Raw genomic sequence first — 52919 nt, forward strand, 5'->3', positions numbered from 1 at the left:
AGATTTGTTATCAAGCACTCGTAGGTGCTTTCACTTAGCTTGAGTCTAACCACTCGGAAACGTATTTCGTAATAATCCTTACTGCCTCGTTTTAAAAAATCAAACTTAGACGTGGTTGATAGGAACCGAAAAGATGGATCGTCTTTAATCGCTTTGGTTCGGGAGTAGGTCAACTTTAAAGAAACAATTGTATCGAATTCATCCGTATCTGGCACATCGGATTTGCGCAAAAATCCTTTGCGATTGACATCTTTACATCGAATGACGTATTTGTGTTGAAGGCGCTGAAGATGTTCAAACAGATTAAAGGAAGGATAGCCTCGATCACCTATAAAGATAACGGGCTGTGTCGGTTTTATCTTTTGGGCCATTTGGCAGAGACTTGAACGTTCATCTGTTTGACGTTTGTTCTGAAAATCCACATCAAGAAACTGTTTATTTAAGAGGTCATATAAAAAATTGACATGAATCACGTTGTAGCCATTGGCATTCCCACGTTTAAAGTGATTATCATGGGCTTTTACGTTCTGTGGTAAGGGCAAATCAGACCCATCATGGGCAAGCAATTGATAGCCTTTAAACCGTTTGGCTTTATCAAAAGATTGATTAAATAGGTCAAACACTGCTTTGAAAGCACTGGGTTTTAATTTTGCACGTGCTTGAACAAAAGCTGAAGCGGTGGGAGTTTCGACATGGTAGTTCCATTGTTCAAGTAATTCGCTGTTAAGGCTTTGAGCGCCGAATTTAATAATCGATTCAATAACAACCGACATGGGCAGTTTGCGTTTCCGAGTAAAATCAGCGGAAGGATAATAGACATGTTCTTCCCGATTTTGACAAACGGATTGAATCGCTGACTGTAGATATTGATACGTTATTTTTTGATAGTTATTCACATTAATTCCTCCTAAAAAATCTCTAATCAAGTGAGATTTTTTAGGTGTTTTTTGGGTTGTCAAGTATTTACGCTTAATTTTCAGGTCTTTTTTGAATAAGATTTGATAAAAAATGGCAGAAAAAAAGCCTATCGATTAATTCGACAGACTTTTTCTTAACTTAATGACATTGGTATATATATTGCTTTACCCATGCCAAATCGCTCTAAAGTTGCTATGCAAACTGCGATTGAAGATTTGAGAGAAAACTTACCTAAGGAAGCTTTAAAGTCCTTTACCTCAGATCGAGGAAAAGAATTTGCTTGTTATCCTGAGGTCGAAGCAGCAGGGATTGATTTTTATTTTGCCGATGCTTATAGTGCTTGGCAAAGAGGAACCAATGAGAACTCTAACGGTTTACTGCGTGATTTTTTTCCTAAGAAAACAGACCTCGCTAGAGTGATTTACCAAGAACTCAATCAAGCTTTGTGGTTAATGAATAATCGTCCTAGGAAATGCTTAGATTACCAAACACCCTTGGAAGTATTTTTACACGAACTCTTATTAATTGAGTAAATAAAAAATTGTCGCAATACTTATTGCAATTCAACATATTAAAAAGCTTGGATTACAAATGATAAGCCGTTTAGCGTGAAGTAAATCCCAACTAAATAAGCAACTGTCAGAATTGATGCGATTGGATTAAAGATTAATATGATTCCAATGATGATACTTATAATAGATAAAAACACAATTAACCAGAAATTTCTTTTACTATATTTTCTAATCGTTCTTGCTGATATCAAGGCAATGACTGAATCAATGATAAACCACACCGCAAATACGATTGGTAAAGCAATAAAACCGGCAGTGACGTTAAAGAATAAGAATACACCAATAATAATATCGATGATACCAATCACAATCATCCAATTATTCGTCATCCCTGTGTATTCTTTTAAGCGATTACGAATTATAATTTGCGCAATCCCCTTAAATGCTATCGCAAAAGCAAATAAATATATGACAAAACTGGCACTTCCAAGTGGGTTGTTAAATGCAAGTATCCCTAAAATAATATAAATAATTCCAACAATAAGTGACCACCAATTAAATCCATTCTCAGTTTTTGACAATGAAACCACCTCTTTCATTATAAATTATATAATTATTTTAACGTGAGATTTTTATAATATCAATTTATATACTTGATAAACCTGCACTTAAAAAGTAATAACTTCACCTTCTCAATTGAGCATTCTGACCTCCTCAGTTATAATAAATATATAAACGAGAGGGGAATTATTTATATGTCACAAATTTATTTTGCAAGCCCATTATTTAGTGAAATGGAATTAAATTATAACGCTCAATTAGTTAAACAAATTAGAGAAAAATATACAGAAAGCACTGTGTTCTTACCTCAAGAACAAGGTGATATTAATGATAAACAAAGTTATGCAGATTCAATGATGATTGCTAAAGCTGATACAGAGGCTGTGTTAAAAAGTGATTTAGTTGTTGCGATACTAGACGGGTTAGTCATTGACCCAGGTGTTGCTTCAGAAATTGGTGTTGCTTATCAAGCAGGAATACCTGTCATTGGCCTTCATTCTGACCAACGTCACCAGGGTGCGGATAACCAAGAAAAATTAGATGCACTGCAAGATGTTGCCGAATCTCAGTTTCCTTATGTTAATCTGTATACAGTTGGATTAATAAAATTAAACGGAGAAATCGTCAATACATCCCAAAAATTAATCGAACGTATTTCAAATTACTTATAAATGAAAGGAGCCTTTTATGTATAAAGAAGTTATCGGGGTTATCGATATTGGTTCCAACACGATTCGACTTGTGATATTCGGGTTGGATGAGCAATACAACTATATCGAAATCCAAAATATTAAAACACCTGCTCGTCTTTCGCAGTATCTAATTACAGATAAGGATGGTAAAAATCCTCAAATGGCTCAAGACGGTATTGATAAATTAATTGAAACTTTAATTAGTTTTAAAGCCGTAGCTGAATCGTTTAATGTGGCTCAAATCCTTCCTATGGCTACCGCAGCTGTGCGCCAATCTGTTAATAAAGCAAGTATCCTTGAACAAGTAAAAGAAGCCACTGGTTTGGATATTAATCTTGTTTCTGAAGAAGAGGAAGCGAGTTACGGTCAGTACGCTATCACTCATTCGACAGTCGTTAATGATGCGATTACGATCGATATTGGTGGTGGAAGTTGTGAGATTACTTATTACGAAGATAAAAACATGGTTCAATACCACAGTTTTCCTTTTGGGGCTGTGAGTTTAAGCAAGCAATTCTTCCAAGATAAAGACCACAATGATCCTAATGCCATCGAAGCAGTTCAAGAATATGTCCGCAAGCAGTTTAAACAGTTTGATTGGATAAAAAAAGCGAAACTACCTATTGTAGCAATTGGTGGGTCAGCCCGTAACATTGCTAATGTTCATCAACGTTTAGTTGATTATCAAATGGCCGGCGTTCACGGCTACTCTATGGATGAAGATGACATTGAAGAAACACTTAATTTATTTATATCAACGGATATTGATGATATGACTGACATTGAAGGTCTTAGTGCCGATCGTAGAGATTTGATTATTCCTGCTAATATTGTTTTTCTAGAACTTTTTAAAGTGGTTAAAGCCAAAACATTCCAACTGTCATCACAAGGTTTACGGGAAGGTATTATTCTCAAATACATTAATCAAACCTACAATTCTCCATTAGATAACCAACTGATTCGCGTCCGTTCGATTCGTCAAGTTGTCCGTGATTTTCCTATTAATACAGTCGGTTCTCAAATCATCGTCGACATTATTATTAGCTTATATCAACAACTTTGTATTCTCGGCTTATTGACGTACAGTTACGAAACTCAGGAAGAAATAGAGTTTGCAGCTTATATTTACCGTTTTGGTGGTTTTATTAGTCCAGAAGCTGATTCTCAGCATACATTCTATCTGCTTTCAAACATGAATTTAATGGGTTTTTCACATCCAAAACGATTACGACTTGCATTACTAGCAAGTTACCGTAACCGATCACTATTTAAGCAATATTTAACAAACTATGAGAATTGGTTAACAGATGATGAGATTAGTGACTTAGAAGTTTTAGGTGGCGTCTTAAAATTTAGTTCTGCTTTAAATGACTCAAAAACTGGTCCGATAGAAGATTTAAAACTATATCGCACTAAAGATAACAATTATAAACTTGACATCTATCACTCTGCTCCAGTGATTGCAGAAAAATACCGGAGTATGCGCCATGCCAAGCATTTTGAAAGAGCATTAGATGGAGATTTAGAAATCGAATTCATTCAAAAATAATTAGTCAATAATGGGAAAGGAGTATTTTGTGAATAAACAAACGAAAGATAATAAAATGGTGGATAGCGTCGTGAATCATGATTCTTCAAATCAAACGAATACATCAGAGACAACGATTAACTTAGATAATCCTAATTACTACTTTAACCGAGAATTAAGTTGGTTAGATTTTAATCGTCGTTGTATTGATGAAGCCTTTGATAAAGAGAATCCTTTACTTGAGCAATTAAAATTCTTAGCTATAGGCTCTTCAAACTTAGATGAGTTTGTCATGGTCCGCGTGGCTGGAGTTTATGATCAATTTTTAGCTGGAGTAAAAGTCGCTGAAAACAAAACTCAAATGACTCCTAAAGACTTATTACAAGGTATTAGTGAGAAGAACCACGATAATGTGGATATACAATATAAACGCTATAACGAAATAATTCCCAATTTGAACGCCTTGAATTATTCAATTAAAGGAATGAATGAATTAAATGAAGAAGAATTGGCTCAAGCAGAAAGATATTTTACAGACTTGATTCTTCCAACTTTATCACCATTGGGAGTCGATGCATATAAACCCTTCCCACACTTATCCAATAAGAGTTTGAATATTCTTGTTCAACTTGAAAAGAAAAAGGAAGAACTTACTGCAATCGTTCCTATTCCTTCATTATTAGATCGCTATACAACGCTTGAAGTGGGTCAGAAACGTACAATTATATTAACAGAAGATATTATCGTTCATTTCATCAGCGCTTTATTTGCTGGTTACACAATTAAGTACACTTACCCATTCCGTATTACGCGAAATGCAGACTTCGACATCATTGAAGACAGTGCCGCAGACTTACTCGCACTGATTGAAGATTATGTTAAAAGTAGAAAAAAAGGAATGGCTGTCCGTTTAGAAATCGATACACGTGGTGTAAAAACTTATAATTCAGAGCTTCATGCATTTTTACAAAATGTTCTTGAATTAGCTGACCAAGATATCTACTTGGTTGATGGTCCGCTTGATCTTACTTATCTGTTCTCACTTGTTGACCAAATTGGTGAGGAACACCCTGAGCAGTTATATAAACCATTTACACCGCATTTAAATCCAAAACATTTAGGTGAGAGCTTATTCGATGAGGCTGATAAAAAAGATATCTTCTTTAATCACCCATTCGACTCCTTCAAGCCGGTAATATCCTTTGTGGAACAAGCGGCAGAAGATGAGAATACGATTGCAATAAAACAAACGCTTTATCGTGTATCAAAAAATTCCCCCATTATTTCTGCTTTGAAAAAAGCCGCTGAGAATGGTAAAGAAGTGACTGTTTTTGGTTGAATTAAAAGCACGATTCGATGAACAAAATAACGTTTATTGGGCTCGTGAATTAGAAGAAGCTGGTTGTCACGTTCTATATGGTGTGAGCGAGTTGAAGACACATAGTAAAATCACGCTAATTATTCGTAAAGACGACAATAAGATTAAGAGATATATTCATCTAGGCACTGGAAATTATAATGACAAAACAGCAAAAACTTATACAGATATGGGAGTCATCTCTTCTCACGATGAATTAGCTAGTGATGCATCTAGTTTCTTTAACTACTTAAGTGGATATACAGAAAGACCGACTTATAAGCATCTTCACGTCTCTCCCTTTGAGATTCGTGATTCCTTAATTGATTACATTAATGAAGAGATTGATTATCAAAAACAATATGGCAATGGGCGTATTATTGCGAAAATGAATTCATTAACTGATAAACCTTTGATTCAAAAATTATATGAAGCAAGTCAAGCTGGTGTGAAAGTCGACTTAATCGTTCGAGGTATTTGTTGTTTGCGTCCAGGTATACCAGGTATTTCAGATAATATCCACGTACGCAGTATCGTTGGGCGATTCCTAGAACATAGTCGTGTTTATCACTTTAACCGTAATGGCAAAAAACACCTATTCCTATCTTCTGCAGATATGATGACACGTAATATGACAAAACGTGTTGAAATTGAGTTTCCAATTTTAGATCAAGATATCGAAGCGGAAGTACTTGATATTCTTGAATTGCAATTAGCAGATACAATGAAAGCGCGCGTCTTGCAATATGACGGAGACTATGTTCGTCCAGATCGAACTGCCACTCATTTAAATTCTCAAAATGAATTAATGAAACGTGCGAATGCTGCTACTGAAGCGATTCAGACAATGACAATTGAAAGTAAGAAAAAAGAGTATTGGTTTACACGTATTTTACGTCGCTTTAATAACTAATTTTCTTAAACGAAAAGTGTTGGTGAGAGTTATTTCGCTGGCACTTTTTTCTGTGTAAATAAAGCTTGATTAGGCTGAGTATAAGCTATTTTAAAGTGTTTAAAATAAATTCCGATAATAATCAAAGCTTTTTTTGAATTTTTGTATATTTATGGTTTATTTATTAAGTTTTTGTGTTAATATATCTGGTGGTGCCAAAAAGTATTAAGGGCACGAATGAGTATTCCAATGGGAGGAAAAAGAATGATAAATGTATCTAACGTCAGTTTACAATTCCCAGATCGTAAGCTTTTTGATGAAGTAAATATTACGTTTACGCCTGGAAACTGCTACGGAGTTATCGGTGCGAATGGGGCTGGAAAATCAACATTTCTTAAAATTTTATCTGGTGACGTTACACCAACTACCGGAAACGTTAGTATGGACCCAGAAGAACGTCTGGCTGTATTAAGCCAAAACCATTATGGCTTCGAAGACCATACGGTGATTGAAACTGTCATGATGGGTTATAAAGAATTATACGAAACAATGAAAGAAAAAGATGCTATATATATGAAGCCAGACTTCACAGATGAAGATGGTATTCGAGCAGGTGAATTAGAAGGACTATTCGCAGAAATGGGCGGATGGGAAGCTGAATCTGAAGCGAGTGATATGCTTCAAGGTTTAGGTATCGATACAAGCATGCATAATCAATTAATGCGTGAATTAAATGAAGCGGATAAAATCAAAGTTTTACTTGCTCAAGCATTATTCGGTAAACCAGATAACTTATTACTGGACGAGCCGACTAACGGTTTAGACGCGCAAGCCATTGACTGGTTGAGTGATTTCATTATGGACTTCCCTAACACAGTGATTGTTGTTTCCCATGACCGTCACTTCTTAAATACAGTTTGTACACACATGGCGGATGTAGACTTTGGTAAGATTAAACTATTCGTAGGTAACTATGATTTCTGGTTACAATCAAGCCAACTAGCTGCAAGAATGCAAGCTGACCAAAACGCGAAAAAAGAAGAGAAAATTAAAGAATTACAAGACTTTATCGCTCGTTTCTCTGCGAACGCATCTAAGTCTAAACAAGCGACATCACGTAAAAAAATGTTAGATAAAATCACTTTAGATGATATCCAACCTTCTTCACGTCGCTATCCATTTGTTGGCTTCTCACCCGAGCGTGAAATTGGTAATGACTTATTACGCGTTGAAGGTGTTTCAAAAACCATTGATGGAGAAAAAGTATTAGACAACATTACTTTTACACTTAGCCGTGAAGATAAAGTTGCCTTTTCAAGTCGTAACGACAACGCAACAACTGCCCTATTTGAAATTCTTATGGGGAACATGGAACCAGATACCGGAACAGTTGAATGGGGAGTAACAACTTCTCAAACTTACTTACCACGTAACTCTGGTGATGAATTTGATGGTGTTGAATTAACTATTGTCGATTGGTTAAGACAATACGCTTCAAAAGAAGAACAAGACAATACTTTCTTACGCAGTTTCTTAGGAAGAATGTTATTTAGTGGTGAAGATGTTATGAAACCAGTGAATGTATTATCTGGTGGTGAAAAAGTCCGTTGCCTACTTTCTAAGATGATGCTTTCTAAAGCAAACGTATTAGTCTTAGATCAACCGACAAATCACTTAGACTTAGAGTCAATCACTGCATTAAACGAAGGTTTAATTAAATTTAAAGGTGCCATTTTAATGGCTTCACATGACTTTGAAGTATTAAATACAACATGTAACCGAGTGATTGAAGTCACTTCAAACGGTTCATTTGATCGTATTAACTCTACATATGAAGAATATGTTAATGATCAAGATGTACAAAATCGTCTGGAAGCTTTATACAACGCCTAAAACAGATTAAAAGGAGACTTAATTAATATAATGGAAGTTTTTGATTTCGAAGATGTTCAAATGATCCCTAATAAAAGTATCGTACAAAGTCGTTCTGAGTGTGATACATCTATCAAGTTTGGTCCACGTGAATTTAAAATTCCGGTAGTACCTGCAAATATGCAAACAGTCATGAATGAAGAACTTGCAGTTTGGTTCGCTGAGAATGATTACTTTTATATTATGCACCGTTTTGACGAAGAAGGACGTATTCCATTCGTTAAAATGATGCACGAAAAAGGACTCTTCGCTTCAATAAGTGTTGGTATCAAAGACTATGAATATGACTTTGTTCGTCAACTTGCTGAAGAAAAAATTGTTCCTGAGTATATCACAATTGATGTTGCTCACGGTCATTCAGAATATGTTATCGATATGATTCGTTTTGTTAAAGAATACTTACCTGAGACTTTCCTAATTGCTGGTAATGTGGGTACACCTGAAGCTGTTCGTGAATTAGAAAACGCTGGTGCAGACGCTACTAAAGTCGGCGTTGGACCAGGTCGTGTATGTATTACTAAGTTAAAAACTGGTTTTGGTACAGGTGGATGGCAATTAGCTGCTGTTCGTGCTTGTGCGAAAGCTGCAACAAAACCAATTATTGCTGATGGTGGTATCCGTCACAATGGTGATATTGCTAAAGCTGTACGCTTCGGTGCTTCAATGGTAATGATTGGATCATTATTTGCAGCCCACGAAGAAAGCCCAGGTAAATCACGCGAAATCGATGGTAAAATGTACAAAGAATACTTCGGTAGTGCATCTGAACATCAAAAAGGTGAGCACAAAAACGTTGAAGGAAAAATCGAAATGATCCGTGCACGTGGAAAATTAATTGATACATTAGTAGAAATGCAACAAGACTTACAATCAGCCATCTCTTATGCAGGTGGTAACAAATTGGAAGCCATTCGTCACGTTGATTATGTTTTAGTTCGTAATACAATTTATAATGGTGACAGATAATTTCTTCGCCCTATAAACAAAAAAGGATGTTAGATGAGTTTCAAGACTCATTTAACATCCTTTTTGTATTAACTTATAACAGCAACAAAATTACCGTATTTATCAATATGTATATCACTGTAAAAGTGATGATTATTTTTACATACATGTGTCGTTAAACTATAAATAATTAATAAAGCCCTAAAGACATGATAAGCACTCGTTACAACCGAAAATTTGAGCTTTTGCGACGTCATCTTAGCATATGAACTAAGATGTCCTCTTCTGTATTCGTCGCCTGATTCTCTAGGATAATCGCCTCTTTGGGCACTCCTTATAACTTAATCGCTTTATTTACTCGACTGGCTAATAATGACGTGCCCCGGCTACCCCCGCCCCTAGAACCACTTGATAATCAAGATTCATATTGATAAAGTGCATTAAATTCAGCATTATAGTTATCAATTAAAGATTGATAATTAAGAGAGAGAAAACAATCCACCTACTTTTAATTTTTACTGCTACTTTATATACCTCATTATTTTAATATAAATATGCATTTTATATTAAAAATTCGTTCTTGACCCACTGACTCTCAAACTTGTCAACATCGCATTCTAAGTGTATACTTTTATCTTAATTACACTCACCAATTTATTATTTAACAATTTAAGAAACTATGGTTATAATAATATAAGATAAACTAAGAAAGAGAAGTGAAGTTAATGGGACGTAAATGGATGAATATCAGAGAAAAGAAAGCGAAACAAGACCAAGACACTTCCCGTGTCTATGCGAAATTTGGTATTGAAATCTATGCAGCAGCAAAATCAGGTGAACCTGATCCCGATTTAAACCAAAAACTAAAATTTGCGATTGAACGTGCAAAGACTTATGATGTACCTAAACATATTATCGATCGCGCTGTAGATAAAGCAAAAGGGTCAGATGATGAGCAATTCCAAGAATTACGTTACGAAGGCTTCGGTCCAAGTGGTTCAATGGTTATCGTAGATGCCTTAACGAATAATGTAAATCGTACTGCTGGAAATGTCCGCTCTTTATATGGTAAAAACGGCGGTAACATGGGTGTCAGTGGTTCAGTTAGTTATTTATTTGATAACACAGCTGTATTTGTAATTGCTAATCAAGATGCTGAAGAAATAATGATGGCTTTACTCGAAGCTGATGTTGACGTCCGTGACGTTCAACAAGAAGATGACCAAGTCGTTGTTTATGGTGAACCAACAGATTTCAGCCATATTAAAGACGCACTTGAAGCATTTGGAATTGATAAGTTCGAAGTTGCTGAATTAGAAATGCTTCCTAAATCAGAAGTATCACTTGGGGAAGATGATTTAGCTCAGTTTGAAAAACTCATTGATGCACTTGAAGATGACGAGGATGTTCAGAAGGTTTATCATAACGTAGATCTATAAGATAACTTTAATTAGAGAAGGAGATATTATGCCACTACCTGACTTTTCACTTATTCGAAGCAATGGTGATCCCTATCGATTGAATGATTACAATAATCACGTTTTATTGATTGTGAATACTGCCACACAATGTGTTCTCAATTCCCAATTCGAAGAGCTAGAAGCACTTTACCAAGAATTCAAAGAACAAGATTTTACCGTCATTGGCTTCCCGAGCAATCAATTTAAACAAGAAGATCAAACCAATAATTCTATGGCAGAAAGTTGTGAGATTAATTTTGGTGTGACGTTTCCATTGAATGAATTAGTGAATGTCAATGGAAAGAACGCTGAGCCTGTGTTCCAATGGTTAAAACAAGAAAAAGGCGGCTTACTTAACAATGATATTAAATGGAATTTCACAATTTTTTTAATTGACCGTCAAGGTAAGGTAGTAAAAAGATATCCACCAACAACTAAACCTATAAGTTTCAAAAAAGATATTCAAGAACTGTTATAAATATTTAAAAGGCCGTCTCAAACCTCTTCGTTTGGAACGGCCTTTCTCTATATCTTAATTTGGTTTTTTTGTTACTGATTTAACTTCATAACCACGCTTTTCAATAGCTTGAACTAAATTATCCACTCTATCTGTATTCACACTGATGACAATTCGAATTGAATTCTCAAGATGATAGTAAACAATCATATGAGTTAGGTTATTATCTGACTCAACTAAGGCATCACCAATTTCTTCAATCACACCTTCACGGTCTTTGTCTAACTCAACAACTATAGTCGTCCCAGGTTCGCGCGTTCCTGATATATCCACGAATGCATTAAAGATATCTTTGTCTGTAATGACTCCGACTAATCTTTCGTTCTCTAAGACAACTAAGACACCTAAATTATTCTCAGACATAATTGTTGCTGCATGGTCTAATAGTGTATCTGGATTCACCGAGAATAACTTTGTAGCCATAATATCTTCTGCAGTTGTTTTCTCTAATAAGTAGTTAATTTCGTTACGACTTAAACTGGTCGCGTTCGATGGTAAGTTACGATTAATTAAATCTTTCGTTACTAACCCAACGAGCTTATCATTTTTTAAAACTGGCAGACGATTAATATCATGTTTACGTAATAAATCTTGAGCCTCAGTCACAGAAGTCTGAGGTGTAATCGTAATTAATTCTGCTGTCATATAATCTTTTACGTACATTTTTATCCTCCTAAATATGCTTTTTGAACTTCATCACTTGCTAATAACTCTTCACCAGATCCAGATAAAACAACTTTACCAGTCTCTAACACGTAGCCTCGTGTAGCTATCTGCAATGCCATTTTAGCATTTTGTTCAATTAAAAGCACGGTTGTTCCCTGTTTTTGGATGGATTCAATGATACTAAAAATTTCTTTAATGAAAATGGGTGCAAGTCCCATCGATGGCTCATCGAGTAATAATAATCTAGGTTTAGACATTAAAGCACGACCCATGGCTAACATCTGTTGCTCTCCACCAGATAAAGTTGAAGCGTCTTGTTTCAGACGTTCACTTAATACTGGGAATCGTTTATAAACGTTTTGTAAGTCTTGTTCGATTTGATCTTTATCCTTACGTAAAAACGCACCTAATTCTAAATTTTCTTTAACACTTAAGCCTTTAAATACGTGACGGCCTTCGGGTACTTGAGAAATTCCAGCTTCAACAATCTTTTTAGGTGAATATTTCTCTAAGTTTTTACCTTCGTATTCAACCGATCCGCCAGAAGCTTTAACTAAACCAGAAATTGTTCTAAGAATCGTCGATTTCCCTGCTCCGTTTGCTCCGATTAATGTTACAATTTCACCTTCATTTACTTCAAAGCTTACGTTACGAACCGCGTTAATCATTCCATAGTTTACTTGGAGATTATTTACTTTTAACATTAACTATCCCCTCCTAAGTATGCACGAACAACATCTTCGTTTGATTGAATCTCTTTCGGTGTACCTTCAGCAATCAAACGCCCATATTCCAACACATAAATTCTTTGACATATATCCATAACGAGTGACATATCATGTTCAATTAACACAATCGTCAAGTTAAATTGCTCACGAATTTGTGCAATTAATGATGTTAGATCAGCTGTTTCATTCGGATTCATTCCGGCTGCTGGCTCATCTAAGAATAAGATTTTTGGTTTTGTTGCTAGCGCACGTACAATTTCTAAGCGTCTTTGTTGCCCGTAAGCTAAATTTCTCGCTTTATCATTGGCATGTTTAGCCAAATCAAAAATTGACAATAATTCAAACGCTTCTTCACGCATATTTTTTTCTGTTTCATAATAAGCGGATGTTCTAAAGATACTTGAGAACATTGAATTCCCATCTTCTCGATGCATCGCAACTTGAACATTTTCAAGTACGGTCATATCTGGGAATAAACGGATGTTTTGGAATGTTCTCGCTAAGCCCATTCCGTTAATTTTATCTGGTCGCTTACCATTTAGTTCTTTCATTTCGTCATCAACTTTTAATTTAATTGTTCCTTCTGTTGGTTTATATACGCCAGTTAAAAGGTTGAAGAATGTTGTCTTCCCTGCTCCGTTAGGGCCAATTAATCCAACTAATTCACCCTCGTTCAACTCTAAGGAAACATTTGATACGGCTGCTAATCCACCGAAGTTTTTTGTTAATTTATCGACTTCTAATAGACTCATGAAACTGCCTCCTTATCTTTACTTCCAAATAATCTGTCCACGATACTACCAAATTTGAATTCCCAAGTTCCTAATAACCCTCCTGGGCGGAAAATCATAATTAGCACTAAGGCAACGGCATAAATAACCATACGCAATTGACCATAGTCTTGAAGGAATAAGTTAAGTAATCCTAATAATATCGCAGCAATGAAAGTACCAGTGTAACTACCAATACCACCAAATACGACAATGATTAATACATCAATTGAACGGTTAAATGTATAATCACTTGGCGTTACGATACCAATGAATGTCGCTTGAAGTGACCCACCAACAGCTGCCGTCATTGCTCCAATAACAAAAGCCATAACTTTATATTTAGTAACACTCACTCCCATGGCCTCAGCAGCAATTTCGTTTTGATTGATTGCTAAAGTGGCACGTCCACTACTACTATATGTATAACATACAATAATCGTTACAATGATAATTAAGAAGATATAAACTAACTCCCAAGTTGTTACTAATGGAATACCACTGATACCTGCTGGACCATTTGTAATATCACGTAAATTATTAATTAGAACACGGATAATCTCACTAACACCAAGTGTTGCGATAGCTAAGTAATCACCCTTCAGTCTTAAAGTAGGGACACCAACTAATAATGCCACGATCATTGCAATGACCATTCCGACTGCAATCCCAACAAATAAACCTAATGTACTATTGTCCATTTCTTTTGTAAAGATGGCAGCTGAATAAGCTCCAATAGCAATAAAACCGGCATGTCCTAATGAGAATTGACCGGCGACTCCTAAGATAAGGTTTAAACCTGCTGCATAAATAACGTTCAACATAATTGTCATCAATGTAATTCGGTAGAATGGATTAATAACGCCTGTTGAAGTTAGAAAGTAGATTGCCGCAAAACCAAAGAGCGCTAGCGCTAACCATGATATACTTCGTAAATGTATTCTTTGCATGTTCTCACCTAAACTTTCTCTTTAACATTCTTACCAAACAACCCTGAAGGAAGTACCAGTAAGATAACAATTAATAATCCATAAACTACGGCATCTTTATACATTGATCCACCCATGAAAGTAACAATTGTTTCTAGAATACCAATGACATATCCACCAACCATTGCTCCAGGAATTGACCCAACGCCTCCAACAACGGCAGCTACGAAGGCTTTTAGACCTAAAGCTGTACCCATACCTGGAGAGATTGAATTATAATAAACACCAACTAGGACACCGGCAATACCTGCAAGTCCTGAACCTAAGGCGAATGTAAAGGAAATAACGCGGTTCACATCAATCCCCATTAATTGTGACGCTTCTGAGTCTACGGCAACAGCTCGCATTGCTTTCCCCATTTTTGAACGTTGAACAATTATATACAGTAAGATCATTAAGATCACTGTAATAGCAAATACTAAAATTTGTTTAGAGTTAATTACAATATTACCTATACGATAGATTGAAGTCTCAAGTGGTGACGGAAAAGCTCTAACTTCCGGACCTAAGAAATAAATCATAGTATTCTGTAGAAAATAAGACACACCAATAGCTGTAATCAAAGAAGCTACTCGAGTTGAATTACGTAAAGGCTTATATGCAACACGTTCAATGACGACTCCTAAAATTGCACAAAATATCATAGCAATTAACATTGCTAAGAATAAGTTCATCTCTAAAACTGTGACTAAGTAATACCCTACAAAGGCACCCATCATAAATAAATCGGCATGTGCAAAGTTAATTAATTTAATCGTACCATATACCATTGTATAACCTAAGGCCATCAATGCGTATATACTACCTAAAGCAACACCATTTACTAGTTGCTGCAAAAATAGTTGCATAATAAAATTCCTTTCTTGTTAAAATTTAATAATTTATAAGAGTATAATATAGACTTTCTAATTTTACAACCGGTTTTCTTAAATGAATTAACTTAATTCTAATAATTCCAATAAAAAAATCAAATGTAATCGTTTCATTACTCTCTCTCTACCCTTTTTACGCTACACTTATACAAATTATATATTTTATTGAATACTCCTCATCTAATTCTAATAAAAAGGCTGTAAGCTAATAACAAACATGTTAATAGCTTACAGTTTATGTCTTAAAACGTGTTGCTATTCACCCACATTAACAGCTTCTACGTTTGCAACTTCACCATTTGTTAATTGCAACATTAAAACTTCTTTAACTGGGTTATGATCTTCGTCAATTGAGAACGTACCCGTTAACCCATCAAATGTTTCCGTCGCTGCTAAAGCATCTGTAACTGCTTGACGATCAGCTGATCTAGCACGCCCAACAGCATCTAATAATAACATTGTCGCGTCATAACTTAACACTGCGAATTGATCCGCTTGTTTACCATATTCTTCTTCGAACTTTGTTAAAAAATCTTGTAAATCTTCGTCGTCACTTAAGGGAGAATAGTGAGCTGTGTAATAAACATCATTAACGTTACTTGCACCTGCTAAGTCAACTAAAGTTTGGTTACCTAAACCGTCCCCTCCGACAATCGGTTGTGTAATTCCTAATTCACGTGCTTGTTTAATTAATAAACCAACTTCTGTATAGTAACCAGGTACATAAAGTACATCAAACTCTTGAGATAGTAATGATGTTAACGATGCTGTAAAATCAGTATCGCCTGATTGGAATGACTCAGTTGTAACAACTTGTCCTCCTAAAGCTTCAAACTCTTCAGTAAATGCCTGCTCTAGCCCTGTCGCATAGTCCGTAGATTGGTCAACGAATAATGCTGCTGTTTGTGCACCTAATGTTTCAGTAACATAAGATGCTGCCGCACGGCCTTGGAATGCATCTTCAAATGCTACACGGAATAAATACTCAAACACATCTCCATTATCGTCTAATGTCATACCATTCCCCGTTGCTGCTGGTAAAATTGCTGGAACTGCTGCTTCTTGAATGACTGGAATTTGTGCGTTAGAGTCACCTGTTGTTGCTGGTCCTACAATTCCGACAACGTCTTCAGATGCTAATCGCTGAGCAACTGAAGCAGCTTCAGTTAAATCTGATGTATTATCATACTCTACGTATTCAACCTCACCACCTAATACTCCACCATTTTCATTTACTTCTTTAACTGCTAATTTTGCCGCCTCTGACATGGGTGTTCCGTAAGCCGCTGCATCTCCAGTTAATTCAAAGTTTCCACCGATTTTTACAGTATCTTGCGCTAATACTTGACCTGCTCCTAATAAACTCGACCCGACTGCTAATCCTGTTAATAAAGACAACGCTAATTTTCTTAATTTCATTTTGTACTCCTCCTCAGGAATAATTTTTCAACAAAAAACCTGACCTAGACAGATTATCTAGGTCAGGTTTCTTCGCTCACTTTGAAAAAGTGTATCAGATATTCCCACTCTAGAAATCAATCTATGTGGGCATCAAAATAACTAGCACCTCATAGATACAAACAATCGAAGCCGTGTTTGTACCTAAGTAACTTAGCTACAAACACTATCTAATGATAATGCTAATAATATTTTGAACGTTTAATACACTTTTCTTCATGTGAATCCCTCTTATCTTTTGTTGTTAAATTTATGATATACGATTTATGAGATTAAGTCAATAAGTATTTTAACTATAATCTCATTTTTTTATCATATAAAGAAAGTATTTGCTAAATTTTACTCATATAGTATACTTTATATTAATTGTTTCTTTAATAAACGGTTTTCGTATGTTTAAATAAGAATATTATTAAAATTTTAATTTAAGGGAGTTTGAAAATGAAATCACAAAAATTAGGGATTATCGGAGTCGGCCACGTAGGAGAGCATGTCTTAGCCTACGCAAGTTCTTCTGACTTATTCGGGGAAATCGTTGTTGTAGATAGTAGAGAAGAGCTAGCTTTTGGTGAAGCTTTAGACCAAGACCATGCTACTGGATTACTTTCTCGTCAAAATGTTAACATCCATTCATCAAATGATTATAATGATCTGAGCGATGCGGATGTTATCATTGTTTCAGCAACGCACGTTTATCCCAATGGTGAAGTACCAGCGGACCGTCAACAATTATTAACGAACAATGCTTCAATTATTCGTTCAATTATGAAAAGCATAAGCGAAGTAACGCAAGAAGCGATCATTATCTTTATTACGAACCCAGCTGATACTGTCATTTATATGGCTGCGAATGAATTTTCATATCCAAAAGAACGTATGATGAGTACAGGATGTATGTTAGACTCAGCAAGATTACGTTATATCATCGGTAAGCATTACGGCGTTGATCCTAAATCAGTGAGTGGATACATGATGGGTGAGCATGGTTACAGTGCAGTACCAATCTTAAGTCGCGTAAGTGTAGCTGGTATTCCTTATGACCAATTATCAGAGCATTTCCCTGATATTGAACCATTAACTGCTGACGAAGTTCAAGAAAAAGTTGTTCAAGCAGCTTATGAAGTATTTGATAACAAATTTAGAGTAACAAACGCAGCAGTGGCGCAGTCATCAATCGAATTAGCACGTTCAATTCTGTTAGATGAGCATTCAATTTATCCTGTAAGTACACCATTATTTGATGGTGAGTACAACACAGAACGCCCAGTAGCATTTAGTACTCCGACAGTAGTTACACGTCAAGGTTGGACTAAACGCTTCGAAGTATCATTAAATGAATGGGAAACTGAGAAATTAAATGCTTCAGCTGAAAGCATTCGTGCTTCGATCGATTTAGCAGAATCATTACTATAATCATTAACTATTCAAGCTGAGAGGTATTTACTTCTCAGCTTTTTTGTATTGATTTTTAAAATTTACAAGCAGAAGGTCTATGCCCTTCTGCTTGTAAATTATACTGATTATTCTGCTGATACGTTCTCAGCCGAAACAATTTCGCCTTCTTGTAGTTCTATCATAACCGCTGGTTTTACTGGGTTATGGTCTTCGTCAATCGCGAATGTCCCCGTTACTCCCGCAAATTCAGTTGTTTCAGCAATCGCATCTGTAATGGCTTGTGGATCTGTTGAACCACTACGTTCGATAGCATCAATAATTAACATAGCTGCATCATAACCAAGTGCGTTCCATGTTCCACCTTCTTTACCATACTTTTCTTCAAAAGCTGAAAGAAAATTCTGAACCGACTCTTCTTCACTTTCGTTTGAGAAGTGGTCAGTATAGTAGATGTCGTTCGCATTCTCAACTCCTGCAAGGTCTAATAAAACTTCACTTGAGAATCCGTCAGGTCCAATAATTGGTTGTTCAATTCCCATCTCACGGGCTTGTTTAATAATTAATCCTGCTTCAGTATAATAAGCTGGAATATAAATAACATCAAAGTCTTGTGTCAACGCTGTTGTTAGAATGGCAGAAAAGTCTGTGTCTCCAGCTGTAAATGAATCTTCATTAACAATTGTTCCACCACGACTTTCAAATTCAGAATTAAAGTTATCAGCTAATCCGCGAGAATAATCCGACGATTGATCGACAAATACGATTGCATTTGTTGCACTTAAATCTTCAGCAGCAAAAGTTGCACCGGCACTACCTTGATATGAGTTATTGAAACATACTCTAAAGAAATATTCTAATACATCTCCCGCTGAATCAAAAGTAATGTCATCATCGGTTGCTGATGGAGATACCATTGGAATGTTCGCCTCTGTGAAAATTGGCAGTTGCGCCTCTGTGTTCCCTGTTGTTGCCGGTCCGACCACTCCAACAACTCCTTCAGCTACTAACCTTTGAGCAACAGATGCAGACTCAGTCACGTTACTTTGATTATCATAACTCACAATTTCAATTTCTTGACCATCAAGTACTCCACCATTGGCATTCACTTCTTCAACAGCTAACTCTAAACCTTCCAACATTTGAGTCCCATAAGACGCAGCGTCCCCGGATAATTCATAGTTAGCACCAATTTTTACGGTATCTTGTGCTGAAGTTAAGACTGGTGATAGAAGTGCAGATGCTATGGTGACTCCTGTAATAATGTGTTTCCCGATTTGTTTAATTTTAATATTCATAATTTCCTCCAAATTTTATAAGTTAAATTTTTCCGGCAGGCCGAGTAATAATAGGCCTGCCACCATTAATCGACTGTCGTTATCTAATTGTAAGTTGCTTTCTGTATCTCCCATTATTATCCTCCTCTTCTTATAAAATCTGTATACTAAATTATATTCTATACAATAAAATGAGAAAAGACAACACTTTTCTCATTTTAAATTAATATTAAGTTATAATTTTGATGCTTATGACTCTGGTAACTCACTTAAATGCTCTTTAATATGATTAATAAAGTGCTTTAATACATCAATTCTGGCAAACTTCTTTTGATTAGTCGCAATAATATACCAGGGAGCATTAGCCGTATGGGTACGATCTAGCATCTCTTCATAAGCAGCAATATATTCATCCCACTGGCTTCGATTGCGCCAATCATCTTCGGTAATTTTATAATTCTTATCTGGTTCTTCTTGGCGATCTTCAAAACGCTCTTTTTGCTCATCTTCATCAATATACATAAAGAATTTCATCACAATACTTCCGTGATCTGTTAATACTTTTTCCGTATGATTAATCTCATCATAAGCGCGTTCCCATTCTGACTCTGAAGCAAACCCTTCGATTCGTTCAACGAGAACACGACCATACCAGCTTCGGTCAAAGATGGCCATGTCTCCATCTTTGGGGAATTTGGTCCAAAAACGCCATAAATAATGATAGCTGTTTTCTAAATCTGTCGGTGCTTTAATTCCATGAATCGTATAACTTCGAGGATCAATATGGCGCGTCAATCTTTGGATTGCTCCACCCTTACCAGCCGCATCTACCCCTTCAAAAGCAGTAATAATAGCTACATCTTTCGTATAACAATCATAAACTAAATCAGCAGCTTCCTTTTGTAAAATTTCTAATTCTTTGTCGTACTCTTTATCTGAGATTGTCTTAGATAAATCAAACTCATCTAACTGGGTATCTTCTATATAATATTTACGATCCGATTTATCTGCTCGCTCTCTTGCTAAAGTCACTCGTTCAATCCCTGATGTGATTTCTTCGAGCGTAATACCTAAAACAGTCTTAGCTGCTAACTTTCTGTCTTCTGCATTAATTATATTCCATGGACTTTCAGGCACATCTGTTTTCTTTAAGACTTTATCAAACCATTCTAAATATTCTTCATAGTTTTTGTTTTGTTTATAATCATTATCTGATAGTAAAAATTGACGGAATTTAGAATCTTCTAAAGCTTCTATATTTTTACTTTGGGTTTTTTCTTTAATATGTAAAAAGAATTTAATAACAATAGTGCCATCATCCAGAAGCATATGTTCTAAGTTTAATAATTCTTCAGTTCTTTGCTTTAATTTATCACTCGATCGTTCATCTTTGTTCATAACCTGTGAGTAAAAACTTTGATCAAATACGACGACTTCTTCGTGACTTGGTAGTTTTTGCCAAATACGCCACACGCTTGGATGTAGATAATCAACATCAGACCGACTGTCAAATAGTTCAACTTTGACATAACGCGGGTCTAATTCTCTTGTTAAATCATTAATAATGTCGCCCTTCCCTGAGCTCTCCCAACCATCCACTAGGATGAGCACAGGTATCTTTAATCTTTGGACGATTCTTTGTAACTTATCAATTTCTTCCCCTAGATTCGACCGTTTAAAATTGTCATAGCGATCATCAATATCATCGAAATCATATTTTTTTAACATACACTTTCCTCTTCCTTTCATGATACTTAGTCCAAAAAATTAAGTTGATTGTTACAAAAGTGCCAACTTTCCTACTTAAAACTCAATATCAAAATTAATTTCATAAACACTTTCCGAAAGAATACCATCATAGTCGTAACGACCGACTAACATACTTAGCTCTTCACTCACATCAATAATTCTACCGTTGATTTTCAAGATATTATTTTGTACCCGACCATCTTCCTGAGCTGTGAAGCTTCCCTGCTTACCATCGATGGTGCCTTGAAATTCAGCAAAACCACGAATTAATTCTGGAGTAACGTCGGCTTCTGATTGATGTGTTAGGTAATTAGCTTCAATCGTTCCCGTAATTTCCTTGCTTCTAATCTCATAACTCACATTCCAAACTGTGATAACTTTATCTTTATTATCAGTCAATACGTTTTGTTTAAAGTCCCTTTTCACTTTTCCAGTTGTTGACACTAACATGGCAATCATCCTTTCTTATTTCGTACATTTTAGCATTATTCCACATTTAGTTCTAATATACACACTCGTTGAAAAGAACTATTTTACTCGACGTGTAATCGATTGCATTTCCATACTCAATTATATACTTTTATGTAATCCTATTAAATTTTTAATTAAACATTGCCGAAAGTTAAGATATTCAGTATAATTTGAATGATATAAAATGAGAAAAAGGTGAGAATATGAATTATAAAAGTACCCGTAACTCGAAAAACATCGTAACACCCTCTCAAGCTATACTCCAAGGACTTGCTACCGATGGTGGTTTATACGTTCCAGAATCGTTCCCACGTTTTGACTTAGATTGGGAATTACTCAGTCAATATACCTATCAAGAAATGGCTCACTTTATTTTAAAACCATTTCTTTCCGACTTTTCTGATGAGCAGCTAAAACGCTGTATAGAATTGGCCTATGATAATAAATTTGATACAGAAGTGATTGCACCGATAGTAGGCATCGATGAGAAGCATTATCACCTGGAATTATTCCATGGATCAACGATTGCTTTTAAAGATATGGCCTTATCGATATTACCGCACTTAATGAAAACTTCTGCTGAGATTAATCATAATCACAATGATATTCTAATCTTAACGGCGACCTCTGGTGATACTGGTAAAGCAGCAATGGCTGGTTTCTCAGATGTTCCCGGAACTAAAATCATTGTCTTCTATCCTGAAGGTGGTGTAAGTTCTATTCAGGAGCAACAAATGCTTACGCAAACTGGAGATAATACACATGTTGTTTCCATTGTTGGAAACTTCGATGATGCTCAAACTGAAGTTAAAAACATATTTAATGATTCAGTTCTACGTGACGAACTTCAATTGTCTGACAGTCAATTTTCTTCAGCAAATTCTATGAATATCGGCCGTTTAGTCCCGCAAATTGTGTATTATTTTTATGCATACGCTCAACTTGTGAAGCAAGGTAAGATTGACGCAGGCAGTGAAATTGATTTTAGTGTACCTACGGGAAATTTTGGTAATATACTCGCTGGTTACTACGCTAAACGTTCGGGTCTACCGATTGGTAAACTACTGTGTGCTTCAAATGATAACAAAGTGCTTTATGACTTCTTCCAAGATGGTGAATATAATCGTCAACGTGACTTTATATTAACGATTTCTCCTTCAATGGATATTCTAGTTTCTAGTAATTTAGAACGTCTTGTCTATCATGCTGTAAATGAAGATAGTGAACGTCTAAGCGCCTTAATGGAACAATTAGATACAAAGGGTCACTATACATTAACAGACGAGGAACAGGGACATTTCTCAAGTTTCCTATCTGATTATGTGACAGAAGCCCAAACTAAAGAAGAAATTAATATTGTTTACAAAAAAACCGGCTATATTATGGATACCCACACGGCCGTGGCATCTAGAGCATGGCGTAATCTCAACCAAGAAGGCCTTTCAACGAATCCTGCTGTTATCGTTTCAACAGCCAGCCCCTACAAATTCCCCGAGGCTGTTTTAGTTGCGCTTGGTGTTGAAGCTGAAACATTAACGGATCAAGAATTATTAGATAAATTAAATGAATTATCAAATATCCCTTATCCACCAGCAATTGAAGGTTTACTTGAGGCAGAAAGGTTACACGATACTACTATAGAAGTTTCTGACATGCGCGAATTTGTCCGAAATATTGCTAGATAAGTAATCGAAGATACACAAAAGGCAGAAGTACTTAACTGTTCTTCTGCCTTTTCTTATATAATTATGCTTTTGCTTTTTCTTCCTTAACCCATGAGTCAATTTTGTTAATTTCTTCAACGATATATGCATGAAGCGTTGTATTTAACTCTTCAAAACCATCAATTTCTCTAATTGGTGTAAAATCATTGACTAACTCACTCATGAAGCTTTCTAGTAATCCATCCGAAAGTTCAATTGATTTATTGATAATTGTATGCAAGTTACCGATTAATTGGTAGCGACTTCCAATTAATTCACCGAAATCATTCGATTTATCACGCTCTTTAATTAATACAACGCGACCTAAATAATAATCGTAGAATGCGATATAAGTCTTACCATTAAAGTAATAGTTTAATAATACTTCACAATCATCTAGTGAAAATTCTTTCTTATGTTTTAAACTTAATGTATCATCCACAGTTTTGTTGATAGTTGCAAAGATTTCTTTCGCAACAGCTTCTTCATTGGTTAAATCAGATGCAATGTCTTCAATATTAAATAATGGTGTATTCCAAACTGATTCACGACGGCTAAAACGGAAGAAGTATTTATAATAATCGTGTAATAAGTAATTACGACGACGGATATTATAAACGATATATTTTTGGGCTGGATCTTCGATATAATCAGCGGCTAAACGGATTGCTTGGTTCTCAGTAATATATTGCATTAATTTCTCTCCTTAATTATACTAATAATTAGCTACTCATATGATACCATTTAATAAATATTAATTGAATGTTTAAATGGGTAAATTTATTTTTAATACTTTATAAACATACCACAAAAATCGAAATGAGGGTAATAATGTACATAAGACAAACAAAGAAAAGTGAAATTCCTGAAGTTATGAAAGTGATTGAATACGGCAGACAATTACAAAGAAAGAATGGGAACAATATTCAATGGCCGAATCATTATCCGGCAGCTAGTGATATTGAAACAGATATCTTAAATAGCCATAGCTATGTTTGTGTGATTGACGATCAAGACCAAACGGACTTACCAGAGGAAACAATCGTTGCTACAATGTGTATTCAAAGTGGCGAAGATCCAACCTATCAAGAGATCAATGGCGAGTGGCTTAATGATCGTCCTTATGTTACTATTCACCGAATTGCTTCTAATCAACAGATTAATGGTGCCGGAAGTTTTTGTATGCAGTATGTCATAGATCATTACGACAATATAAAAATCGATACCCATCGAAAGAATACTTCTATGATTGCTTTAATCGAAAAATTTGGTTTTCAACATTGCGGTGATATTATCATTGAAGACGGAACACCTAGAGAAGTTTTTCAATATTATAAATAATTTTGTTCCTGGCTAATATTTCAGTCAGGTATTTTTTTTGTGAATAAAAAAACCTATGAGCTTCACTCATAGGTCAGTTTGAAAGTTATTTAAATGGATCCACTTCATAATCAACACGCATTAAGAACAGGCCATTCGGTGGCGCTGTTGGTCCCGCTTCATTTCGGTCTTTTACTTCTAATAGCCTTTGCATCTCATCCACTGGCTTTAAGCCATCTCCAATTTGAAGGAGAGTTCCAACCAGTATACGAACCATATTGTATAAAAAACCTTTTCCATAAAATCGGAAGACTAATTCGTTCTTCGCTTCATCTATCCAAGCTTCAGCTTCTAACACATGGCGCACTTTATTCTCAATGTCAGTTTTCGTAGAACAAAAACTTGTAAAATCATGTTCACCAACTATAATCTTAAGCGCCTCTTGAATTCGTTCCAAATCAAAAGCATACGGATGATGACTCGTGTATAATCGCTTGAACGGATCGGGAAAATCATTAATATCTATCCGATACTGATACTCTTTACCGATGGCATGATAGCGAGCATGAAATTCATCCGATACTTGCGCTACATCGACGATTCGAATAGATTGGTCTAAGATACTGTTCAACGCTTTACGCATTGAATTAGACTGTATTTTAGCTGGATAATCGACATGGATGACTTGTCCGAGTGCATGAACACCAGAATCGGTTCTTCCCGATGTTGAATTCTTAATTAATTCCCCAGGTTTAGCCTTTGCCATAATATGTAAGGCCTTTTGCAAAGCTTCTTGTATCGATGGTCCATTTGGTTGCACTTGATAGCCAACATAGTTAGTGCCGTCATATTGAATTTTTAACGCATAACGTGTCGTCATTCAGTTTACCTCCAATTACAAATTATCCAATAAAGATTCGAATCGCAATTAATGCTGCTGTTACTAATAATAAAATTAAGAGTGCATAAGCATCTATTTTTGAGTATTTTAATTGTCTATATTTTGTCCGACCTTCTCCACCTCTATAACCTCGAGCTTCCATGGCAATCGCCATCTCATCAGCCCGGTTAAATGCGCTAACGAACAGTGGAATTAAGATGGGTACCATCGCCTTAACACGGTCAATGAAACTACCTTCATCGAATTCTACTCCTCGAGCTCTTTGAGCATTCATAATCTTTTGTGCTTCATCCATCAAAGTAGGAACATAGCGTAAAGCAATTGAAAGCAATAAAGCCACTTCGTGTGAAGGAAAACCTAAACGAGTCAAAGGTCTTAATAAGTGTTCAATACCATCTGTTAATTCTAATGGCGCTGTTGTAAGAGTTAAGATGGTTGACATCATTATAATTAAGACTAATCGCATAAAGATATAAATCGCATTGATGACCCCTAAAGATGTAATCGTTACCGGACCTAATTGGAAATAAACCGTTCCACCCACAGTAAATAACATCTGAAATATAACAGTGAACATAATAATCCACAACATTGGTCGAATTCCACGTAAAAAGTAAGATATAGAAATATTACTTAATTTGATGACAAAGAATACAAATGCGGCAAGGAGTAAGTAAGCTAGCCAATGATTTGCTAAAAAAACAATGACAATGAAAAAGAAACTGCCTAATAATTTAGTGCGGGGATCTAATTCATGAATTATTGAATTACCTTGCAAATAGCGGCCTAAAAGTAATTTATCAAACATTTTGAGACACCTCACTCTTTAGAGTACGAGATTGTTTAATTTTTACAATCTCATCAGCTAATTGATCTACAGTAATCGGTTGGGTTTCTTTAATATAAGTTGTATCTAACTGAGTATCAATGTCTTTAAAGAACTGCAGCGAATGAGGTAGGGAAAGTTGTAAAGTTTCTAGTTTATCCTCATCTTTAAATATTTCTAAGGGTTCTCCTGTCTTAACCACTGTTCCATTCTCCATCACAATGACATTATCGGCATATAAGGCCACATCTTCCATTTGGTGAGTTACTAAAACGAGTGTTAAGTTTTGTTGGCGATGTAAATTAACAAACATCTCAAGCATATACTTCTGACCTGCTGGATCTAAACCAGCTGTCGGCTCATCAAGGACAAGAACGCTTGGTTCTAAGGCTAGAACACCAGCGATAGCGACACGTCTCATTTGTCCTCCACTCAAGTCAAACGGAGAGCGGTCGTAAAGATTCTCAGGTAAACCTACTAAAGAAAGTTTCTCACGAGCAATGCGTTCAGCTTCTTCTTCGGAAACACCAAAGTTTAAAGGTCCAAACATCACATCTTTTAAGACGGTTTCTTCAAACAACTGAGACTCTGGAAATTGAAACACGACACTGACTTGTTTTCTTAGTGCTTTTAAGTTTTTATTTTTAGAATCAGCAGTAATTTCTACATCATTAATCTTTACAGTACCATGCGTTGGTCGTAACAACACGTTTAGATGTTGAATCAGAGTAGATTTCCCAGACCCAGTATGTCCGATAATAGCCGTAATCTTCCCCTTAGGAATACTTAAGTTCACATTTTTTAATGCTGAAACGGCAAATGGACTACCCGCATTATAAATATGATCTACATTGTTAAATACGATTGGATTATCCATTGTAATAAAGCCTCCTCATCGAAATATTCGTCCGGTATATCTACTCCACGCTCCATTAAAGCATGTTTCAACTTCTGTGTGAATGGTAAATCAAGTCCCATATCTATCAAGCCCTTACCTAAATTAAAGATATCAGCTGGAACACCTTCATTTTTCTTTTCGCCATCTTTCATTACTATAATTCGATCTGCTTTGGAAGCTTCGTCGATATCATGTGTGATAGAAATAACAGTTAAATCATGTTGTTCTTTAACTTTCTCAATCGCTTCAATCACTTCTTCGCGACCTAATGGATCTAACATCGCCGTTGCTTCATCGAGTAAAATTACATCTGGACGTAAAGCGATTACACTTGCTAGTGCCACTCTTTGCTTTTGACCACCAGACAAACGGGCTGGCTCTTTCTTTTTATGCTCAGTCATTCGTACTTGCTGAAGTGCTTCATCAACACGTTGAATCATCTCAAGTCGTTCGACTCCATTGTTTTCTAGACCAAAAGCAACATCGTCTTCAACCGTTGCTCCAACAAATTGATTGTCTGGATTTTGAAAAACCATTCCGACAGATCTTCTAGCTTCCCAAACGGTTTCTTCATCTAATAATTTACCATTGATAAATACTTCTCCACTTGCAGGTACTAAGAGACCATTCATAATTTTTGCTAAGGTTGATTTACCGGATCCATTAGGTCCGATTAATGCTACCCATTCTCCTTTATTGATGGTCAGGTTAACACTCGTCAAAGCAAAAGACTCTACGCCTTGATATTGAAATGATATATCTTTTAATTCGATGATAGGATTGTTCATTATTATCTTCCTTTCGCGACACATCTTACTGATTTTTTCATAGGTAAATATACCATTTATTTTGTTTCGTTTCTCAAAAGAATCATATACTTAACTATAAAAAAAGCACTTACGATAGAAGCACATGGATTGGAGGAGAAAATCCCCTCCAATCTAAGCAATGAACATTGCTTGTGCATTAGAGCTAGACCAAATTATTGATCATAACACTCTCCATCATTAAGTGACTAAACTTTTGGTTCTTATTTAATTATTAAACTAACTCTAAGATTACCATTGGAGCAGCGTCACCACGTCGTGGTCCTTTTTTAAGGATACGAGTGTAACCTCCATTACGGTTTTCATAACGGTTAGCATAATTATCGAATAAACGATCTAATACTGATTCAATAATTACTTCGTCATCTTCAATACGAGCATCAGCTAATTCGCGGCGTAAGAATGAAGCTGCCTTACGACGAGAAGCTAAGTCACCTTTTTTACCTAATGTAATCATTTTTTCAACAGTTTTACGAACTTCTTTAGCACGAGCTTCAGTCGTTTCGATGCGTTCGTTGATAATTACATCAGTCGTTAAATCACGTAGTAATGCTTTACGTTGTGTACTTGTACGTCCTAATTTACGGTATGCCATTAAGATTCCTCCATTTCTTGTAAAATAAACCCTACTGATCTATTATTCGTCGTCTTTCAGACTTAGGCCTAGATCATCTAATTTGCCTTTAACTTCTGCTAATGATTTACGTCCTAAGTTACGAACTTTCATCATTTCAGCTTCAGTTTTATTTGTAAGTTCTTGAATTGTATTAATTCCAGCACGTTTCAAGCAGTTGTATGAACGAACAGATAAGTCTAATTCCTCAATTGTCATGATAAGAACTTTTTCTTTATCTGCTTCTTCTTTTTCAACCATAATTTCAGCTTCGCGTGCTTCATCGTTTAAGTTAACAAATATATTTAGATGTTCAGTCAATATTTTTGCAGCTAAACTTAAAGATTTTTCTGGACTAATTGATCCGTCTGTCCAAATGTCTAAAGTCAATTTATCAAATATATTCTTTTGACCAATACGTGTATTTTCAACTTGATAATTCACTTTTTCAATTGGTGTATATATTGAATCAATTGGCAATACACCAATTGGCATATCATCACTCTTATTGTATTCGCTACGTGCATAACCTCGACCGTTGGACACGCTAATACGCATGTTCAATTCTGCATCTTCGGCTAAGGTACAAATATGTAAATCTGGATTTAAAATTTGTACATCATTATCATGAATAATGTCAGCAGCTGTTACTGTTTTTGGACCCGCAACATTTAATTCAATTACTTTGCTTTCTTCCGTGTGCAATTTAAGGGCTAACTTCTTCAAATTTAAAATGATCGTAGGAACATCTTCCACTACACCATCGACTGTAGCGAACTCATGAAGCACACCATCAATTTGAATATTAGTTACTGCTGCACCTGGTAATGAAGATAGCAGAATACGACGTAATGAGTTTCCAAGAGTTGTTCCATATCCACGTTCTAATGGTTCAATCACGATCTTGCCAAATTTTTCATCTTCACTGACTTCAACCGTTGTAATCTCTGGTTTTTCAATCTCGATCATTAGTAATTTTCCCCTTTCAATACGTTATGTCTCAATGATAATTTTGTAGCAACATTAAAAGTTTTTAAATATAGGAATTATCATTAAACACGACGACGTTTTGGTGGACGAGCACCGTTATGTGGGATTGGGGTTACGTCACGAATTGCTGAAACCTCTAATCCAGCTGCTTGTAATGAACGGATTGCTGATTCACGACCAGATCCTGGTCCTTTAACTGCAACCTCTACAGATTTCATACCATGTTCCATTGCGCCTTTAGCAGCAACTTCTGATGCCATTTGAGCTGCAAATGGAGTAGATTTTTTTGATCCACGGAATCCTAATGATCCTGCTGATGACCAAGAAAGTGCATTACCATTCTCGTCTGTAATCATAACGATTGTATTATTGAATGTTGAACGAATATGTGCGATTCCACGTTCAATATTTTTTCTGTCGCGACGACGTCTACGAGCTTGTTGTCTTTTTGCCATGAAGTCTTAACCTCCCTTTTAAATTAATTATTTCTTACCTTGAACTGCTTTTTTAGGACCTTTACGAGTACGAGCGTTGTTTTTAGTGTTTTGTCCGCGAACTGGTAAGTTACGACGGTGACGGTTACCACGGTATGATCCGATTTCTTGTAAACGTTTGATGTCTAAACTTACTTCACGACGTAAATCACCTTCAACTTTGATTCCGTCAACAATAGAACGTAAACGGTCTAATTCATCGTTAGATAAATCTTGTACGCGAGTGTTTTCAGATACGTTAGCATCTGCACAGATTTGTTTTGCTGTAGTGTTCCCGATTCCAAAGATATATGTTAATGAAATAACAATACGTTTGTCACGTGGAATATCAACTCCTGCTATACGAGCCATAGACTAGTTTCCTCCTTTTTCTTAAAATTAACCTTGACGTTGTTTGTGTTTTGGATTTTCGCAAATTACCATTACTTTACCATTACGGCGGATAACTTTGCACTTTTCACAAATTGGTTTTACTGATGCTCTAACTTTCATCATTTTCCCTCCTTAAACTTCTTAACCATCGACTATTTAAAGCGATATGTAATTCGACCTTTTGTCAAATCATAAGGAGACATTTCAACTGTTACTTTATCTCCTGGCAAAATACGGATATAGTTCATACGAATTTTACCTGAAACATGAGCTAAAATTTCGTGGCCATTTTCTAATTCAACTTTGAACATTGCATTTGGCAAGGTTTCTAAAATAATTCCTTCTACTTCAATAACATCATCTTTAGCCATTAATACTTCCTCCTTTTTTTACCAGTTAGTGAAATGCTTTGGTATCTATTCTCCAAGAATATTACGTATCTCACGATAAACTACTTCAATCGGATTTTCACCACTAATGCGGTGTAGTATGTTTTTATCATCGTAGAATTCTAAGATTGGTTTAATTGATTCCATCTGTAAGTTAATACGGTGTCTAACTTTTTCTGGTTTGTCATCTTCACGTTGATAGAAGTCATGAGAACCACAGTTATCACAAACACCATCAACTGAAGGTGGATTGTATACTTTATGATAAGTAGCTCCACAATTACGACAAATAATTCTACCGCTTAGACGTTTTTCAAGGACATCTGAATCAACATCGATATAAATAACAGCGTCAATATCAGAATTCATCTCTTTTAAATTCTCTTCTAGTGCATGTGCTTGTTGAAGCGTTCTTGGGTATCCATCTAGCATAAATCCATTAGATTGGACATCTGATTCTGATAAACGTTCACGAACTAAATTGTTCGTAACATCATCCGGCACAAGATTACCAACATCTGTATATGATTTAGCTTCTAATCCCAACTTCGTTTCATTCTTAATTGCTTCACGAAAGATATCCCCTGTTGCAATATGTACCATTGAATAATCTTTGGAGATATGTTCACTTTGTGTTCCTTTCCCTGCTCCGGGAAGGCCCATTAATAAAATATTCATATAAATCGTCCTTACTTATTTAATATCGATGAACTATTGATAAAGAAATCCTTTATAGCGACGTTTTACCATTCTACCTTCGATTTGTTTAGTTGTTTCTATTGCAACACCTACAACAATTAAAATACTTGTTCCACTTAATGAAATATTCATTGGTATTTCCCAGATAAATCCAGCAACGATCGGTAATACGGCGATTAATGTTAGATATAATGCACCGACACCACTTAAGCGATTAATTAATTGTGTAATAAATGTCTCGGTATCATTACCAGGACGTACACTTGGAATATAAGCGCCTTGTTTCTGTAAATTTTCTGCTACTTTCTCAGGGTTAACCTGTACTAATGAATAGAAATAAGTAAAGGCAATTAGTAATACAGTATAGAATACTGCTCCTAATGGATGTTGTAAGTTAAACAAGTTTCCGAAAAATTGCATCACTGGACCTGCGTTGTCAGTACTTAAGAAAGAAAAGATCGTTTGTGGTGTTGTAATAAACGACGTTGCGAAAATTACAGGAATAACACCCGCAGAGTTAATCTTTAATGGTAAGTGCGCTGTATGTCGGGCACCAGTTGCTTTCTTAGAGTGATGAATTGGAATACGTCTTTGTGCTCTTTCCATTAGAACTACAATAACAATACTTACGATGATTACTAGTACAATGGCTAATAATATTAGTAAGTTTTGTGTCAGTTCATTACCTGTCACACCTGATATAGATGATTGGAAAAATCCATAAAAATCTTTCGGCACTTCTGCAACAATACCGGCGAAGATCAACATAGATACTCCGTTTCCGACACCATTACGTGTGATTTGCTCACCTAACCAAACTAAGAACATTGTTCCTGCCGTTAAGATTAAAGCAATTGTTAAATAAGTTGCCATTGTAGGGTTATTAATTAAACCTAAACCAGATAACTGGTTAAATCCAAATGATAATCCTAAAGATTGGATAAAGCCTAAAACTATTGCAGTGTAAGTAGTAGCTTGATTAAGCTTACGTCTACCGACTTCACCTTGTTTGGCCCACTCGGTAAACTTAGGAACTAAGTCCATTTGCAATAATTGCATAATGATTGATGCAGTAATGTATGGTGATACACCCATCGCAAAGATAGAATATCTTTGAAGTGCACCCCCACCAAAAGTATTCAATAAACCTAATACCCCAGTATTGCTTAATGATTGTAAAGCACCAGCGTTAACACCTGGTACTGGGATATGAGACCCTAAACGGAATACTGCGAAGATAAACAGAGTGAATAAAATTCTACGTCGGATATCTCTAACAGCGAATGCATTTTTCAAGAAGGAAAACATTAAATCACCTCAATCGATCCACCAGCACCAGTGATAGCTTCTTCTGCAGATTTAGAGAATTTAGCAGCTTGAACTGTTAATTTTTTCTCTAAGTTACCATCACCTAAAATTTTAATTCCTGATAATTCGTTTTTCACAACGCCAGATTCAATTAATAAAGCTGGTGTAACTGTTGTGCCATCTTCAAAACGGTTTAATGTTTCTAAGTTCACTACAGCATAATCTTTACGATTGATGTTAGTGAAACCACGTTTTGGTAAACGACGGAATAAAGGTTGTTGTCCACCTTCAAATCCTAAACGTACTCCACCGCCTGAACGTGCTTTTTGACCTTTTTGTCCACGACCAGCTGTTTTTCCGTTCCCTGAACCTTGTCCACGCCCAACACGGTTACGTAATTTGCGTGATCCTTCAGCAGGTTGTAATGTATGAAGTTTCATTCCTTCGGCACCTCCTTATATTAGATTTTATACTTAAGCTTCTTTGACTTCTACTAAATGGCTTATTGTACGAACCATTCCACGAACAGATTCATTGTCAGGTTTCACAACACTCTTGTTAAGTTTTGTTAAGCCTAACGCTTTAGCTGTTTGAATTTGGTTTTGTTTACGTCCAATAAAGCTACGTTTTAATGTGATTTCTAAGTTGGCCATTGAATGTCCTCCTAACCTAAAAGTTCTTCGACTGATTTGCCACGTAATGCAGCAACTTCATCGGCTTCTTTAAGATTTTTTAGACCTTCAACAGTTGCAGAAATCATGTTAATTGGTGTATTTGATCCAAGTGATTTACTTGTTACGTCAGCAATACCAGCTAACTCAATAACGGCACGGACTGGTCCACCAGCGGCAACCCCAGAACCGGCTGTTGCAGGTTTAAGTAATACTTGTCCTCCACAGAATTCACCAACGATTTCATGTGGAATAGTTGTTCCTGATGTAGGGACTTTAATCATGTTTTTCTTAGCATTTTCGATACCTTTACGGATCGCTTCTGGTACTTCTTGAGCTTTACCTGTAGCAAAACCAACGTGACCATTCTTATCACCAACAACTACTAAAGCAGAGAAACGTAGACGGCGTCCACCTTTAACAACTTTAGTTACGCGGTTAATCGCAACTACGCGATCTTCAATTTCGCCTAATGTTTCTGGATTAATAAATTCCATTAAACAATGTTCCCCTTTCTATTAAAATTCTAAGCCGTTTTCACGAGCAGCTTCAGCTAATGCTTGTACACGTCCGTGATATACATATCCACCACGGTCAAATACTACTGTTTTATGTCCAGCAGCTGTTGCGCGATCGGCAACTAATTTACCAACTGATGCAGCTTGTTCGACTTTTGATCCATTTGATTTAACTTCTTCGTCTTGTGAAGAGGCACTGACTAGCGTCACACCCGCTACGTCATCAATTAATTGAGCGTAGATGTTAGTATTCGAACGGAATACACTTAAGCGTGGGCACTCTGCAGTACCAGAGATTCTATTACGGATACGTAAATGTCTTTTTTTACGTAATTTATTTCTTTCTGGTTTTGAAATCATTTTGTCACCTCTTTAATTTTTTATTTATTATTTACCAGTTTTACCTTCTTTACGGCGAACAAATTCACCAACATAGCGAATTCCTTTACCTTTATACGGCTCTGGTGGACGAACTGCACGAATGTTTGCTGCTAATTCTCCAACTTTTTCTTTGTTGAATCCTTGAACGATGATTTGTGTATTCGAAGGAACTTCAAAATCTACACCTTCGCTAGCTTCGAATTCAACTGGGTGTGATAAACCAACACTCAATGTAAGTTTGTTACCTTGTTTTTGTGCACGATAACCTACACCGATTAATTCTAATTCTTTTTTAAATCCTGTAGACACACCTTCGATCATGTTAGCAATTAATGAACGAGTTGTACCATGGATTGAGCGGTTAGCTTTATTGTCATTTGGACGAGTGAAAGTGATTTCGTTATCCGCGATTTCTAATGAAATTGCTGGCGATAGTTCACGAGTTAATTCGCCTTTTGGGCCTTTAACAGTTGCTGTAGTACCATTTAGTTCTACGGTAACTCCTGATGGAATTACTACAGGTTTTTTACCTATACGACTCACAGTACCGCACCTCCTTATATTTTATAATATTTATCTACAAATTACCAAACGTATGCTAAAATTTCTCCACCGATTTTTTCATTTCTTGCAACTTTATCAGTTACTAAGCCACGAGAAGTTGAGACGATTGCGATTCCTAAGCCATTTAAAACTTTAGGAATATCTTCAGATTTAGCGTAAACACGTAAACCTGGTTTAGAAATACGTTTTAGACCTGTAATAACTTTTTCGTTATTACGTCCGTATTTTAAGTTTAATTTAATTACATTTTGTTTGTTATCTTCAGTTACTTCATAACCTTTAATGAAACCTTCGTTTTTTAAGATTTCAGCAATTGCCACTTTAGTATTAGAAGATGGTGCTGTTACAGATGTATGTTTTTGTGCATTTGCATTACGAATTCTTGTTAGAAAATCTGCAATTGGATCTGTCATTACCATGTGTATTTACCTCCTTAGTTTAAAAGTATTTGAATTACCAGCTTGCTTTCTTAACGCCAGGAATTTGTCCTTTATAAGCAAGTTCACGGAAGCAAATACGGCAAAGTTTGAACTTACGGTAAACTGAATGCGGACGTCCACAACGTTCACAACGTGTGTATTCTCTTACTTTATATTTTGGTGTACGTTGATTTTTTTCTACCATTGATTTTTTAGCCAATACGATTCGCCTCCTTTATTATTTTTTAAACGGCATACCTAACTCTTTAAGTAAGGCATGTGATTCTTCGTCAGTGTTTGCTGTTGTTACGATTACAATATCCATTCCACGAACTTTATCTACGTTATCGTAGTTAATTTCTGGGAAAATTAATTGTTCTTTAACACCTAAAGTGTAGTTTCCACGACCATCAAAGGCTTTGTTTGAGATACCTTGGAAGTCACGTACACGTGGTAATGATACTGTGATCAATTTGTCTAAGAAGTCATACATTCTTTGTCCACGTAAAGTAACTTTAGCTCCAATTGGCATTCCCTCACGAAGACGGAAACCTGCAATTGATTTCTTAGCTTTAGTAATAACTGGTTTTTGTCCAGTTAATAATGTTAATTCTGCAACTGCTTTATCTAAGTTTTTAGCATTTGAAACTGCATCACCAACACCCATGTTAACAACAATTTTATCTATTTTTGGTACTTCCATAACAGAAGAGTAGTTAAATTGTTCAACTAATTTGCTAGTGATTTCGTTATTATATCTTTGTTTTAAACGGCTTTCCATTAAACTTTGTCCTCCTTCCCAAAATGATTAGTTAAGTGTTGTATCTGATTTTTTAGAGAAACGTACTTTTTTACCATCTTCAAAACGGTAACCAACGCGTGTTGCTTCTCCGTTAGAATCTACTAATTTTACGTTTGATACATGAATTGGAGCAGGGAATTCTTCGATTCCACCTGTCGCCATTTGAGTAGGTTTTTGGTGACGTTTATGGATGTTTAATCCTTCAACGATCACTTTATCTTGCTTAGGTAAAGTTTTAAGAACTGTTCCTGTTTCGCCTTTATCTTTACCAGCAATAATTTTTACTGTATCTCCTGATTTAATGCGCATGAATTGTTTCCTCCTTCGTAATTGGATTAAAGAACTTCTGGAGCTAATGATACGATACGCATGAAGTTGTTGTCACGTAATTCACGTGCAACTGGTCCAAAAATACGTGTTCCACGAGGTGTCTTATCATCACGAATAATGACACATGCATTTTCGTCAAATTTTATATAAGACCCATCATTACGGCGAGCTCCTGTTTTTGTGCGTACGATTACTGCTTTTACTACGTCACCTTTTTTGACAACTCCACCTGGTGTTGCATGTTTAACTGTTGCAACAATTACATCACCAATGTTAGCTGTTCTACGACCTGATCCACCTAGTACTTTAATAGTTAATACTTCACGTGCACCAGAGTTGTCGGCAACTTTTAATCGACTTTCTTGTTGAATCATTCCGATGTCCTCCTTCCGATTTCTTCTTTATGTATTAGATAATTACAGCTTCTTCAACGATATCTAATAAACGGAAGCGTTTCGTTTTAGATAATGGACGAGTTTCCATAATGCGGACGATGTCGCCTTCTTTTGCGCTGTTATTTTCATCATGTGCTGTATATTTTTTTGAATATTTAACACGTTTACCGTATTTAGGGTGTACTACACGAGTTTCAACAACAACAGAGATTGTTTTGTCTCCTTTGTCTGAAACGACACGACCACGATAAACTTTACGTTTGTTACGTTCTTCAGTCATTTAACATCTGCCTCCTTTTATTATTTAGTCAGTTCTTGTTCACGTAAGACAGTTTTAATACGAGCGATTGTTTTACGTACTTGACGTAAACGGGCAGTGTTTTCTAATTGTCCTGTTGCTAATTGGAATCGAAGATTGAATAATTCTTTTTTATATTCTTTTTCTTTGTTAACCATATCAGCAGCGGATAATTCTCTAATTTCTTTAATTTGCATTCGATTCACCACCATATTCTTCACGTTTTACGAATTTTGTTTTGATAGGTAATTTGTTTGATGCAAGACGGAAAGCCTCACGAGCTACTTCTTCTGGAACTCCATCGATTTCAAACAAGATTTTACCACGTTTAACTGGAGCTACCCAACCTTCAGGTGCACCTTTACCAGATCCCATACGAACACCGATTGGTTTAGATGTGTATGATTTGTGAGGGAAGATTTTAATCCATACTTTCCCACCACGTTTCATATAACGAGTCATAGCTATACGAGCTGCTTCGATTTGACGGTTTGTGATCCATTTAGATTCAATGGCTCTTAATCCGTATGTTCCGAAGTCGATGTTTTTTCCACCTTTAGCTTCTCCGCGCATTTTACCACGGAATTCACGACGGTGTTTTACACGTTTAGGTACTAACATGATTAATTTCCTCCTCTCTGGTTGTTTTCATTTACTTCAGGAAGGATTTCTCCTCGACAAATCCATACTTTAACTCCAAGTTTACCGTATGTAGTGTCTGCTTCTTCCCAAGCGTAGTCGATATCTGAGCGAAGTGTATGTAATGGAACTGTACCTTCACTGTAGTGTTCAGTACGTGCCATATCAGCACCGTTTAAACGACCAGATACTTGTGTTTTAACTCCTTGTGCACCAGCACGCATAACACGTTGGATAGCTTGCTTTTGAGCACGACGGAATGCAACACGGTTTTCTAATTGACGAGCAATATCTTCTGCTACTAATTTTGCGTCTAAGTTTGCTTGTTTAATTTCCACAATATTGATGTGTACTTTTTTACCAGTTAATTTATTTAACTGTGCACGTAGTGCATCAACTTCAGATCCACCTTTACCAATAACCATTCCTGGTTTAGCAGTATGAACTGAAACAATTACACGGTTAGCAGCACGTTCAATTTGAATTGTTGAAATTGAAGCGTCTGAAAGTTTACCGTAGATGTACTCACGAATGCGTAAATCTTCATGTAGGAAGTCGGCATACTTTTTATCAGCATACCATTTAGCATCCCAATCACGGATTACGCCAACACGCATACCTATTGGATGTACTTTTTGACCCATGTATTATGCCTCCTCTTTCTCTGATACCACAATTGTGATGTGGCTTGTTCTTTTATTGATTGGTGAAGCTGATCCTTTAGCACGAGGACGGAAACGTTTCATAGTTGGTCCTTCGTTAACAAAAGCTTCACTTACGAATAAGTTTTCTAAATCTAAATCATAGTTGTGTTCCGCGTTAGCAATAGCTGACATTAACACTTTTTCGACAGCAGGTGATGCTGATCTTGGTGTGAATTTCAGAATAGAAATTGCTTCACCTATGCTTTTTCCTCTAATTAAATCAGTTACTAGACGAACTTTACGAGGGGCAATGCGGATTGTTTTTGCTGTTGCTGTTGCAGATGTAATTTGTTCTGACATCTAATTTCCCTCCTTTATTAACGTCTTCCTGTTTTTTTATCGTCATTTGCATGACCTTTATATGTACGAGTTGGTGCGAATTCGCCCAATTTGTGTCCTACCATATCTTCTTGGATGTATACTGGGACATGTTTACGTCCATCATATACTGCAATTGTTAACCCAATGAAGTTTGGGAAGATTGTTGAACGACGCGACCATGTTTTAATAACTTGTTTTTTCTGAGCATCTTCTTGAGCTTCTACTTTCTTCATTAAGTGTGCATCAATAAATGGCCCTTTTTTCAAACTACGACTCACAGTGTAGCCTCCCTTCGGAAATTTAATCTATATACGATTATTTCTTACGTCCACGAACGATTAATTTACTTGATTTCTTCTTAGCATTACGAGTTTTAAGACCAAGAGTCTTTTTACCCCAAGGTGACATTGGACTTGGACGTCCGATTGGAGCGCGTCCTTCACCACCACCGTGTGGGTGATCGTTAGGGTTCATTACAGATCCACGAACAGTTGGACGTTTAGATAACCAACGTTTACGACCTGCTTTACCAATGTTAATTAATTCGTGTTGTTCGTTACCAACAGTTCCGATTGTTGCACGGCAAGTTGATAAGATCATACGAACTTCACCTGAAGCTAAACGTACTAATGTATATTTACCTTCTTGTCCTAATACTTGAGCACTTGTTCCAGCAGAACGAACTAATTGTCCACCTTTACCTGGTTTTAACTCAATATTGTGAATTACAGTACCAACTGGGATATTGATTAATGGTAATGCGTTCCCTACTTTGATATCTGCTTCAGCACCTGATTCAATCTTTTGACCTACTTTAAGTCCTTTTGGTGCGATGATATATGTTTTAATTCCATCTTCGTAGTTAATTAATGCGATATTCGCGCTACGGTTTGGATCATATTCGATAGTTTTAACTGTTCCGACAACGTTGTCTTTGTTACGTTTAAAGTCGATAACACGGTAAGCACGTTTGTGTCCACCGCCGTTGTGACGAACTGTGATTTTACCTTGGCTATTACGGCCAGCTCTTTGTTTTTTCGATTCTAATAATGATTTTTCAGGAGTTTTTGTTGTAATCTCTGAGAAGTCATAACCAGTCATATTACGACGACCGTTAGTTATCGGTTTGTAGTGTTTAATTGCCACTCGAATTCCCTCCTACTTATCTTATTTTGTGAATTATTCTTCGTCTTCTTCTGTTTCGAATAATTCGATGTTAGCTGAATCAGCTTTTAATGTGATGATTGCTTTTTTGTATTTACGTGTGAATCCTTGGTAACGACCCATACGTTTTGCTTTTCCTTCAACGTTGATAGTATTTACTTTCTCTACTTTAACGCCTTCAAACATAGCTTCAACAGCTTGTTTAATAAGGTTTTTGTTAGCACGACGATCTACTTCAAAAGTGTATTTGTTATCGTCAATGTTATACATAGATTGCTCAGTAATTACTGGACGTAGGATTACTTCTGAAAATTCCATTATGCTAATGCCTCCTCTACTGTTGATAATGCTGCTTGAGTGATTAATACTTTGTCATAGTTAACAACGTCTAATACGTTGATGTTGTTCTCGTCAATAACTTTAACGTTATCGATGTTACGAGCTGATAAGTATGCGTTATCGTTGTTATTTTCTAAAACGATTAATGTTTTAGTGTCTAAGTTTAAGTTAGATAAAATCCCTTTAAGGTCTTTTGTTTTTGGTGCATCTAAGCTTAATCCATCAACAACTACAAATTTATCTTCAACAACTTTTTGTGATAATGCTGATAAAATTGCTAAACGACGTACTTTTCTTGGTAATTTGTAACTGTATGAACGAGGTGTCGGACCAAAGACAACTCCTCCCCCAACCCATTGTGGTGAGCGGATAGATCCTTGACGTGCACGACCTGTCCCTTTTTGTCTCCAAGGTTTACGTCCACCACCGCGAACTGCGTTACGGTTTTTAACTGCGTGTGTACCTTGACGTAATGATGCACGTTGCATAATAACTGCATCGAACATAACACTTTCGTTTGGTTCGATACCGAAGATCGATTCGTTTAACTCAACTTCTCCAGCTTGCGATCCGTCTTGTTTAAATAAAGTAACTTTTGTCATTCTCGTTCCTCCCCTCTTAATTAGTTAGATTTAACTGCTTTTTTAATTTGTACTAAAGATTTTTTAGCACCTGGTACATTACCTTTAATTAAGATAACGTTATCTTCAGGATTTACTGCAACGATTTCTAAGTTTTGGATCGTTACTTGTTCACTACCGGTTTGTCCAGGTAATTTTTTACCTTTTAAAACACGTGATGGTGAAGCTGCCATTGCCATCGCACCTGGGCGACGGTGGAAACGAGATCCGTGAGCCATTGGTCCACGAGATTGGCCGTGACGTTTAATAACCCCTTGGAAACCTTTACCTTTTGATGTTCCTGTTACATCGATGATGTCTCCGACTGCGAATGTTTCTACAGTGATTTCTTGCCCAACTTCATATTCTCCTAGCTCGACATCACGAAATTCGCGAATGAAGCGCTTAGGAGTAGCGTTTGCTTTCGCTACATGACCTTTATGAGGTTTTGTTGCTAATACTTCACGTTTGTCTTGGAAACCTAATTGCACAGATTCATATCCATCTGTTTCATTTGATTTCACTTGTAATACAACGTTTGGTTGAGCTTCCACTACTGTTACAGGGATTAACTCACCATTCTCCGTAAAGAATTGCGTCATTCCTACTTTTGTTCCTAAGATTCCTTTGGTCATGAGTACACCTCCATTTTATTTTTTATTTTATAACTTAATTTCTACGTCTACACCACTTGGTAAATCTAATTTCATTAATGCATCAACTGTTTTAGCAGTTGGGTTAACGATATCGATTAAACGTTTGTGTGTGCGCATCTCAAATTGCTCACGTGAATCTTTATATTTATGCGGTGAACGGATAACTGTATATACCGAACGTTCTGTTGGTAATGGGATTGGCCCTACAGTTTGTGCTCCAGTTCTTTGTGCAGATTCTACGATTTTGTTCGCTGATACATCAAGAGCGCGGTGCTCATAAGCTTTCAGACGAATACGAATTTTTTGGTTTGCCATTGTTTTTCCTCCTCCGTCAAATTTGTTAAATTGACTTGCTCCGCAAGAATTACCGACTACACTGGTCATTGGCAACTCAACCTAGCGTGTCGCAACCTCTCGCTTCATAGCTCGCCACCTTATAATATAGGGGGCTGTGTTACGTTCAGCAGAAATATATCTACTTATGACACAACGAATATTATAACGCACACAACACTTAGAAGCAAGCTTTTTTCGCAGTTTTTTTAAAAAACTTCAAAATAATATTTCTTTCTATTATATATACACGTTTTGTGTCTCTATTTAAGCTTTGTAACATTTTAATGGAAAATCCTGGTGGATGGAAGTCTTTTTTTATATTTATTTATTATTACTTATTTTTTGTATATATAATGGAAGGAATAGAAAAGCCAAGGAAACTCCGAAGAATTTTCTTGGCTAAGTGTAGTCAATGTCTATCCATTTGCTAACTTATCTCTGGACTTAGTCGAGATGAATTCGATAATTAAAATTAGTATAATTAATCCAATTAAAATTGATCCAACTTCACCCCATCGATATGAGTTCATTGCAAATATCAATGGAGCACCAATCCCCCCTGCTCCTACTAAACCTAAAACTGTTGCATCTCTTAAGTTCATATCGAAACGATAAATTGTCGTAGATAAAAAGTTTGTAAATAGTTGAGGAATAACCCCATACCTAATCTTTTCGAATGTATTACATCCAGCAGCTTCCATTGCTTCTAAAATTCCATCATCTATTTCTTCTATAGTATCCAAGTATAGTTTCGAAACCATACCAATTGAAGTAATTGACATTGTCAAAACTCCTGCATATGCTCCGGGCCCCGTAACTCTAATAAACATCAGACCATATACAAAAGATGGTATTGTTCGAATAACTACGAGCAATGTACGTGTAATAAAGGAGAGGACTGGTCCGACAATACTTTGTGACATTAAAAATGCTACAGGTATCGCTAGTACTGATCCGAATATTGTTCCTAAAAATGCAATACATATTGTTTCAAATAATAAATATGGTACCCCCTCATCAGAGAATTCAAATAGAAAATCTAAATCTGGAGAAAGTATTCCTGAAATAATATTTCCGGCAATGGTTGAACCGCGGCTATCAATTCCCTTAAATTGCACGCCTGTTATTGACCAAATCAGAAGCGTTATTAATATAGCGAATATTGTAAAGTAATATACTCGTCGATTAGGTTCACGCTCAAGTTGTTTATTAATCATATTATTCATTTCTATTGTCACCTCCTAAGTGAGTCTCTGACGGCAGTATTCACTAATTTGTTCTATTATGAATACAACAACCATTAATATTAATAGTATCATTCCGGCATTTGCATAATCTCGCCATCCTAATTCTTGATTTAAGATTAGTCCAATCCCGCCTCCCCCCACATATCCTAAGATTGCGGCATAACGAATGTTTCCTTCAAACGCAAAAAGTGATACTGATAAGTAAGTTGGCATAATTTGAGGAACAACAGCATATCGAAACGCTTCTACTTTTGATAACCCCATAGATTCCATTGCTTCAAAGGGTCCCATATCAATATTTTCGATATTTTCATACATTAGCTTTCCTATATAAGAAAACGTAAATATGAATATTGCAATGGTTCCTGCTGTTGTTCCAATTCCGAATATAAATGTAGCGATGGATGCTGTAATCAACGTTGGTAATGTTCGCGTAATTGATAAGAACAGCTTGAAAAGACCAGTAATCCAACGACTTTGGATTAAGTTTGACGAAGATAACATAGCAATAGGTATTGCTACGATTGCCCCTAAGACGGATCCAAGCAATGACATTTGAATAGTATCAATCATGGGTCTCCATATATTACTAGCATAACTCCAATTTGGAGGAATCATTTGTCCCAAAATGACAAAGAATTGTTCCCCACGTTCAGCTAAGACTGAAAATTCGGTCTCAGTTACTTTAATTGAAATATATGTAAATATTAATAATAGCAAAACAATTAATGGGGTTCTTGAAGTTTTTTGATAGACTTTTTTTCCGTTAGATAGACTTATTTCTTTGGGTTTAAAAACACGATCATATAATTTCATTTCCAAACTAAATCCCCCTATACTGGTGATACTGAAGATTCAACAACTTCAATAGGTTGGTTTTGGTAGATTTTATTTAATATTTCTTGATCAACATCACTCGAAGGACCGTCATAAACGATTTCCCCTTTTGCAATTCCAATAATACGATCTGCGTACTCTAACGCTAAATCAACATGGTGAATATTAATTAAGACTGTAATATCCAATTCTTTATTTATGCGTTTAAAATCATCCATAACTACTTTAGCTGTCACTGGGTCCAAAGAAGCAACAGGTTCATCAGCTAGTATAATAGAAGGATTTTGTGCTAACGTTCTTGCAAGAGCTACACGTTGTTGTTGACCACCTGATAATTGGTCTACACGCATATAGGCTTTATCTAAGATACCAACTTTATCTAAAGCTTCTAATCCTCGTATTTTATCTTCTTTTGTAAAACTACCTGTTAATTTACGCCAAAATGATAACTCTGGCACACTCGATACTAATACGTTGTTTAATACGCTAATTCGAGTGACTAGGTTGAATGATTGGAAAATCATTCCAATTTTTCGACGGAAACGTCTTAATTCTTTTGAGCCTAGGGCAGTTACATCTTCATTATCAACAGTGAGTGTTCCATCCGAAACACTGTGCATGCGATTAATACAACGGATCAATGTCGATTTACCTGCTCCGGATAGCCCAATAATCGCAACAAATTCGCCTTGTTCAATGGTTAGATTCACATCTTTTAGCGCAGTTACGCCATTAGGGTATTTTTTACTTACATTTTCAAATTTAATCATCTCTTACAAACCTTTCTTCAAACAAATAAAGGCCAGAATTTATCCTAGCCTTAAAATATATAATATAAATTGAGTATTAGTTAGATTGTTCGCGTAAAATTTCTTGTGCTTGACGCTCAACTTCATAGTCCGAACTCTCAGCAACTTCGTATCCTTCATGAGCGTAAATTGCAATAATCTCTTTACCTTCTTCAGTTTGAGATATATTGATGAACGCTTCTTGTAAAGCAGCTTTTAGTTCATCAGACATGTTATCTGAATTGTTACTTACTGAAATTGTATCATTATAGATACCTGGCGTAACTCCAATAACATCAGTATCTGTCCAGATATCATTTTCGCCACCTAATTCAGATTGCCATTGATCAACGTAGTCACGGCGTCCATCAGCAAATACTGTTAAGATATCTACTTGACCAGAAGCTAGACGTGCAAATGAGTTTAAATATGAGTCAGCTTGCACAACATTTTCTAAATCACTTAAGTTTTGTTGGAAATTATCTTGTAACCAAATTGTTGGATAAATGTAGCCTGCTGAAGAAGATGGACTCATAACAGACCAATTAGCTGAATTTAAATCTTCAAAAGATAATTCTTCACCATTATTAACTTTATCAGCTAATTCGCGCCCTTTTTCTGAAGGTCCAGCAATCATAATAGCACGGTAATATGTTACTTGTTCGTCCGTTGCTTCAGTTGGTTCATTCGCATTCCAATCAGCTGGGTCTTCCGAGTCGTTACTTAGACCAGCACGTGTAGAAGTTAAAATAACTTCTGCGCCATCATCATATAAAACATATGTTCCTCCTGGAATAAATCCGATATCGATGGTTCCAGCCGATAAACCTTCTCCAACTGCCTCATATGAAGTACCTACAGAGATGTCTACTGAACCTACTTCATAACCAAGAGTTGCTAATTCATCAATTAACAATTGCTCTAATGGTTCTGTTGCTGTTACGATTTCTTCCGGATCACGTGATGGTACAAATCCGATTGATAACTCATCAATTTGAGCTGTTTCTTGCGCAGCGACAGCTGGCATCGCTACTGAAGCAAGTGTTGTCACAGATGCTAAAGTTAAAGCAGCTTTTTTTATCCAATTTTTTAACATAAGATAATTCCTCCCTTTTTTTATAACATTAATATTATAAACCATTCGATAATCAAGCGCTATTGATTTTATGTAAATTTTGTGTAAATTCACACGTATTGGATTGTTAACTTTTGGGGATTATTGAAGTGAATTGATTAATTTCAATTATTCTATACAAAAATACCGCTACAAACAGCACAATTGTTTGTAGCGGTATTATTTAATTTCTAGGTTAATCTAGTCGTTAATTTATCTGAGTATTATTCAGCAGAAACTGATACGTCTTTCAAGCTTACGTTACCTAAAGCATCTGGCTCTAAGTTTTGTACGTGGTCTTGGATAACGTAGTTACTTGTGTAGTAGTATACTGGGATAACTGGCATTTCTTCCATGAAAATCGCTTCAGCATCTAATAACATTTGAGTACGAGCTGCTGGATCTTCTTCTGCAGCTGACTCATCAATTAAGTTTTTGTACTCTTCATTTTCCCAACCAGTATCGTTATTACCAGTATCGGCAGTACGGTACATGTCTAAGAATGAGATAGCGTCGTTGAAGTCAGCAATCCATCCCATACGTCCTACTTGGTAATCAAGAACGTTTAGACGGTCTAAGTATACTTGCCATTCAGTTGAGTCAATCTCAGCGTTAATTCCTAAGTTTGTAGCCCAGCCAGATTGGATAAATTGAGCAATTGTTGAGTGAGCTTCACTGTCGTTAATTGAGATGTTAACAGTAATTTCACTAGGATCTGAAATTCCTAATTCTTCCATAGCTAATGCTAAGTATTCATTAGCTTCGTCGAATGCTGCATCTTGCATGTAGCCACGGTCTTCCTCGAATCCTTCGATTGTTGGAGGTACAACACCTAATGCAGGTAATTGTCCACCTTTAATTACGTTATCAATTAAACCTTGACGGTCAATTGCTAATGATAATGCTTTACGTAAGTTAACGTTTTGCATTAATTCATCTGTCGTATTTAATTTGTACCAGTAGATTGCTGCGTAAGGAACTGTGTTTAGTTCTTCATTAGCACGGTACATGTCGATTGAGTCTAGAGAAACTGTTCCGTAAGGCGTACCTAAGTAATCTAAGTTACCAGCTTGGAATTCAGCGTTAGCTGTTGATTCTTGCTCGATAATTTGGATGTTAACTGTTTCTAAAGCAACGTTATCAGCGTCCCAATATTCAGCGTTTTTAGCTAATACTAAGTCACTGTTGTGGTTCCATGTATCTAAGTTGAACGCACCGTTAGTTACATATGTTTCACCAGCTTCAGCAGCCCAACCAGTAGAGTCGGCTTCAACTGTTGCTTGATGAACTGGCATGTAAGTGTAGAATGAAGTTAATTCTAAGAAGTATGGTGTAGGGTTGTTTAATGTTACTTCTAATGTGTAGTCATCTACAGCAGTAACTCCTACAGCGTCTTCTTCGCCTTCACCTGAGTTAAATTCTTCAGCACCAGCAATTGGGTAAAGAATAGAAGCATATTGAGAAGCAGTTTCAGGGTTTAAAGCACGCTTCCATGAAAACTCGAAATCATTTGCAGTAACTGGGTCTCCATTTGACCAAGTTGAATCTTGACGTAAAGTGAATGTCCAAGTAAGGCCATCTTCACTCTCTTCCCATGATTCAGCAACACCTGGTTCAATTTCACCATGGTTATTGTGTGTTAATCCTTCAAAAACGTTACGGATGATTGATCCTGATGTCGAATCTGTTGCTAAAGCAGGGTCTAATGTAGGTGGCTCTGTTCCTAGGGATAAGTTAAGTGTTGCAGCATCTTGCGCAGATGCAGTTGTTTGTGCTAACGGCGCTACACTTAATAAAAATAAACTAACTAATGTAAGTACTCGTAAGAACTTTTTCATTAATGTTCCTCCTTTTAATTTATATCTAATAATATACAGTATATATGAGAGTTTAACAAGGGGAATTGTCATTTTTTTTTAATTTTTAAGCGTTTTAACGGCTGGTATACTCATATTTTAATCTTTAAGGAGGTATTTAATTTTTAAATAAGTAAACTTCTAATCTTATCAATATGCTCCTGTACTTTCTCAGGTGCAGGTCCACCGTCCACTTGTCGACGTTTAACACAAGCTGTTAAATCGATCGCATCATAAATATCCTCTTCGAATAAAGCATGCTCTTCTTTATACTCTGCCAGACTCAAAGTTTCTAAGGTTTGATTTGTTTCTTCACAGTACTGAATAATATTACCTGTTACTTGGTAGGCGTCACGAAACGGCAAACCTTTAGCTGTTAAGTAGTCCGCACAATCCGTTGCATTAATGAAACCCGTACTTGCTGCTTTGTACATTACTTCCTTATTAGCAATCGTTTCATCAATCATTGAAGGTAATAAAGAAAGCATCATCTTCACAGTATCAATCGCATCAAATAAACGTTCCTTCTCCTCTTGAATATCCTTGTTATATGCTAAAGGTATTCCTTTCATAATCGTTAACACACTCATTAAATCACCGAACACACGCCCGGATTTCCCTCTAAATAGTTCATGAATATCCGCGTTCTTTTTCTGAGGCATAATCGATGAACCCGTCGAGAATGTGTCTTTTAAGGCCAGAAACTTAAACTCTTGTGAAGTCCAAATAATCACTTCTTCGCTATATCGACTTAAGTGCATGCTTAATATAGAGAATGCCGATAATAATTCCAAACTATAATCTCGGTCCGACACTGCGTCTAAACTATTATTTGAATAATTGCTAAACCCTAACAATTCAGTTGTATATGCACGGTCTAGAGGAAAAGTCGTCGTTGCTAAGGCACCCGCACCTAAAGGCATCGTCTCTTTAATCCGTTTGGCAGCATCTTTAATTCGTCCATAATCTCGGTAGAACATCTCAACGTAAGCCATTAGATAATGACCATAGGTTATCGGTTGTGCCCGTTGTAAGTGTGTGTAACTTGGCATAATCGTCTCAAGATGCTCTTGTGCTTCATCAGTGAAGGCAAGTATCACTTTTTCTAAGGCTTCTATAATCCACTCAACTTCATCTAAGGCATATATTTTCATCGCTGTAGCTACTTGATCGTTACGGCTTCTGCCTGTATGTATTTTCTTTCCGATATCACCTAATCTTCGTGTTAATTCTGCTTCGATAAAGCTATGAATGTCCTCTTCATTTAAATCAATTTGAAGTGTCTGATTTGCGTATTCTTCGCGCATTGATGATAGTTCCGCTACTAATTGCTTAGCCTCATCCGATTCTATGATGTGTTGTTTGCCTAACATCTGGGCATGTGCCATACTTCCCCGTAAATCTGCATCAAATAATCGGATATCGATTAAAATTGATTGATTAAACTCGTAAGCTGAATTTGACATTTCCTGATGATATTCATTACTCCAAAGTGCCATATATCCTCTTCCTTTTTTTGAATAAAACTTATAGAAGTCCTAGTTTCTTTTGAATCTTAGTTGGTAACGTAATCACATTAATATATCCTTGGGCATCATGGTGATCGAATAAATCATCTTCACCAAAGCCTGATACATCTTCATCAAATAGAGCAAATTCACTCTTTAAGCCGAGTGGTAACATATTGCCTTTGTATAATTTCAATTTAACATCACCGGTAACAGTCTTTTGTGTATGATTCATAAAGGCTAATATCGAATCACTTGCCATTGAATACCACTGTCCATTGTAGATTAATTCAGCGAATTCAACGGCCAAGTGTTGCTTCAATTTAATCGTTTCTTTTGTTAGTGTTAAGCTTTCTAGACGCTCATGGGCCCCCATTAATAGAGTCGCTCCTGGTGTCTCATAAATCCCTCTGGATTTCATTCCAATCGTTCTGTCTTCAATCCAATCAAGGACACCAATACCGTGTTTTCCTGCAATTACATTTAAAGTTTCTAAGACTTCGTGAGGTTTCAATTCTTTGCCATTGACTGCCGTTGCTTTCCCTTGTTCAAAGGTAATTTCAACAATTTCAGCTTCATCCGGTGTATTTTCTAAGGCGTTCGCTATATTAAGAATGCTTGAGTAATCGACCGCATTCTTAGGACTTTCGATGTCTCCGCCTTCGTGGCTAATATGCATTAAGTTTTCATCTTCAGAATAAATCTTCTCAATTGTTGAAGTCACTGGCACACCTTTTAATTCAGCATATTTAAGTGCATCTTCACGAGATTTAATATCCCAAATACGCCAAGGTGCAACAATCTTCATCTCTGGATCGAAAGCTGCGATTCCAGTTTCAAAACGAACTTGGTCGTTCCCTTTACCCGTACAGCCATGACAAATTGCAGTAGCGCCTTCTTTATGAGCCACAGCGACCAATTCTTTGGCAATTAATGGACGTGCCAGCGCAGTACCTAATAAGTAAGTCCCTTGGTATTTCAAGTTACTTGAGATTGCCGGATAAATATATTCTTCTGCTAAAACATCTGCTACATGCGGATTGTAGAACTTACTTGCTCCTGAAGCGATGGCTTTTTTCTCTACTGCTTCCCAATCTTCTTTTTGCCCCACATCAACACACACCGCAATGATATCCGCATCATAATTCTCCTTTAACCATGGAATAGTAATCGACGTGTCCAATCCACCTGAATAGGCTAATACAATTTTATCTTTACACATATTCATTCTCCTTTTAATTTCATGTTTGTTAATTGTTTACCATATTCTATTGCGACGGTAAGTAACATCTTTAAACCTACTGTTAATGCACTTTCATCAATATTAAATTTTGGATGATGAAGAGGGTATTGCGTTTCCTTCGTATGGTTATGACTTCCAATCATTGCAAAGGTAGCTGGTATGACTTGGCTATAGGCTGAAAAGTCCTCACCGAACATATCAGGCTTTCTTTCAATGACATTGACGTCTAAAGAATTTCTGACAATATCCTGTAAGAGTGTGGTCTTGACATCATCATTATGCACTGATCGAGCACCTACTTCGTAACTAAACTTATAACCCACACCATAGGCTCCACAGATTCCTTCTAATATTTGTTTCATGCTGTCTTCAATGTGTTTTGGAACATCTGCATCAAAGGTTCTAATATTCCCTCCAAACTCTAAAGTATCGGGAATGATATTTAATGAAATACTATTTCCTGCTTTAATATATGTGTTTGATACAACCGCTGATTGTTGCGCATCAATATGTTGTGACGGAATCTCATTAAATGCTTGAATGAGTTTACTCGCAATGTTTATAGGATTAATTGCTTTAGACGGCGTTGATGCATGTCCGCCTAGTCCATATATAATCACTTTATAACCATCTGAGTTGGTTGTAACAGGTCCTTTTTTTATATCAACCGTACCGACCTCAAGTTCAGGTAAGACGTGTTGACCATATATATAATCCAAGTTATCTAAAGCTCCCGTTGCCATAATTTGACTTGCTCCACCAGGTGGTAATTCCTCTGCGTGTTGGAAGATACAGTAAATCTCACCCACTAACCTATCATAGTGATCATCTAACCACTGACATGCTGTCATTAACATGGCTGTGTGGCCATCATGACCACACGCATGCATCACACCATTATTCGTTGAGCAATAATCTAAATCTGTTAATTCTTCTTGTATAGGGAGGGCATCGATGTCTGCTCGTAACCCAATACGGCTCCCAGGTTTCTTCGATTTAAAAACGCCAATGACACTTGTTTGGGTGGATTTAATAATCTCAACATGATCTAAGGATTGAAGAAAGCTTTCAATGTATTCCACCGTCTTAAATTCGTTAAATGAGGTTTCAGGATGTTGGTGTAAGTACCGTCTACGTTCAAGTAAATCATCTGTGTATTGTTCTAAATTATTAAAATATTCAAGTGTCATCTTTATCTCTCCTATTACTGTTCTTGAGCTTTACTTGCTTTATCAATATTATCTTCAAAAACTTTATCTAAGTCGCCATTTTCTTTTGCTTCTGTAATTACTTTATCTACGACTTCAAGTAACTCTGAATTACCTTTTGTCATTGCTACTGACGTTCCTAGCAATTCATTATTAATTTCAATACCTTCAACGACTGAAACGACATCTCCATAATTTGTTAAGTATTGTTGCAGCGTTAAATCTGACATAAAGATGGCATCTACCTTTTTGGCTTTTAGCCCCTCAATTAAATCTCCATTTTTACCCATAGATACTAGTTCTATTTCTGGCATATTCTCTTTTAAGAAAATTTCTTGCGTTGAAGTTAACAAAGCACCCACTCGTTTACCATTAAAATCTTCTAAGGATTTAAAATTATCCACTTGATCACTTGCAACTGCAAACTGACTCACAGGCTCATAATATGAAACTGAAAAATCTACGACTTTGGCACGCTCTTCTGTGTTCGACATACCAGAAATAATTAAGTCAATTTTATTTGTATTCAATGTCGGGATCAATGAATCGAAAGCCCGGTTATCAATGACTAACTCGACTCCGATCTCATCGGCAATCATTTGGGCAAGTGAGGCATCAATGCCGACTACAACAGCTTCTCCGTCCACAACTTCCACCCATTCAAACGGTGGATACTCAGCATTCATTCCAACAACTATCTGACCTTTTTCTTTGATTTCAGCTAACGTCGCTGCCTTAATATTTACCGCAGAAGTTAAAAACATCCCTACAACAAAAGCTAAAATTATTTTACTTATTTTTTTCATTTCGCCGATTGTAAAATTAAGCTAGACAACTAAAACAGCCATTTGTGGTACACTCAACTTGTAATTCCGACCAAAGAATACAAAGGAGTGACCACAAATGACCTACACCCATCTTACCACGGATGAACT

Annotated in this window: 65 protein-coding genes and 1 pseudogene; 12 read left to right on the forward strand and 54 right to left on the reverse strand. The window is 36.3% G+C overall.

The features are described from left to right. On the reverse strand, positions 1-896 hold an 896-nt coding region (locus tag FEZ33_RS05210), incomplete at its 3' end, for a transposase (RefSeq protein ID WP_138404349.1). 177 nt (positions 897-1073) lie between these two features. Here FEZ33_RS05210 and FEZ33_RS05215 point away from each other — a divergent pair. After that, a pseudogene (locus tag FEZ33_RS05215) lies at positions 1074-1451 on the forward strand (IS30 family transposase); the annotation flags it as partial. Positions 1452-1489: 38 nt separating this feature from the next. Here the strand turns inward: FEZ33_RS05215 and FEZ33_RS05220 are convergent. After that, positions 1490-2011 (reverse strand): DUF308 domain-containing protein, encoded by a 522-nt coding sequence (locus FEZ33_RS05220; protein WP_171031291.1) that lies wholly within the window; start codon positions 2009-2011, stop codon positions 1490-1492. Between the two features lie 174 nt (positions 2012-2185). Between FEZ33_RS05220 and FEZ33_RS05225 the strand changes: the two genes are divergently transcribed. The 8 genes from FEZ33_RS05225 to FEZ33_RS05255 all read left to right on the forward strand — a co-directional run bounded on the left by FEZ33_RS05225 (position 2186) and on the right by FEZ33_RS05255 (position 11275). Further along, complete coding sequence (locus tag FEZ33_RS05225; protein ID WP_138404352.1) at positions 2186-2662, forward strand: nucleoside 2-deoxyribosyltransferase; 477 nt, start codon at positions 2186-2188, stop codon at positions 2660-2662. 16 nt (positions 2663-2678) lie between these two features. After that, positions 2679-4232 carry a Ppx/GppA family phosphatase gene (locus FEZ33_RS05230; protein ID WP_138404353.1) on the forward strand — a complete coding sequence of 518 codons (1554 nt, stop codon included), beginning with the start codon at positions 2679-2681 and terminating at the stop codon, positions 4230-4232. Between the two features lie 28 nt (positions 4233-4260). After that, entirely contained in the window at positions 4261-5550 is a 1290-nt protein-coding gene (locus tag FEZ33_RS05235; RefSeq protein ID WP_268951502.1) for a polyphosphate kinase, read from the forward strand. Next, positions 5543-6481 carry a polyphosphate kinase gene (locus FEZ33_RS12710; protein WP_268951503.1) on the forward strand — a complete coding sequence of 313 codons (939 nt, stop codon included), beginning with the start codon at positions 5543-5545 and terminating at the stop codon, positions 6479-6481. The genes FEZ33_RS05235 and FEZ33_RS12710 overlap by 8 nt, the downstream gene beginning before the upstream one ends. Before the next feature lie 243 nt (positions 6482-6724). Beyond that, a complete protein-coding gene (locus tag FEZ33_RS05240) occupies positions 6725-8353 on the forward strand; it encodes an ABC-F family ATP-binding cassette domain-containing protein (protein ID WP_138404354.1) in 1629 nt (542 codons plus the stop codon). 30 nt (positions 8354-8383) lie between these two features. Further along, positions 8384-9358 (forward strand): GMP reductase, encoded by a 975-nt coding sequence (gene guaC / locus FEZ33_RS05245; RefSeq protein ID WP_138404355.1) that lies wholly within the window; start codon positions 8384-8386, stop codon positions 9356-9358. A 704-nt stretch (positions 9359-10062) separates the two neighbouring features. Then, positions 10063-10776: a YebC/PmpR family DNA-binding transcriptional regulator gene (locus tag FEZ33_RS05250; RefSeq protein WP_138404356.1), complete on the forward strand. Its 714-nt coding sequence runs from the start codon at positions 10063-10065 to the stop codon at positions 10774-10776. A 28-nt stretch (positions 10777-10804) separates the two neighbouring features. Then, positions 10805-11275, forward strand: coding sequence for a glutathione peroxidase (locus tag FEZ33_RS05255; RefSeq protein ID WP_171031292.1), 471 nt, complete (start codon positions 10805-10807; stop codon positions 11273-11275). 54 nt (positions 11276-11329) lie between these two features. Here the strand turns inward: FEZ33_RS05255 and FEZ33_RS05260 are convergent, their stop codons facing one another. From FEZ33_RS05260 to FEZ33_RS05285, 6 genes are all read right to left on the reverse strand, one after another. Continuing rightward, the gene (locus FEZ33_RS05260; RefSeq protein WP_138404358.1) at positions 11330-11977 is read right to left on the reverse strand and encodes a CBS domain-containing protein; all 648 of its coding nucleotides are present in this window, start codon (positions 11975-11977) and stop codon (positions 11330-11332) included. Positions 11978-11979: 2 nt separating this feature from the next. Then, positions 11980-12684, reverse strand: a complete 705-nt coding sequence (locus FEZ33_RS05265; protein WP_138404359.1) for an ABC transporter ATP-binding protein — start codon at positions 12682-12684, stop codon at positions 11980-11982. Continuing rightward, positions 12684-13460 (reverse strand): ABC transporter ATP-binding protein, encoded by a 777-nt coding sequence (locus FEZ33_RS05270; RefSeq protein WP_138404360.1) that lies wholly within the window; start codon positions 13458-13460, stop codon positions 12684-12686. The genes FEZ33_RS05265 and FEZ33_RS05270 overlap by 1 nt, the downstream gene beginning before the upstream one ends. After that, positions 13457-14428 carry a branched-chain amino acid ABC transporter permease gene (locus FEZ33_RS05275; RefSeq protein WP_138404361.1) on the reverse strand — a complete coding sequence of 324 codons (972 nt, stop codon included), beginning with the start codon at positions 14426-14428 and terminating at the stop codon, positions 13457-13459. The genes FEZ33_RS05270 and FEZ33_RS05275 overlap by 4 nt, the downstream gene beginning before the upstream one ends. 8 nt (positions 14429-14436) lie before the next feature. Next, positions 14437-15315, reverse strand: a complete 879-nt coding sequence (locus FEZ33_RS05280; RefSeq protein ID WP_138404362.1) for a branched-chain amino acid ABC transporter permease — start codon at positions 15313-15315, stop codon at positions 14437-14439. A gap of 279 nt (positions 15316-15594) precedes the next feature. Then, positions 15595-16758 (reverse strand): ABC transporter substrate-binding protein, encoded by a 1164-nt coding sequence (locus tag FEZ33_RS05285; RefSeq protein WP_138404363.1) that lies wholly within the window; start codon positions 16756-16758, stop codon positions 15595-15597. Positions 16759-17238: 480 nt separating this feature from the next. Between FEZ33_RS05285 and FEZ33_RS05290 the strand changes: the two genes are divergently transcribed. Then, positions 17239-18210 carry a lactate/malate family dehydrogenase gene (locus FEZ33_RS05290; protein WP_138404364.1) on the forward strand — a complete coding sequence of 324 codons (972 nt, stop codon included), beginning with the start codon at positions 17239-17241 and terminating at the stop codon, positions 18208-18210. Between the two features lie 107 nt (positions 18211-18317). Here the strand turns inward: FEZ33_RS05290 and FEZ33_RS05295 are convergent, their stop codons facing one another. From FEZ33_RS05295 to FEZ33_RS05305, 3 genes are all read right to left on the reverse strand, one after another. Then, entirely contained in the window at positions 18318-19487 is a 1170-nt protein-coding gene (locus FEZ33_RS05295) for an ABC transporter substrate-binding protein (protein WP_138404365.1), read from the reverse strand. 228 nt (positions 19488-19715) lie between these two features. After that, entirely contained in the window at positions 19716-21194 is a 1479-nt protein-coding gene (locus FEZ33_RS05300; protein ID WP_171031293.1) for a hypothetical protein, read from the reverse strand. Between the two features lie 75 nt (positions 21195-21269). Beyond that, positions 21270-21665: a DUF3224 domain-containing protein gene (locus FEZ33_RS05305; RefSeq protein ID WP_171031294.1), complete on the reverse strand. Its 396-nt coding sequence runs from the start codon at positions 21663-21665 to the stop codon at positions 21270-21272. 224 nt (positions 21666-21889) lie between these two features. Between FEZ33_RS05305 and thrC the strand changes: the two genes are divergently transcribed. After that, complete coding sequence (gene thrC, locus FEZ33_RS05310) at positions 21890-23371, forward strand: threonine synthase (protein ID WP_138404368.1); 1482 nt, start codon at positions 21890-21892, stop codon at positions 23369-23371. 61 nt (positions 23372-23432) lie between these two features. Here thrC and FEZ33_RS05315 read toward each other — a convergent pair whose 3' ends face one another. Further along, positions 23433-24083: a hypothetical protein gene (locus tag FEZ33_RS05315; RefSeq protein WP_138404369.1), complete on the reverse strand. Its 651-nt coding sequence runs from the start codon at positions 24081-24083 to the stop codon at positions 23433-23435. Between the two features lie 137 nt (positions 24084-24220). On the opposite strand from FEZ33_RS05315, the gene FEZ33_RS05320 reads away from it, so the two are divergent. Then, positions 24221-24730, forward strand: coding sequence for a GNAT family N-acetyltransferase (locus FEZ33_RS05320; RefSeq protein ID WP_138404370.1), 510 nt, complete (start codon positions 24221-24223; stop codon positions 24728-24730). Between the two features lie 85 nt (positions 24731-24815). Here the strand turns inward: FEZ33_RS05320 and truA are convergent, their stop codons facing one another. The 42 genes from truA to FEZ33_RS05530 all read right to left on the reverse strand — a co-directional run bounded on the left by truA (position 24816) and on the right by FEZ33_RS05530 (position 52790). Then, a complete protein-coding gene (gene truA / locus FEZ33_RS05325) occupies positions 24816-25589 on the reverse strand; it encodes a tRNA pseudouridine(38-40) synthase TruA (RefSeq protein WP_138404371.1) in 774 nt (257 codons plus the stop codon). A 22-nt stretch (positions 25590-25611) separates the two neighbouring features. Further along, positions 25612-26418, reverse strand: coding sequence for an energy-coupling factor transporter transmembrane component T family protein (locus tag FEZ33_RS05330; protein ID WP_138404372.1), 807 nt, complete (start codon positions 26416-26418; stop codon positions 25612-25614). Continuing rightward, complete coding sequence (locus FEZ33_RS05335; protein WP_138404373.1) at positions 26411-27313, reverse strand: energy-coupling factor ABC transporter ATP-binding protein; 903 nt, start codon at positions 27311-27313, stop codon at positions 26411-26413. Before FEZ33_RS05335 ends, FEZ33_RS05330 begins: the two co-directional genes overlap by 8 nt. Then, a complete protein-coding gene (locus FEZ33_RS05340) occupies positions 27283-28122 on the reverse strand; it encodes an energy-coupling factor ABC transporter ATP-binding protein (protein WP_138404374.1) in 840 nt (279 codons plus the stop codon). Before FEZ33_RS05340 ends, FEZ33_RS05335 begins: the two co-directional genes overlap by 31 nt. A 253-nt stretch (positions 28123-28375) precedes the next feature. Next, positions 28376-28756, reverse strand: a complete 381-nt coding sequence (gene rplQ / locus FEZ33_RS05345) for a 50S ribosomal protein L17 (protein WP_138404375.1) — start codon at positions 28754-28756, stop codon at positions 28376-28378. 42 nt (positions 28757-28798) lie between these two features. Then, entirely contained in the window at positions 28799-29743 is a 945-nt protein-coding gene (locus tag FEZ33_RS05350; protein ID WP_138404376.1) for a DNA-directed RNA polymerase subunit alpha, read from the reverse strand. An 83-nt stretch (positions 29744-29826) separates the two neighbouring features. Then, entirely contained in the window at positions 29827-30219 is a 393-nt protein-coding gene (gene rpsK, locus FEZ33_RS05355; RefSeq protein WP_138404377.1) for a 30S ribosomal protein S11, read from the reverse strand. 27 nt (positions 30220-30246) lie between these two features. After that, entirely contained in the window at positions 30247-30609 is a 363-nt protein-coding gene (rpsM, locus tag FEZ33_RS05360) for a 30S ribosomal protein S13 (protein ID WP_138404378.1), read from the reverse strand. 27 nt (positions 30610-30636) lie between these two features. Further along, entirely contained in the window at positions 30637-30750 is a 114-nt protein-coding gene (gene rpmJ, locus FEZ33_RS05365) for a 50S ribosomal protein L36 (protein WP_124058139.1), read from the reverse strand. A gap of 32 nt (positions 30751-30782) precedes the next feature. Next, a complete protein-coding gene (gene infA / locus FEZ33_RS05370) occupies positions 30783-31001 on the reverse strand; it encodes a translation initiation factor IF-1 (protein WP_138404379.1) in 219 nt (72 codons plus the stop codon). Between the two features lie 45 nt (positions 31002-31046). Beyond that, a complete protein-coding gene (locus tag FEZ33_RS05375; RefSeq protein ID WP_138404380.1) occupies positions 31047-31697 on the reverse strand; it encodes an adenylate kinase in 651 nt (216 codons plus the stop codon). A 33-nt stretch (positions 31698-31730) separates the two neighbouring features. Then, positions 31731-33026, reverse strand: coding sequence for a preprotein translocase subunit SecY (gene secY / locus FEZ33_RS05380; protein WP_138404381.1), 1296 nt, complete (start codon positions 33024-33026; stop codon positions 31731-31733). Further along, a complete protein-coding gene (rplO, locus tag FEZ33_RS05385; RefSeq protein WP_138404382.1) occupies positions 33026-33466 on the reverse strand; it encodes a 50S ribosomal protein L15 in 441 nt (146 codons plus the stop codon). The genes secY and rplO overlap by 1 nt, the downstream gene beginning before the upstream one ends. A gap of 33 nt (positions 33467-33499) precedes the next feature. After that, positions 33500-33679: a 50S ribosomal protein L30 gene (rpmD, locus tag FEZ33_RS05390; protein ID WP_138404383.1), complete on the reverse strand. Its 180-nt coding sequence runs from the start codon at positions 33677-33679 to the stop codon at positions 33500-33502. Between the two features lie 11 nt (positions 33680-33690). Further along, the gene (gene rpsE, locus FEZ33_RS05395) at positions 33691-34194 is read right to left on the reverse strand and encodes a 30S ribosomal protein S5 (protein WP_138404384.1); all 504 of its coding nucleotides are present in this window, start codon (positions 34192-34194) and stop codon (positions 33691-33693) included. 21 nt (positions 34195-34215) lie between these two features. After that, positions 34216-34575, reverse strand: coding sequence for a 50S ribosomal protein L18 (rplR, locus tag FEZ33_RS05400; protein WP_138404385.1), 360 nt, complete (start codon positions 34573-34575; stop codon positions 34216-34218). Between the two features lie 27 nt (positions 34576-34602). Beyond that, entirely contained in the window at positions 34603-35139 is a 537-nt protein-coding gene (gene rplF / locus FEZ33_RS05405; RefSeq protein WP_138404386.1) for a 50S ribosomal protein L6, read from the reverse strand. A gap of 41 nt (positions 35140-35180) precedes the next feature. Then, positions 35181-35579: a 30S ribosomal protein S8 gene (rpsH, locus tag FEZ33_RS05410; RefSeq protein ID WP_138404387.1), complete on the reverse strand. Its 399-nt coding sequence runs from the start codon at positions 35577-35579 to the stop codon at positions 35181-35183. A gap of 34 nt (positions 35580-35613) precedes the next feature. Further along, positions 35614-35799: a type Z 30S ribosomal protein S14 gene (locus FEZ33_RS05415; RefSeq protein WP_138404388.1), complete on the reverse strand. Its 186-nt coding sequence runs from the start codon at positions 35797-35799 to the stop codon at positions 35614-35616. 18 nt (positions 35800-35817) lie between these two features. Next, positions 35818-36360 carry a 50S ribosomal protein L5 gene (gene rplE / locus FEZ33_RS05420; protein ID WP_138404389.1) on the reverse strand — a complete coding sequence of 181 codons (543 nt, stop codon included), beginning with the start codon at positions 36358-36360 and terminating at the stop codon, positions 35818-35820. A 27-nt stretch (positions 36361-36387) separates the two neighbouring features. After that, positions 36388-36690, reverse strand: a complete 303-nt coding sequence (gene rplX / locus FEZ33_RS05425) for a 50S ribosomal protein L24 (protein WP_138404390.1) — start codon at positions 36688-36690, stop codon at positions 36388-36390. Positions 36691-36716: 26 nt separating this feature from the next. Further along, entirely contained in the window at positions 36717-37085 is a 369-nt protein-coding gene (rplN, locus tag FEZ33_RS05430; RefSeq protein WP_138404391.1) for a 50S ribosomal protein L14, read from the reverse strand. Between the two features lie 34 nt (positions 37086-37119). Then, positions 37120-37386 carry a 30S ribosomal protein S17 gene (rpsQ, locus tag FEZ33_RS05435; RefSeq protein ID WP_138404392.1) on the reverse strand — a complete coding sequence of 89 codons (267 nt, stop codon included), beginning with the start codon at positions 37384-37386 and terminating at the stop codon, positions 37120-37122. 20 nt (positions 37387-37406) lie between these two features. Continuing rightward, positions 37407-37601 carry a 50S ribosomal protein L29 gene (gene rpmC, locus FEZ33_RS05440; protein ID WP_138404393.1) on the reverse strand — a complete coding sequence of 65 codons (195 nt, stop codon included), beginning with the start codon at positions 37599-37601 and terminating at the stop codon, positions 37407-37409. Beyond that, complete coding sequence (gene rplP, locus FEZ33_RS05445) at positions 37591-38025, reverse strand: 50S ribosomal protein L16 (RefSeq protein WP_138404394.1); 435 nt, start codon at positions 38023-38025, stop codon at positions 37591-37593. The genes rpmC and rplP overlap by 11 nt, the downstream gene beginning before the upstream one ends. A gap of 2 nt (positions 38026-38027) precedes the next feature. Then, positions 38028-38687 carry a 30S ribosomal protein S3 gene (rpsC, locus tag FEZ33_RS05450; RefSeq protein WP_138404395.1) on the reverse strand — a complete coding sequence of 220 codons (660 nt, stop codon included), beginning with the start codon at positions 38685-38687 and terminating at the stop codon, positions 38028-38030. Between the two features lie 3 nt (positions 38688-38690). Next, the gene (gene rplV / locus FEZ33_RS05455; protein WP_138404396.1) at positions 38691-39047 is read right to left on the reverse strand and encodes a 50S ribosomal protein L22; all 357 of its coding nucleotides are present in this window, start codon (positions 39045-39047) and stop codon (positions 38691-38693) included. Between the two features lie 17 nt (positions 39048-39064). Continuing rightward, positions 39065-39346, reverse strand: a complete 282-nt coding sequence (gene rpsS, locus FEZ33_RS05460) for a 30S ribosomal protein S19 (RefSeq protein ID WP_138404397.1) — start codon at positions 39344-39346, stop codon at positions 39065-39067. Positions 39347-39383: 37 nt separating this feature from the next. Then, the gene (gene rplB, locus FEZ33_RS05465; RefSeq protein ID WP_138404398.1) at positions 39384-40214 is read right to left on the reverse strand and encodes a 50S ribosomal protein L2; all 831 of its coding nucleotides are present in this window, start codon (positions 40212-40214) and stop codon (positions 39384-39386) included. Between the two features lie 33 nt (positions 40215-40247). After that, positions 40248-40550: a 50S ribosomal protein L23 gene (gene rplW, locus FEZ33_RS05470; protein ID WP_138404399.1), complete on the reverse strand. Its 303-nt coding sequence runs from the start codon at positions 40548-40550 to the stop codon at positions 40248-40250. After that, positions 40550-41173 carry a 50S ribosomal protein L4 gene (gene rplD, locus FEZ33_RS05475; protein WP_138404400.1) on the reverse strand — a complete coding sequence of 208 codons (624 nt, stop codon included), beginning with the start codon at positions 41171-41173 and terminating at the stop codon, positions 40550-40552. The genes rplW and rplD overlap by 1 nt, the downstream gene beginning before the upstream one ends. 20 nt (positions 41174-41193) lie before the next feature. Beyond that, positions 41194-41826, reverse strand: a complete 633-nt coding sequence (gene rplC / locus FEZ33_RS05480; RefSeq protein ID WP_138404401.1) for a 50S ribosomal protein L3 — start codon at positions 41824-41826, stop codon at positions 41194-41196. Positions 41827-41853: 27 nt separating this feature from the next. Then, entirely contained in the window at positions 41854-42162 is a 309-nt protein-coding gene (rpsJ, locus tag FEZ33_RS05485; protein WP_138404402.1) for a 30S ribosomal protein S10, read from the reverse strand. A 437-nt stretch (positions 42163-42599) separates the two neighbouring features. Beyond that, on the reverse strand, positions 42600-43409 hold the full coding sequence (gene phnE, locus FEZ33_RS05490) for a phosphonate ABC transporter, permease protein PhnE (protein WP_138404403.1): 810 nt from the start codon (positions 43407-43409) through the stop codon (positions 42600-42602). 15 nt (positions 43410-43424) lie between these two features. Then, positions 43425-44246, reverse strand: a complete 822-nt coding sequence (gene phnE / locus FEZ33_RS05495) for a phosphonate ABC transporter, permease protein PhnE (protein WP_138404411.1) — start codon at positions 44244-44246, stop codon at positions 43425-43427. A gap of 17 nt (positions 44247-44263) precedes the next feature. Continuing rightward, complete coding sequence (gene phnC, locus FEZ33_RS05500; RefSeq protein ID WP_138404404.1) at positions 44264-45037, reverse strand: phosphonate ABC transporter ATP-binding protein; 774 nt, start codon at positions 45035-45037, stop codon at positions 44264-44266. A 76-nt stretch (positions 45038-45113) separates the two neighbouring features. After that, on the reverse strand, positions 45114-46151 hold the full coding sequence (locus tag FEZ33_RS05505) for a phosphate/phosphite/phosphonate ABC transporter substrate-binding protein (RefSeq protein ID WP_138404405.1): 1038 nt from the start codon (positions 46149-46151) through the stop codon (positions 45114-45116). Between the two features lie 242 nt (positions 46152-46393). Next, entirely contained in the window at positions 46394-48007 is a 1614-nt protein-coding gene (locus FEZ33_RS05510; RefSeq protein ID WP_138404406.1) for a peptide ABC transporter substrate-binding protein, read from the reverse strand. A gap of 143 nt (positions 48008-48150) precedes the next feature. Further along, positions 48151-49524: an argininosuccinate lyase gene (gene argH / locus FEZ33_RS05515; RefSeq protein ID WP_138404407.1), complete on the reverse strand. Its 1374-nt coding sequence runs from the start codon at positions 49522-49524 to the stop codon at positions 48151-48153. Between the two features lie 28 nt (positions 49525-49552). Then, complete coding sequence (locus FEZ33_RS05520) at positions 49553-50755, reverse strand: argininosuccinate synthase (protein ID WP_138404408.1); 1203 nt, start codon at positions 50753-50755, stop codon at positions 49553-49555. Positions 50756-50757: 2 nt separating this feature from the next. Then, entirely contained in the window at positions 50758-51966 is a 1209-nt protein-coding gene (locus FEZ33_RS05525; RefSeq protein WP_138404409.1) for a M20 metallopeptidase family protein, read from the reverse strand. A 14-nt stretch (positions 51967-51980) separates the two neighbouring features. After that, positions 51981-52790, reverse strand: coding sequence for a transporter substrate-binding domain-containing protein (locus tag FEZ33_RS05530; RefSeq protein ID WP_138404410.1), 810 nt, complete (start codon positions 52788-52790; stop codon positions 51981-51983). Positions 52791-52919 lie beyond the last annotated feature (129 nt).

Source organism: Ruoffia tabacinasalis, from assembly GCF_005864045.1.
Lineage (GTDB): Bacteria > Bacillota > Bacilli > Lactobacillales > Aerococcaceae > Ruoffia > Ruoffia tabacinasalis.

What these genes read in the sequence shown, in the direction of transcription:
- FEZ33_RS05225 (WP_138404352.1), top strand. Translation starts at nt 2,186, where the DNA reads ATGTCACAAATTTATTTTGCAAGCCCATTATTTAGTGAAATGGAATTA.
- FEZ33_RS05230 (WP_138404353.1), top strand. Translation starts at nt 2,679, where the DNA reads ATGTATAAAGAAGTTATCGGGGTTATCGATATTGGTTCCAACACGATT.
- FEZ33_RS05240 (WP_138404354.1), top strand. Translation starts at nt 6,725, where the DNA reads ATGATAAATGTATCTAACGTCAGTTTACAATTCCCAGATCGTAAGCTT.
- guaC (WP_138404355.1), top strand. Translation starts at nt 8,384, where the DNA reads ATGGAAGTTTTTGATTTCGAAGATGTTCAAATGATCCCTAATAAAAGT.
- FEZ33_RS05250 (WP_138404356.1), top strand. Translation starts at nt 10,063, where the DNA reads ATGGGACGTAAATGGATGAATATCAGAGAAAAGAAAGCGAAACAAGAC.
- FEZ33_RS05255 (WP_171031292.1), top strand. Translation starts at nt 10,805, where the DNA reads ATGCCACTACCTGACTTTTCACTTATTCGAAGCAATGGTGATCCCTAT.
- FEZ33_RS05260 (WP_138404358.1), bottom strand. Translation starts at nt 11,977, where the DNA reads ATGTACGTAAAAGATTATATGACAGCAGAATTAATTACGATTACACCT.
- FEZ33_RS05265 (WP_138404359.1), bottom strand. Translation starts at nt 12,684, where the DNA reads ATGTTAAAAGTAAATAATCTCCAAGTAAACTATGGAATGATTAACGCG.
- FEZ33_RS05270 (WP_138404360.1), bottom strand. Translation starts at nt 13,460, where the DNA reads ATGAGTCTATTAGAAGTCGATAAATTAACAAAAAACTTCGGTGGATTA.
- FEZ33_RS05275 (WP_138404361.1), bottom strand. Translation starts at nt 14,428, where the DNA reads ATGCAAAGAATACATTTACGAAGTATATCATGGTTAGCGCTAGCGCTC.
- FEZ33_RS05280 (WP_138404362.1), bottom strand. Translation starts at nt 15,315, where the DNA reads ATGCAACTATTTTTGCAGCAACTAGTAAATGGTGTTGCTTTAGGTAGT.
- FEZ33_RS05285 (WP_138404363.1), bottom strand. Translation starts at nt 16,758, where the DNA reads ATGAAATTAAGAAAATTAGCGTTGTCTTTATTAACAGGATTAGCAGTC.
- FEZ33_RS05290 (WP_138404364.1), top strand. Translation starts at nt 17,239, where the DNA reads ATGAAATCACAAAAATTAGGGATTATCGGAGTCGGCCACGTAGGAGAG.
- FEZ33_RS05295 (WP_138404365.1), bottom strand. Translation starts at nt 19,487, where the DNA reads ATGAATATTAAAATTAAACAAATCGGGAAACACATTATTACAGGAGTC.
- FEZ33_RS05300 (WP_171031293.1), bottom strand. Translation starts at nt 21,194, where the DNA reads ATGTTAAAAAAATATGATTTCGATGATATTGATGATCGCTATGACAAT.
- FEZ33_RS05305 (WP_171031294.1), bottom strand. Translation starts at nt 21,665, where the DNA reads ATGTTAGTGTCAACAACTGGAAAAGTGAAAAGGGACTTTAAACAAAAC.
- thrC (WP_138404368.1), top strand. Translation starts at nt 21,890, where the DNA reads ATGAATTATAAAAGTACCCGTAACTCGAAAAACATCGTAACACCCTCT.
- FEZ33_RS05315 (WP_138404369.1), bottom strand. Translation starts at nt 24,083, where the DNA reads ATGCAATATATTACTGAGAACCAAGCAATCCGTTTAGCCGCTGATTAT.
- FEZ33_RS05320 (WP_138404370.1), top strand. Translation starts at nt 24,221, where the DNA reads ATGTACATAAGACAAACAAAGAAAAGTGAAATTCCTGAAGTTATGAAA.
- truA (WP_138404371.1), bottom strand. Translation starts at nt 25,589, where the DNA reads ATGACGACACGTTATGCGTTAAAAATTCAATATGACGGCACTAACTAT.
- FEZ33_RS05330 (WP_138404372.1), bottom strand. Translation starts at nt 26,418, where the DNA reads ATGTTTGATAAATTACTTTTAGGCCGCTATTTGCAAGGTAATTCAATA.
- FEZ33_RS05335 (WP_138404373.1), bottom strand. Translation starts at nt 27,313, where the DNA reads ATGGATAATCCAATCGTATTTAACAATGTAGATCATATTTATAATGCG.
- FEZ33_RS05340 (WP_138404374.1), bottom strand. Translation starts at nt 28,122, where the DNA reads ATGAACAATCCTATCATCGAATTAAAAGATATATCATTTCAATATCAA.
- rplQ (WP_138404375.1), bottom strand. Translation starts at nt 28,756, where the DNA reads ATGGCATACCGTAAATTAGGACGTACAAGTACACAACGTAAAGCATTA.
- FEZ33_RS05350 (WP_138404376.1), bottom strand. Translation starts at nt 29,743, where the DNA reads ATGATCGAGATTGAAAAACCAGAGATTACAACGGTTGAAGTCAGTGAA.
- rpsK (WP_138404377.1), bottom strand. Translation starts at nt 30,219, where the DNA reads ATGGCAAAAAGACAACAAGCTCGTAGACGTCGTCGCGACAGAAAAAAT.
- rpsM (WP_138404378.1), bottom strand. Translation starts at nt 30,609, where the DNA reads ATGGCTCGTATAGCAGGAGTTGATATTCCACGTGACAAACGTATTGTT.
- rpmJ (WP_124058139.1), bottom strand. Translation starts at nt 30,750, where the DNA reads ATGAAAGTTAGAGCATCAGTAAAACCAATTTGTGAAAAGTGCAAAGTT.
- infA (WP_138404379.1), bottom strand. Translation starts at nt 31,001, where the DNA reads ATGGCTAAAGATGATGTTATTGAAGTAGAAGGAATTATTTTAGAAACC.
- FEZ33_RS05375 (WP_138404380.1), bottom strand. Translation starts at nt 31,697, where the DNA reads ATGAATATTTTATTAATGGGCCTTCCCGGAGCAGGGAAAGGAACACAA.
- secY (WP_138404381.1), bottom strand. Translation starts at nt 33,026, where the DNA reads ATGTTTTCCTTCTTGAAAAATGCATTCGCTGTTAGAGATATCCGACGT.
- rplO (WP_138404382.1), bottom strand. Translation starts at nt 33,466, where the DNA reads ATGAAACTTCATACATTACAACCTGCTGAAGGATCACGCAAATTACGT.
- rpmD (WP_138404383.1), bottom strand. Translation starts at nt 33,679, where the DNA reads ATGGCCAACTTAGAAATCACATTAAAACGTAGCTTTATTGGACGTAAA.
- rpsE (WP_138404384.1), bottom strand. Translation starts at nt 34,194, where the DNA reads ATGGAATTTATTAATCCAGAAACATTAGGCGAAATTGAAGATCGCGTA.
- rplR (WP_138404385.1), bottom strand. Translation starts at nt 34,575, where the DNA reads ATGATTTCAAAACCAGAAAGAAATAAATTACGTAAAAAAAGACATTTA.
- rpsH (WP_138404387.1), bottom strand. Translation starts at nt 35,579, where the DNA reads ATGGTAATGACAGATCCAATTGCAGATTTTCTAACAAGAATTCGTAAT.
- rplE (WP_138404389.1), bottom strand. Translation starts at nt 36,360, where the DNA reads ATGGAAAGCCGTTTAAAACAAAGATATAATAACGAAATCACTAGCAAA.
- rplX (WP_138404390.1), bottom strand. Translation starts at nt 36,690, where the DNA reads ATGCGCATTAAATCAGGAGATACAGTAAAAATTATTGCTGGTAAAGAT.
- rplN (WP_138404391.1), bottom strand. Translation starts at nt 37,085, where the DNA reads ATGATTCAACAAGAAAGTCGATTAAAAGTTGCCGACAACTCTGGTGCA.
- rpsQ (WP_138404392.1), bottom strand. Translation starts at nt 37,386, where the DNA reads ATGACTGAAGAACGTAACAAACGTAAAGTTTATCGTGGTCGTGTCGTT.
- rpmC (WP_138404393.1), bottom strand. Translation starts at nt 37,601, where the DNA reads ATGCAAATTAAAGAAATTAGAGAATTATCCGCTGCTGATATGGTTAAC.
- rplP (WP_138404394.1), bottom strand. Translation starts at nt 38,025, where the DNA reads ATGTTAGTACCTAAACGTGTAAAACACCGTCGTGAATTCCGTGGTAAA.
- rpsC (WP_138404395.1), bottom strand. Translation starts at nt 38,687, where the DNA reads ATGGGTCAAAAAGTACATCCAATAGGTATGCGTGTTGGCGTAATCCGT.
- rplV (WP_138404396.1), bottom strand. Translation starts at nt 39,047, where the DNA reads ATGTCAGAACAAATTACATCTGCAACAGCAACAGCAAAAACAATCCGC.
- rplW (WP_138404399.1), bottom strand. Translation starts at nt 40,550, where the DNA reads ATGGAATTTTCAGAAGTAATCCTACGTCCAGTAATTACTGAGCAATCT.
- rplD (WP_138404400.1), bottom strand. Translation starts at nt 41,173, where the DNA reads ATGACAAAAGTTACTTTATTTAAACAAGACGGATCGCAAGCTGGAGAA.
- rplC (WP_138404401.1), bottom strand. Translation starts at nt 41,826, where the DNA reads ATGACCAAAGGAATCTTAGGAACAAAAGTAGGAATGACGCAATTCTTT.
- rpsJ (WP_138404402.1), bottom strand. Translation starts at nt 42,162, where the DNA reads ATGGCAAACCAAAAAATTCGTATTCGTCTGAAAGCTTATGAGCACCGC.
- phnE (WP_138404403.1), bottom strand. Translation starts at nt 43,409, where the DNA reads ATGAATAATATGATTAATAAACAACTTGAGCGTGAACCTAATCGACGA.
- phnE (WP_138404411.1), bottom strand. Translation starts at nt 44,246, where the DNA reads ATGAAATTATATGATCGTGTTTTTAAACCCAAAGAAATAAGTCTATCT.
- phnC (WP_138404404.1), bottom strand. Translation starts at nt 45,037, where the DNA reads ATGATTAAATTTGAAAATGTAAGTAAAAAATACCCTAATGGCGTAACT.
- FEZ33_RS05505 (WP_138404405.1), bottom strand. Translation starts at nt 46,151, where the DNA reads ATGTTAAAAAATTGGATAAAAAAAGCTGCTTTAACTTTAGCATCTGTG.
- FEZ33_RS05510 (WP_138404406.1), bottom strand. Translation starts at nt 48,007, where the DNA reads ATGAAAAAGTTCTTACGAGTACTTACATTAGTTAGTTTATTTTTATTA.
- argH (WP_138404407.1), bottom strand. Translation starts at nt 49,524, where the DNA reads ATGGCACTTTGGAGTAATGAATATCATCAGGAAATGTCAAATTCAGCT.
- FEZ33_RS05520 (WP_138404408.1), bottom strand. Translation starts at nt 50,755, where the DNA reads ATGTGTAAAGATAAAATTGTATTAGCCTATTCAGGTGGATTGGACACG.
- FEZ33_RS05525 (WP_138404409.1), bottom strand. Translation starts at nt 51,966, where the DNA reads ATGACACTTGAATATTTTAATAATTTAGAACAATACACAGATGATTTA.
- FEZ33_RS05530 (WP_138404410.1), bottom strand. Translation starts at nt 52,790, where the DNA reads ATGAAAAAAATAAGTAAAATAATTTTAGCTTTTGTTGTAGGGATGTTT.